Source organism: Micromonospora sp. NBC_01412 (assembly GCF_045040215.1).
Taxonomy (GTDB): domain Bacteria; phylum Actinomycetota; class Actinomycetes; order Mycobacteriales; family Micromonosporaceae; genus Micromonospora; species Micromonospora rubida.
This window is the reverse complement of sequence record NZ_CP109528.1, coordinates 1778368-1836038: the sequence shown is the minus strand read 5'-3', so window position 1 is coordinate 1836038 and position 57671 is coordinate 1778368. Positions and strand designations below refer to the sequence as shown.

General features: G+C 72.3%; 46 protein-coding genes (2 of these 46 only partly in view). 27 read left to right on the top strand and 19 right to left on the bottom strand.

Annotation, left to right across the window (positions count from 1 at the left end):
- From OG617_RS08120 to mce, 3 genes are all read right to left on the bottom strand, one after another.
- A protein-coding gene (locus OG617_RS08120) for a cell division protein DivIVA (RefSeq protein ID WP_405100107.1) crosses the window boundary here: on the bottom strand, positions 1-834 show its 5' portion. It extends 426 nt beyond the left edge of the window; the window shows 834 of its 1260 coding nt (coding positions 1-834); it begins with the start codon at positions 832-834; the stop codon falls past the left edge of the window.
- A gap of 327 nt (positions 835-1161) precedes the next feature.
- Complete coding sequence (ccrA, locus tag OG617_RS08115) at positions 1162-2517, bottom strand: crotonyl-CoA carboxylase/reductase (RefSeq protein WP_405103549.1); 1356 nt, start codon at positions 2515-2517, stop codon at positions 1162-1164.
- A 371-nt stretch (positions 2518-2888) separates the two neighbouring features.
- Complete coding sequence (gene mce, locus OG617_RS08110; RefSeq protein WP_405100105.1) at positions 2889-3359, bottom strand: methylmalonyl-CoA epimerase; 471 nt, start codon at positions 3357-3359, stop codon at positions 2889-2891.
- Between the two features lie 78 nt (positions 3360-3437).
- Here mce and OG617_RS08105 point away from each other — a divergent pair, with 78 nt between their 5' ends.
- From OG617_RS08105 to OG617_RS08080, 6 genes are all read left to right on the top strand, one after another.
- A complete protein-coding gene (locus OG617_RS08105) occupies positions 3438-4634 on the top strand; it encodes an acetyl-CoA C-acetyltransferase (RefSeq protein WP_405100103.1) in 1197 nt (398 codons plus the stop codon).
- A 65-nt stretch (positions 4635-4699) separates the two neighbouring features.
- The gene (gene meaB / locus OG617_RS08100; protein WP_405103547.1) at positions 4700-5635 is read left to right on the top strand and encodes a methylmalonyl Co-A mutase-associated GTPase MeaB; all 936 of its coding nucleotides are present in this window, start codon (positions 4700-4702) and stop codon (positions 5633-5635) included.
- 85 nt (positions 5636-5720) lie between these two features.
- Positions 5721-6134, top strand: a complete 414-nt coding sequence (locus OG617_RS08095) for an Asp23/Gls24 family envelope stress response protein (RefSeq protein WP_405100101.1) — start codon at positions 5721-5723, stop codon at positions 6132-6134.
- Between the two features lie 96 nt (positions 6135-6230).
- The gene (locus OG617_RS08090) at positions 6231-7919 is read left to right on the top strand and encodes a methylmalonyl-CoA mutase (RefSeq protein WP_405100099.1); all 1689 of its coding nucleotides are present in this window, start codon (positions 6231-6233) and stop codon (positions 7917-7919) included.
- A gap of 124 nt (positions 7920-8043) precedes the next feature.
- Entirely contained in the window at positions 8044-8967 is a 924-nt protein-coding gene (locus OG617_RS08085) for a tetratricopeptide repeat protein (RefSeq protein ID WP_405100097.1), read from the top strand.
- Between the two features lie 67 nt (positions 8968-9034).
- Positions 9035-10240 carry an arginase family protein gene (locus OG617_RS08080; RefSeq protein WP_405100095.1) on the top strand — a complete coding sequence of 402 codons (1206 nt, stop codon included), beginning with the start codon at positions 9035-9037 and terminating at the stop codon, positions 10238-10240.
- Here OG617_RS08080 and OG617_RS08075 read toward each other — a convergent pair.
- Both OG617_RS08075 and OG617_RS08070 read right to left on the bottom strand, forming a co-directional pair.
- Positions 10153-10989: a 3'-5' exonuclease gene (locus OG617_RS08075; protein ID WP_405100093.1), complete on the bottom strand. Its 837-nt coding sequence runs from the start codon at positions 10987-10989 to the stop codon at positions 10153-10155. The genes OG617_RS08080 and OG617_RS08075 overlap by 88 nt on opposite strands.
- A 736-nt stretch (positions 10990-11725) precedes the next feature.
- Entirely contained in the window at positions 11726-13699 is a 1974-nt protein-coding gene (locus tag OG617_RS08070; RefSeq protein ID WP_405100091.1) for a penicillin-binding transpeptidase domain-containing protein, read from the bottom strand.
- A gap of 289 nt (positions 13700-13988) precedes the next feature.
- On the opposite strand from OG617_RS08070, the gene OG617_RS08065 reads away from it, so the two are divergent.
- Positions 13989-19049, top strand: a complete 5061-nt coding sequence (locus tag OG617_RS08065) for an NAD-glutamate dehydrogenase (RefSeq protein WP_405100089.1) — start codon at positions 13989-13991, stop codon at positions 19047-19049.
- Between the two features lie 77 nt (positions 19050-19126).
- On the opposite strand, the gene OG617_RS08060 is transcribed toward OG617_RS08065, so the two are convergent.
- Positions 19127-19849, bottom strand: a complete 723-nt coding sequence (locus tag OG617_RS08060) for a class F sortase (protein ID WP_405100087.1) — start codon at positions 19847-19849, stop codon at positions 19127-19129.
- 1 nt (position 19850) lies between these two features.
- Positions 19851-21071, bottom strand: a complete 1221-nt coding sequence (locus OG617_RS08055) for a hypothetical protein (protein ID WP_405100084.1) — start codon at positions 21069-21071, stop codon at positions 19851-19853.
- 584 nt (positions 21072-21655) lie between these two features.
- Here OG617_RS08055 and OG617_RS08050 point away from each other — a divergent pair.
- The gene (locus OG617_RS08050; protein WP_405100082.1) at positions 21656-23431 is read left to right on the top strand and encodes a glycoside hydrolase family 6 protein; all 1776 of its coding nucleotides are present in this window, start codon (positions 21656-21658) and stop codon (positions 23429-23431) included.
- 143 nt (positions 23432-23574) lie between these two features.
- On the opposite strand, the gene OG617_RS08045 is transcribed toward OG617_RS08050, so the two are convergent.
- The 3 genes from OG617_RS08045 to OG617_RS08035 all read right to left on the bottom strand — a co-directional run bounded on the left by OG617_RS08045 (position 23575) and on the right by OG617_RS08035 (position 25623).
- Entirely contained in the window at positions 23575-23943 is a 369-nt protein-coding gene (locus tag OG617_RS08045) for a hypothetical protein (protein WP_405103545.1), read from the bottom strand.
- A 323-nt stretch (positions 23944-24266) separates the two neighbouring features.
- Positions 24267-25469 (bottom strand): helix-turn-helix domain-containing protein, encoded by a 1203-nt coding sequence (locus OG617_RS08040; protein ID WP_405100080.1) that lies wholly within the window; start codon positions 25467-25469, stop codon positions 24267-24269.
- Positions 25456-25623, bottom strand: coding sequence for a hypothetical protein (locus tag OG617_RS08035; protein ID WP_405100078.1), 168 nt, complete (start codon positions 25621-25623; stop codon positions 25456-25458). Before OG617_RS08035 ends, OG617_RS08040 begins: the two co-directional genes overlap by 14 nt.
- A gap of 211 nt (positions 25624-25834) precedes the next feature.
- Between OG617_RS08035 and OG617_RS08030 the strand changes: the two genes are divergently transcribed.
- The 4 genes from OG617_RS08030 to OG617_RS08015 all read left to right on the top strand — a co-directional run bounded on the left by OG617_RS08030 (position 25835) and on the right by OG617_RS08015 (position 28542).
- On the top strand, positions 25835-26203 hold the full coding sequence (locus OG617_RS08030; RefSeq protein WP_405100076.1) for a hypothetical protein: 369 nt from the start codon (positions 25835-25837) through the stop codon (positions 26201-26203).
- Between the two features lie 37 nt (positions 26204-26240).
- Entirely contained in the window at positions 26241-27119 is an 879-nt protein-coding gene (locus OG617_RS08025) for a helix-turn-helix domain-containing protein (protein ID WP_405100074.1), read from the top strand.
- Positions 27112-27309, top strand: a complete 198-nt coding sequence (locus tag OG617_RS08020; RefSeq protein WP_405100072.1) for a DUF397 domain-containing protein — start codon at positions 27112-27114, stop codon at positions 27307-27309. The genes OG617_RS08025 and OG617_RS08020 overlap by 8 nt, the downstream gene beginning before the upstream one ends.
- A gap of 840 nt (positions 27310-28149) precedes the next feature.
- Positions 28150-28542 (top strand): hypothetical protein, encoded by a 393-nt coding sequence (locus tag OG617_RS08015; protein WP_405100070.1) that lies wholly within the window; start codon positions 28150-28152, stop codon positions 28540-28542.
- Positions 28543-28545: 3 nt separating this feature from the next.
- Here OG617_RS08015 and OG617_RS08010 read toward each other — a convergent pair whose 3' ends face one another.
- Together OG617_RS08010 and OG617_RS08005 are read right to left on the bottom strand one after the other, a co-directional pair.
- Positions 28546-29208 (bottom strand): response regulator, encoded by a 663-nt coding sequence (locus tag OG617_RS08010; RefSeq protein WP_405100068.1) that lies wholly within the window; start codon positions 29206-29208, stop codon positions 28546-28548.
- A 22-nt stretch (positions 29209-29230) separates the two neighbouring features.
- The gene (locus OG617_RS08005) at positions 29231-30511 is read right to left on the bottom strand and encodes a sensor histidine kinase (protein ID WP_405100066.1); all 1281 of its coding nucleotides are present in this window, start codon (positions 30509-30511) and stop codon (positions 29231-29233) included.
- A 110-nt stretch (positions 30512-30621) separates the two neighbouring features.
- On the opposite strand from OG617_RS08005, the gene OG617_RS08000 reads away from it, so the two are divergent.
- Together OG617_RS08000 and OG617_RS07995 are read left to right on the top strand one after the other, a co-directional pair.
- Complete coding sequence (locus OG617_RS08000; protein ID WP_405100064.1) at positions 30622-31371, top strand: ABC transporter ATP-binding protein; 750 nt, start codon at positions 30622-30624, stop codon at positions 31369-31371.
- Positions 31368-33299, top strand: coding sequence for an FtsX-like permease family protein (locus OG617_RS07995; protein ID WP_405100062.1), 1932 nt, complete (start codon positions 31368-31370; stop codon positions 33297-33299). Before OG617_RS08000 ends, OG617_RS07995 begins: the two co-directional genes overlap by 4 nt.
- Positions 33300-33399: 100 nt before the next feature.
- Here the strand turns inward: OG617_RS07995 and OG617_RS07990 are convergent, their stop codons facing one another.
- Positions 33400-34440, bottom strand: coding sequence for a hypothetical protein (locus OG617_RS07990; protein WP_405100060.1), 1041 nt, complete (start codon positions 34438-34440; stop codon positions 33400-33402).
- Positions 34441-34451: 11 nt separating this feature from the next.
- Positions 34452-35111, bottom strand: coding sequence for a hypothetical protein (locus tag OG617_RS07985; RefSeq protein WP_405100058.1), 660 nt, complete (start codon positions 35109-35111; stop codon positions 34452-34454).
- Between the two features lie 254 nt (positions 35112-35365).
- Here OG617_RS07985 and OG617_RS07980 point away from each other — a divergent pair, with 254 nt between their 5' ends.
- From OG617_RS07980 to OG617_RS07945, 8 genes are all read left to right on the top strand, one after another.
- A complete protein-coding gene (locus OG617_RS07980) occupies positions 35366-36856 on the top strand; it encodes a catalase (RefSeq protein ID WP_405100056.1) in 1491 nt (496 codons plus the stop codon).
- Positions 36857-37097: 241 nt separating this feature from the next.
- Positions 37098-39446, top strand: coding sequence for a nitrate- and nitrite sensing domain-containing protein (locus OG617_RS07975; RefSeq protein WP_405100054.1), 2349 nt, complete (start codon positions 37098-37100; stop codon positions 39444-39446).
- Positions 39446-39868: a roadblock/LC7 domain-containing protein gene (locus OG617_RS07970; protein WP_405100052.1), complete on the top strand. Its 423-nt coding sequence runs from the start codon at positions 39446-39448 to the stop codon at positions 39866-39868. Before OG617_RS07975 ends, OG617_RS07970 begins: the two co-directional genes overlap by 1 nt.
- The gene (locus OG617_RS07965) at positions 39858-40244 is read left to right on the top strand and encodes a DUF742 domain-containing protein (RefSeq protein ID WP_405100050.1); all 387 of its coding nucleotides are present in this window, start codon (positions 39858-39860) and stop codon (positions 40242-40244) included. Before OG617_RS07970 ends, OG617_RS07965 begins: the two co-directional genes overlap by 11 nt.
- Positions 40225-40827, top strand: a complete 603-nt coding sequence (locus tag OG617_RS07960) for a GTP-binding protein (protein ID WP_405100048.1) — start codon at positions 40225-40227, stop codon at positions 40825-40827. The genes OG617_RS07965 and OG617_RS07960 overlap by 20 nt, the downstream gene beginning before the upstream one ends.
- A 126-nt stretch (positions 40828-40953) precedes the next feature.
- Positions 40954-41991, top strand: a complete 1038-nt coding sequence (locus tag OG617_RS07955) for a lactonase family protein (RefSeq protein WP_405100046.1) — start codon at positions 40954-40956, stop codon at positions 41989-41991.
- 187 nt (positions 41992-42178) lie between these two features.
- Positions 42179-43918: a substrate-binding domain-containing protein gene (locus OG617_RS07950; RefSeq protein WP_405100044.1), complete on the top strand. Its 1740-nt coding sequence runs from the start codon at positions 42179-42181 to the stop codon at positions 43916-43918.
- A 218-nt stretch (positions 43919-44136) separates the two neighbouring features.
- A complete protein-coding gene (locus OG617_RS07945; RefSeq protein WP_405100042.1) occupies positions 44137-45621 on the top strand; it encodes a sugar transferase in 1485 nt (494 codons plus the stop codon).
- 66 nt (positions 45622-45687) lie between these two features.
- Here OG617_RS07945 and OG617_RS07940 read toward each other — a convergent pair whose 3' ends face one another.
- Positions 45688-46818 (bottom strand): PP2C family protein-serine/threonine phosphatase, encoded by a 1131-nt coding sequence (locus OG617_RS07940; RefSeq protein WP_405100040.1) that lies wholly within the window; start codon positions 46816-46818, stop codon positions 45688-45690.
- Between the two features lie 99 nt (positions 46819-46917).
- Here OG617_RS07940 and OG617_RS07935 point away from each other — a divergent pair, with 99 nt between their 5' ends.
- Positions 46918-47547 carry a MarR family winged helix-turn-helix transcriptional regulator gene (locus OG617_RS07935; protein ID WP_405100038.1) on the top strand — a complete coding sequence of 210 codons (630 nt, stop codon included), beginning with the start codon at positions 46918-46920 and terminating at the stop codon, positions 47545-47547.
- Between the two features lie 90 nt (positions 47548-47637).
- On the opposite strand, the gene OG617_RS07930 is transcribed toward OG617_RS07935, so the two are convergent.
- On the bottom strand, positions 47638-48876 hold the full coding sequence (locus OG617_RS07930; RefSeq protein ID WP_405100036.1) for an ROK family protein: 1239 nt from the start codon (positions 48874-48876) through the stop codon (positions 47638-47640).
- A 67-nt stretch (positions 48877-48943) separates the two neighbouring features.
- On the opposite strand from OG617_RS07930, the gene xylA reads away from it, so the two are divergent.
- The 4 genes from xylA to OG617_RS07910 all read left to right on the top strand — a co-directional run bounded on the left by xylA (position 48944) and on the right by OG617_RS07910 (position 54270).
- On the top strand, positions 48944-50131 hold the full coding sequence (gene xylA / locus OG617_RS07925) for a xylose isomerase (RefSeq protein WP_405100034.1): 1188 nt from the start codon (positions 48944-48946) through the stop codon (positions 50129-50131).
- Between the two features lie 10 nt (positions 50132-50141).
- On the top strand, positions 50142-51605 hold the full coding sequence (gene xylB, locus OG617_RS07920) for a xylulokinase (RefSeq protein ID WP_405100032.1): 1464 nt from the start codon (positions 50142-50144) through the stop codon (positions 51603-51605).
- Between the two features lie 41 nt (positions 51606-51646).
- The gene (locus OG617_RS07915) at positions 51647-52747 is read left to right on the top strand and encodes a DUF5925 domain-containing protein (protein WP_405100030.1); all 1101 of its coding nucleotides are present in this window, start codon (positions 51647-51649) and stop codon (positions 52745-52747) included.
- Between the two features lie 98 nt (positions 52748-52845).
- A complete protein-coding gene (locus tag OG617_RS07910; RefSeq protein ID WP_405100028.1) occupies positions 52846-54270 on the top strand; it encodes an MFS transporter in 1425 nt (474 codons plus the stop codon).
- 39 nt (positions 54271-54309) lie between these two features.
- On the opposite strand, the gene OG617_RS07905 is transcribed toward OG617_RS07910, so the two are convergent.
- From OG617_RS07905 to OG617_RS07895, 3 genes are all read right to left on the bottom strand, one after another.
- The gene (locus tag OG617_RS07905; RefSeq protein ID WP_405103543.1) at positions 54310-55986 is read right to left on the bottom strand and encodes a glycoside hydrolase family 13 protein; all 1677 of its coding nucleotides are present in this window, start codon (positions 55984-55986) and stop codon (positions 54310-54312) included.
- 71 nt (positions 55987-56057) lie between these two features.
- Positions 56058-57131 (bottom strand): LacI family DNA-binding transcriptional regulator, encoded by a 1074-nt coding sequence (locus tag OG617_RS07900; RefSeq protein ID WP_405100026.1) that lies wholly within the window; start codon positions 57129-57131, stop codon positions 56058-56060.
- A gap of 62 nt (positions 57132-57193) precedes the next feature.
- Positions 57194-57671: the 3' portion of a carbohydrate ABC transporter permease gene (locus OG617_RS07895; protein ID WP_405100024.1), read on the bottom strand. Its footprint extends 488 nt past the window's final position; the window shows 478 of its 966 coding nt (coding positions 489-966); its start codon lies beyond the right edge, outside the window — the gene reads right to left on this strand; the stop codon is at positions 57194-57196.

Genomic DNA, 57671 nt, shown 5'->3' with positions numbered 1-57671 from the left:
GGCGTGCCGCTCGGACTCCTCGCGCTCGGACTTCTCGCGCCGCTCGGCGAGCTGGAGCTCCAGGGCCTGCAGGTCCTTGTCGCGCTTGTCGCGGGCGTCGGTGAGCAGCTTGGTCGCCTCGGCGCGCTTCTCCTCGGCCTCCCGCGCGGCCTTCGCCCGCTGCTGGGTGATCTCCCGCTCGGCGGTGGCGCGCAGGGTGGCGACCTCGCGCTCGACGGTCGACTTCAGCTCGGCGACCTCGTGCGCGGTGACGGTGCGCAGCTGCTTGGTCTCCCGCTCGGCGTCGGCGCGCAGGGTGTCAGCCTCCCGGCGGGCCTGCACGCGGACCTCGGCGGCCTCCCGCTCGGCGGCGGTGCGGGCGCTGCCGGCCTCGCGCTCGGCGGTGGCCTTCATCGCGGCGGCCTCGGCGCGAGCCTTGTCGGTGATCTCGCGGGCCTCCAGGCGGGCTGCGGAGAGGATCCCCTCGGACTCGCGCTTGGCCTCGTTGCGGTGGTCGTTGGCCTGCTCCTCGGCCAGCCGCAGGATCTGCTCGACGCGGGTGCCCAGGCCGGAGAGGGTCGGCCGGCTGTTCTCCTCGAGCTGCTTGTTGGTCTCGGCGAGCTTCTGCTCCAGCGCGCTCTGGCGCTGCTCGGCCTGGCGGAGCCGACGCTGGGCGTCGTTCATCCGCTGCTCAGCCTCGGCGCGGGCCTGCTCGGACTGGGTCAGCGCGGCGGTGAGTCGACCGATGAAGTCATCGACCTGGCCAACGTTGTATCCGCGCAGGCCAACGGTGAAATCTGGCTGCGAGTTCGCGTTATCGAAGAACGCAAGAGGGGAGGACTGCTGCTGGGGCATTGGGACATACTCGCAGACGCCCCGGGGTGTTTCGCAAGAGCGGTGCGCGGCTTTCGTGTCCTCTTTACATGGTCAACTGGCCGCTGTCACCCGGCTCACGCCGACCGGCGATCTTGGCAGCTCCCGGCCGGGTCGGGTGGCCCTCCGGCGGCCGCTCGCCCGGGCGGGCAAAGTGCCGCGCGAGCGCTCCGCGGCCCTTTGTCGACTCGTGGCGTTATCACGCGAATAGTAGGTCGATGACCCCTGTCGAAAGGCAATGCGCGATCACCGTAATGTCCGGCCGGGCATCCCCCGGACGGCCCGGGTGCCGTGGCGCGTCCGGACGGCTCAGCGACCGCGGAACCGGTTGATCGCGTCCTCGTGCCGGGAGCGCAGCTCCGGGTCCCGCACGCCGAGGCCGTCGGTCGGGGCGAGGCAGCGCACCCCCACCTTGCCCTGGTGCTGGTTGCGGTGCACCTCGTACGCGGCCCGGCCGGTCTGCTCCAGCGGGTACGTCCTCGACACCGTCGGATGGATCTGGCCGAGCGCCACGAGCCGGTTGGCCTGCCAGGCCTCGTGGTAGTTGGCGAAGTGGCTGCCGACGATCCGCTTCAGGTGCATCCAGAGGTAGCGGTTGTCGTACTGGTGCTGGTAGCCGCTGGTCGAGGCGCAGGTGACGACGGTGCCGCCGCGCTTGGCGACGTAGACGCTCGCGCCGAAGGTCTCCCGGCCCGGGTGCTCGAAGACGATGTCCGGGTCCTCGCCGCCGGTCAGCTCCCGGATCCGTTCGCCGAGGCGCCGCCACTCCTCCGGGTCCTGGGTGTGCTCGTCGGACCAGAACCGGAACCCCTCCGCGGCCCGGTCGATCACCAGTTCGGCGCCCATCCGCCGGCACAGCTCGGCCTTGTCCGGGGAGGACACCACACAGATCGGGATCGCGCCACCGTTGAGCGCCAGCTGGGTGGCGTACCCGCCGAGGCCGCCGGAGGCGCCCCAGATCAGCACAACGTCGCCCTGCTTCATGTTCGCCCCGTGGTGCGAGACGAGCTGCCGGTACGCGGTGGAGTTGACCAGCCCGGGGCTGGCCGCCTCCTCCCAGGTCAGGTGGCGGGGCTTGGGCATTAGCTGGTTGGCCTTGACCACGGCCAGCTCGGCCAGGCCGCCGAAGTTGGTCTCGAAGCCCCAGATCCGCTGCTGCGGGTCGAGCATGGTGTCGTCGTGCCCGGCGGCGTCCTCCAGCTCCACCGACAGGCAGTGCGCCACCACCTCGTCGCCGGCCTTCCACTTCGTCACCCCGGGCCCGGTGCGCAGCACCACGCCCGCCGCGTCCGACCCCACCACGTGGTACGGCAGGTCGTGCCGGGCGGTCAGCGCGGAGATCCGGGCGTACCGCTGGAGGAACTTGAAGGTGGGCAGCGGCTCGAAGATGCTGGTCCAGACGGTGTTGTAGTTGATCGCGCTGGCCATCACCGCGACCAGCGCCTCCCCGGGCGCCAGCTCGGGGGTCGGCACCTCCTGGACGTGCAGGGACTTGCGCGGGTCCTTGTCCCGGGTGGCCAGCCCCTCGAACATCCCGGCCTCGTCGGCGCGCACCACCACGCCCCGGTAGCTCTTCGGCACGGGAAGGCCGGCGAGGCCGGCGAGCTGCCGCCCGGACTCGTCGGAGCCCTCCACCGCCATGATCGCTTCGAGGATGTCCTGCACGGTGACCTCCCGTTCGTCCGCACCCACGTCGGGGCCCGGCGGATCCGCTTGGTGGCCGTCGCCTCGGCCCGGGTGCTGCCATGGTCGGCGCCGGTGCGCACCGACCACCATGTCGGCAACCGACACATTCGGCACCGGCCGCGCTCCTGCTTGGGGCGGGACGTTACTGAACGGTAGCTAGAGCGGGAAGGCTCTGTGAAAAACTACATCGGCCGATGCGTGAAGCTGCCCGGACGGCTACTCAACCGCGCATCGGCGCGCTCGGCGCGCTCGGCGAGCGTAGTGCGGGCTCGGGTGCCGCAGGGATTGGCGGGGTGTGAACAGGGGTCCCTGCCCGAGCTGACGACCGGCGATTAGGGGACCCCCTGCTCTCAGTGCTCGGCGGGCTCGACCAGCTCGACGAGGACGCCCCCGGCGTCCTTGGGGTGGACGAAGTTGATCCGGGAGTTGGCGGTGCCCCGGCGGGGGGTCTCGAAGAGCAGCCGCAACCCGCGTTCCCGCAGCGCCGCGCACGCCGCGTCGACGTCGGCCACGGTGTACGCCACCTGCTGCACCCCCGGGCCGTTGCGGTCGAGGAACTTCGCGATGGTCGACTCCGGGGTCAGCGGGGCGAGCAGTTGCACGCAGCCGCCCTCGGCGCTCGGGCCGACGGCCAGCATCGCCTCGCGGACGCCCTGCTCGGTGTTGGTCTCGGTGTGCACACAGCGCATCCCGAAGGTCCGCTGGTAGAAGTCGATCGCGGCGTCCAGGTCGGCGACGGCGATCCCGACGTGGTCGATGCGGCGCAGGCCGATGTCTGTGACAAAGTCGGCAGCGGGCTCGGCGGGGGAGTTCTCAGCCATGGCGCTAGTCTGACCGAACACCCGGGTAACCAAACAATCGTTAAGGTATACAGCTCGGATCCCCCTCGGAGGCAAGCAGTGGCTTCGGTGATCGTCAGCGGCGCGCGGACCCCGATGGGTCGCCTGCTCGGCAACCTCAAGGACCTCCCGGCGACGAAGCTCGGCGGCGTCGCGATCAAGGCCGCGCTGGAGCGAGCCGGGGTGGCCCCCGAGCAGGTGCAGTACGTCATCATGGGTCAGGTGCTCCAGGCCGGCACGGGCCAGATCCCGGCCCGGCAGGCAGCCGTCGAGGCGGGCGTCCCGATGTCCGTGCCGGCGCTGACCATCAACAAGGTCTGCCTCTCCGGCCTGGACGCGATCGCCCTGGCCGACCAGCTCATCCGGGCCGGCGAGTTCGACATCGTGGTGGCCGGCGGCATGGAGTCGATGACCAACGCCCCGCACCTGATGCTCGGCCAGCGCGCCGGCTACAAGTACGGCGACGTGACGATCAAGGACCACATGGCGCTCGACGGGCTCACCGACGCCTGGGACTGCTGCTCGATGGGCGAGTCCACCGAGCGGCACGGCGCGAAGCACGGCATCACCCGCGAGGAGCAGGACGCGTTCGCCGCGGCCAGCCACCAGCGGGCCGCCGCCGCGCAGAAGAACGGCCACTTCGCCGAGGAGATCACCCCGGTGATCATCCCGCAGCGCAAGGGCGACCCGCTGGTGATCGGCGAGGACGAGGGGATCCGGCCGGACACCACCGTCGAGTCGCTGGCCAAGCTGCGTCCCGCGTTCGCCAAGGACGGCACGATCACCGCCGGCAGCTCCTCGCCGATCTCCGACGGCGCCGCCGCCGTGGTGGTGATGAGCAAGGCCAAGGCCAAGGAGCTCGGGCTGACCTGGCTGGCCGAGATCGGCGCGCACGGCAACGTCGCCGGCCCGGACAACTCGCTGCACTCGCAGCCGTCCAACGCGATCAACCACGCCCTGAAGAAGGGCGGCCTGGGAATCGAGGACCTCGACCTCGTCGAGATCAACGAGGCGTTCGCCGCCGTCGGCGTCCAGTCCACCCGTGACCTGGGAATCAGCCCGGACAAGGTGAACGTCAACGGCGGCGCCATCGCGCTCGGCCACCCGATCGGCATGTCCGGCGCCCGGCTGGTGCTCAGCCTCGCGCTGGAGCTGAAGCGGCGTGGCGGCGGCACCGGCGCGGCTGCGCTGTGCGGCGGCGGCGGCCAGGGCGACGCGCTGATCGTCCACGTCCCTGCCCCTGGCGAGGCCCAGTGAGCGGAGCGGTCGGGCAGGCCCAGGCCGCCGGCGTGCCGTCGGTGCGCCGCAGCCGGGACGTGCCGATGCTGGTGGAGCGGGCCCGCGCCGGTGACCCCCGCGCGGTGGCCCGGCTGATCACCCTCGTGGAGTCCGGCGACGAGGCGCTGCCCCAGGTGGCGGCGGCTCTCGCCCCGTACGCCGGTCAGGCTCAGGTGGTCGGGCTGACCGGGTCCCCCGGGGTGGGCAAGTCGACCACCACCAACGAGCTGGTCCGCGCACTACGGGCGCGCGGGCACCGGGTCGGCGTGCTGGCCATCGACCCGTCCAGCCCGTTCACCGGCGGGGCGATCCTCGGCGACCGGGTGCGGATGCAGGACCACGCCACCGACCCGGGCGTCTACATCCGGTCGATGTCCAGCCGGGGTCACCTCGGTGGGCTGTCGGCGGCGACCCCGCAGGCGGTCCGGGTGCTGGAGGGCGCCGGCTGCGACGTGGTGCTGGTGGAGACCGTCGGCGTCGGGCAGGCCGAGGTGGAGGTCGCCTCGCTGGCCGACACCACGCTGGTGCTGCTCGCCCCCGGCATGGGCGACGCCATCCAGGCGGTCAAGGCCGGCATCCTGGAGATCGCCGACGTCTTCGTGGTCAACAAGGCGGACCGGGACGGGGTCGACGCCACCGTCCGCGACATCCAGGGCATGATCGCCCTGGGCGAGCGGGGGCCCGGCGAGTGGCGGCCGCAGGTGGTCCGGTCGATCGCCTCGCGCGGCGAGGGCATCGACGACATCGCCGCCGCGATCGACAAGCACCGCGACTGGCTGGAGCGCCACGACGAGCTGCGCCGCCGTCGGGAGACGCGGGCCGCCGCCGAGATCGAGGCGATCGCGCTGGGCGTGCTGCGCGCCCGGATCGGCTCGCTACGCGACGGTACGGAGCTGTCGACGCTCGCCGCGAGGGTGGCCGAGGGGGCTCTCGACCCGTATGCCGCGGCCGAAGAGCTGTTGGCCCAGCTCCGCTCCTGAGAAGTCCACTGCGGATCCCCACGAACTAGTACGCTCGCACCGCTCCACGGCACCGTGGGGCGGTGCGAGCGTACTGGGGGAGAGCATGGGCGACGAGGCGACGCAGGAGCTGTCGGTGACGCCGGACTCGGTGGCGGGTGGCACCACCCAGGTCTCCGACGAGGTGGTGGAGAAGATCGCGGTGGCCGCCGCGCGGTCGGTTCCCGGGGTGTCGGAGCTGGGCGGCGACGTGGCCCGGTTCTTCAACGCGGTGCTCGACAAGGTCGGGCTGGACCAGGTGGGCGACGCCCGGCGCGGCTGCTCGGCGCACGTCACGAACGGCGCGGCGGTGGTCAACCTGGTCATCGTGATCGACGCCGGCCGGCCGGTGCCGCAGGTGACCGAAGGGGTGCGGGCGGCGGTCACCCAGGCGGTCGAGGCGTACGGGTTGCGGGTCGATGAGATCAACATCCGGGTCGACGACGTGGCCCTGGGCGAGCCGGGCGGCCCTCCGGCCTGATCCGGGTTACCGGCCGGTACCAACTTCCTTAGCGATCGTTCAGGCACGGGTTCTACACTCGGTCTTCTGACGAGGACCCGAGGAGGAGCCCCGCGCATGGACGCCGACGAGATCGCTGCCGGACGGGCACGCTGGCAGGCCCGCTACGACGCCGCACGCAAGCGGGACGCCGACTTCACCACGCTCTCCGGGATGACCGTCGACCCGGTCTACGGCCCGCCGGAGGGTGCCGCGTACCCGGGCTTCGAGCGGATCGGCTGGCCGGGCGAGTTCCCGTACACCCGGGGGTTGCACCCGACCGGCTACCGGGGGCGCACCTGGACGATCCGGCAGTTCGCCGGCTTCGGCAACGCCCGGCAGACCAACGAGCGCTACAAGATGATCCTCGGCGCGGGCGGCGGCGGCCTGTCCGTCGCGTTCGACATGCCGACGCTGATGGGCCGCGACTCCGACGACCCGCAGGCGCTCGGCGAGGTCGGGCACTGCGGGGTGGCGATCGACTCGGCCGCCGACATGGAGGCGCTCTTCGGCGGCATCGACCTGGCCGGCGTCACCACCTCGATGACCATCTCCGGCCCGGCGGTGCCGGTGTTCTGCATGTACCTGGTGGCCGCCGAGCGGCAGGGCGCCGACCTGTCCAGCCTGGACGGCACGCTGCAGACGGACATCTTCAAGGAGTACATCGCGCAGAAGGAGTGGCTGTTCGACCCGGAGCCGCACCTGCGCCTGATCGGCGACCTGATGGAGTACTGCGCCCGCGAGATCCCCCGGTACAAGCCGCTGTCGGTCTCCGGGTACCACATCCGCGAGGCCGGCTCGACCGCCGCGCAGGAGCTGGCGTACACCCTCGCCGACGGGTTCGGCTACGTCGAGCTGGGGCTGTCGCGCGGGCTGGACGTCAACGTCTTCGCCCCCGGGCTGAGCTTCTTCTTCGACTCGCACGTCGACTTCTTCGAGGAGATCGCCAAGTTCCGCGCCGCCCGCCGGATCTGGGCCCGCTGGCTGCGCGACGTGTACGGCGCGACCAGCGAGAAGGCGCTGTGGCTGCGGTTCCACACGCAGACCGCCGGGGTGTCGCTGACCGCCCAGCAGCCGGTCAACAACGTCGTCCGCACCGCCGTGGAGGCGCTCGCCGCGGTGCTCGGCGGGACGAACTCGCTGCACACCAATGCCCTCGACGAGACCCTGGCCCTGCCGACCGACGAGTCCGCCGAGATCGCCCTGCGTACCCAGCAGGTGCTGATGGAGGAGACCGGGGTGACCAACGTGGCCGACCCGCTCGGCGGCTCCTGGTACGTCGAGGCGCTCACCGACCGGATCGAGGCCGAGGCGGAGGAGATCTTCGCCCGGATCCGGCAGCTCGGCGGCGAGGGGCCGCACCAGATCGGCCCGATGACCTCCGGCATCCTGCGGGGCATCGAGGACGGCTGGTTCACCGGCCACATCGCCGAGTCGGCCTTCGTCCACCAGCAGGCGTTGGAGAAGGGCGACAAGCGGATCGTGGGGGTCAACTGCCACACCGGCACGATCGCCAAGGACCTGGAGATCCTGCGCATCTCGCACGAGGTGGAGTTGGAGCAGCGCCGGATGCTGGCCGAGCGCAAGACCGCCCGGGACGACGCGGCGGTCTCCGCCGCGGTGACCCGGATGGTCGAGGTGAGCCGCACCGGGGAGAACATGATTCCGGCGATGCTCGACGCCGTCCGCGCCGAGGCCACCCTCGGCGAGATCTGCGACGCGCTGCGCGCCGAATGGGGCGTCTACCGCGAACCGGCACGCTTCTGACCGGGTGTCGCCGCACCCCCCGGACGGGGTGCGGCGACACCGCCGGTGACCAGCCGCGAGAGTCACATTTGTCGCCGTCGCGGTTGATCGGAGTTGGGCGGCGGCCGTGCGAGACTAGGTAACCATGAGCGACCCACGGATCACCTCGTCGATCTTCACCCGCGGCGCGGTCGACCTCAGCGCACTGCGCGGCACCGCACCGGCCCCCACCCGTTCCAGCACACCGGCCCAGGCCACCGCGCCCTCCGGGCTGCCGGGTGGCGTCGTCAACGGCGGCGGGGCCGCCGTGATCGATGTGACCGAGGCCACCCTCCAGTCCGAGGTGCTCGAACGTTCCGTGGCCCTGCCCGTCGTGGTTTTCTTCGGCGCGGCCGGTTACCCGGAGAGCGACCAGTTCGCGCCGGTGCTGGAGCAGTTGGCGGTCGAGGGCGGCGGCGCGTGGGTGCTGGCCCGGGTCGACGTCCAGGACAATCCGCGCATCGCCCAGATGTTCCAGGTCCAGGGGATCCCCACCGTCTACGCGGTCGTCGGCGGGCGGCCGGTCGACGCGTTCTCCGGAGTGGTCCCCGAGGCCCAGCTGCGCCAGTGGATCGACGCGGTGCTCAAGGCCGGCGGGGTCGCCGTTGCCGAGCAGGAGGACCCGCGCCTCGACGAGGCCGACGACGCCCTGATGGGCGGCGACCTGGACGCCGCCGAGCAGGCGTACCTGAAGATCCTCGCCGAGTCGCCGGCGGACGCCGCGGCCGAGGCCGGCCTGGCCCAGGTCGGGCTGGCCCGCCGGGTCGCCGGGGCGGACCCGGGCGCGGCGCTCGCCGCCGCCCAGGCCGACCCCGACGACGTCGAGGCCCAGCTCCTCGCCGCCGACGTCGAGGTGCTCAGCGGCATGGCGGAGCAGGCCTACCAGCGCCTGGTCGGCCTGGTCCGCCGCACCGCGGGCGAAGACCGGGAGAAGGTACGCCAGCACCTGGTCGGCCTGTTCACCGTCGCCGGGCCGGAGGACCCCGCCGTCGCCTCCGCCCGCCGGGCCCTGGCCAGCGCTTTGTTCTGAGTTTCGCCGCACGCCAGCGCGGGCCGGCGTTCGCCGGCCCGCCCGACCCACGAGGACGGGAGCCCATATGCGCCGGATCGCCGTCCTCGACGCGCCATCCAACCTCGGGCTGCGCCCGCCCACCCCCACCGCCGTCCCCGGCTGCGGCAAGGCCCCCGGCGCGCTGCGCGACCAGGGCCTGCTGGCCCGGCTGCGGGCCCGCGACGCCGGCTGCCTCACCCCGCCCCGGTACGACCCGGGTGACTGGCGTCCCGGCGACGGCGTCTGCCACGCCCCGGAGATCGCCGCGTACTCGGCCGCGCTGGCCGACCGGATCGGCTCGATCATCGACCGGGGGGAGTTCCCGCTCGTGCTCGGTGGGGACTGCTCGATCCTGCTCGGCTCGGCGCTGGCCATGCACCGGCTCGGCGAGGCGGTCGGCGGCCGGATCGGGCTCGTCTTCGTCGACGGCCACTCCGACTTCCGGCACCCCGGCAACGCCTCCTACGTCGGGGCCGCGGCGGGGGAGGACCTGGCCCTGGTCACCGGGCGCGGGCAGGCCGACCTGGCGGCGATCGAGGGGCGCCGGCCGTACTTCCGGGACATCGACGTGGTGGTGCTCGGCATCCGGGCGCAGGACGAGTACCGCCTCGACCTCCAGGCCGCCGGGATCACCACCCGGCCGGTGCCGACCCTGCGCGCCGAGGGCGCGGCCCGCACCGCCCAGTGGGCGCACGAGGAGCTGGCCGACTGCGCCGGGTACTGGGTGCACGTCGACGTGGACGTGCTCGACCCGGCGGTGATGTCGGCGGTGGACGCCCCGGACCCGGGCGGGATCGCCTTCGCCGAGCTGGAGATCCTGCTCGCCGGGTTGGTGGACACCCCGCACTGCCTCGGCGTCGAGCTGACCGTCTTCGACCCCGACTACGACCAGGACGGGGCGTACGCCGCCGAGATCGTCAACACGGTGGTGGCCGGGCTGGCCCCGGTCACCGCCCCGAACGCGGTGTCGCCCCGGCTGCTCCCGGCGCCGTCGCAGCGAGTCCGACCTGTTGGGCCTGCCCCGGTGATCGGAATCTCGACCCCCGACGACGCGCAGGAATCCTCCGATGACGCGGCACCGGCACCGTCATCGGATCCAGCCATCGAAGTGGAGCTGGTCGGGCCACCCGCGTCGGTGGGGCCGGGCCTGCTGCGCCGCAGGCCTCAGCCCGAGGCGGATGACTCGGGTGAGTCCGGAGTGCCACCACCAGTGACCGAGGGGTCGCCACCCTCAGTCACCAGCATCGCTTGATGTCCTTGTTCAGGACTCCGAGCCGGTGAGTGTCGGGCTAGCTGTGCCCCGTCCGGTCTGAGGAGTGGGCTTGGTTGGCCCGTCCAGGAGATTCGCAGCGCGTCCCGCGCTCGGGTACAGGCAACGAAGAGAAGTGAGCGTTCCCGCATCTGGTCCTGCTGGTGACGAGCGGCATCGGCCCGGGCGGACGTGACGGCAGCGGCCAGGGGGAGCATGTCGGCGCTCGCCCCCTGGACGGCCACGCACCGGAATTCCAGCCCCTTGGCACGGTGCATCGTCATCATCTGGGCCGCCTCAGTCCGGGCGCGGCCGGTGCCCTTCAGCCTGACCGTGGCCAGGCCGGCCGTAGTCAGCGCCGTGACGGCCTCCTCGGTCTGCCGCTTTGTTCGGGAAAGCACGCCGATCTCCTCCGGTCGCACCCCCGAGTCGATCCACAGTCGTACTGCGGTGACCAGTTCGCCCAGTTCCGCCTCCCGATCGTCGAAGCCATCCAGGTCTGGGCGAGGGCCGCGCAGCGGCGAGTGGTAGCCGGCGATGGTTTCGAGCCCGCCGTCGAAGTCGTCGTATGACTCGTTGGCGAGAATCTGGGTGGAGAACCGGAGGATCTCCGCCGTCGTCCGATAGCTGACGGTCAGCCGGTGTGCCCGGCCTCGTACCTCGATCCCGAGTCCGCTGAGGGTCACGCGGTTGTCGTAGATCCGTTGGTGGGCGTCTCCGACGATGAACAGATCGTTCGGTCCCGGCTGCACGGCGGACCGCAGCAGTCGATCAGGAGGTTGGGGGTGCACGGCAGCCTGTCGTGGCGTGATCGTTTGCTGATTTGTGAGACGACACGCCGGGCGAGTTCTCCAAAATCAGCAGACGATCGTGAAGTCCCACCCAGGGGGCGGGGCGGGGGCGGGGCGGGGGCGGGGCGGGAACGCCGACGCTCACGTCCTCGCCCGACCGGCGGGCAACACCGCAGCGGCCCCCTTTGCTCTGCTGCCCCCTGTGCAACGCTCACGGAGCGTGACGGTTCTGCCGGCCTCTCGTGTTCCTGCCGTGGGCGCCGCTCCACGACAGGTATGCCTCCCGGCGCCTATGGAGCTCAGTCGGATACGACATCAGCCACGCCCGCCGCGCTCGGCGACCGCAAGCGACGACCCGACGGGGCGGTGGGTAACGCGACGGCGGTGGCCCGACCGGCGGTGATGACGTGGACGACTCAGCTCCAAAGGCGCCGCCCCACGGCATCGACCGCCGCGCCCACAGCTCCGCCCCGGGCCACGGTCCCCGGGCCGACCAGGGACCGCACCCGCGACAACGCAATGACCCTGCCGCTCCAGCTCCATTAGGCGCACAGCACCCCTGGCGCCGGGCGGCGCGGATCAATGCAGGCAGCGCCACCGGCCTCGGCCGGTCAGCGGGAAGTGCCGACCCGAGGCTTGGCGGGATCCCCGGCTCCAAGGCGCGTCCTGGGCCCGGGGTCCGAGGTGAAGCGCGCCGTCAGGAGGCGGCGAGGGCGCGCAGGAAGCGCTCGCTGACCGGCACCGCGCTGGCCGTGCTGGACCCGCCCCGCTCCACGAAGACCGCGAACGCCACGTCGCCCTGCCAGCCGACGAACCAGGCGTGGGTGTGCGCGGGGTTGTCGTCGTACTCGGCGGTGCCGGTCTTGCCGTGCACCGGGCCGCCGGGGACGTCCTTCAGCGCGCTGGCGGTGCCGGCGGTGACCACCTCGCGCATCATCGTCCGCAGTGGCTGCACCGACTCCGGCTTCAGCTCCGGCCCGGCGGGCGCGGCCTTGGCCGGGGCCGGGTCGAGGATCAGTTTCGGCTGCTCCCAGCGGCCCCGGGCGACGGCGGCGGTGGCGGCGGCCATGGCCAGCGGGCTGACCACGGTGGTGCCCTGCCCGAACGAGGCGGCGGCCTGTTCGGCCGGGGAGCCGTTCGCGGAGACCTTGCCGGTGAACGCGTCGACGCCCAGGTCCCACTCGGCCTCCAGGCCGAGCGCCCGCCCGGCCTGGGCGAGGCCGTCCGCGCCCAGCTTCGGGGCGAGCGCGGCGAAGGCGGTGTTGCAGGACTTCGCGAAGTCGGTGCGGAACGGCACCGAGCCGAGGGCGAAGTTGTCGGAGTTCTTGAACGAGCGGCCGTCCACGGTGAACGTCTTCGGGCAGGCGACCGGGCCCTCCAGCGTGACCGCGCCCCGGTCCAGCAGGCCGAGGGTGCTGACCATCTTGAACGTCGAGCCGGGCGGCACCTGGGCGGTGAAGGCCAGGTTCTCCCCGGCGGCCCCCGGTCCGTTCGCGGCGGCCAGCACCGCGCCGTCGCTGATCCGCACCGCGACCAGGGCGGCTCGGCGCTTCTCGCCGCGCAGCGCGGCGTCGGCGGCGTTCTGGGTGGCCACGTCGAGGGTGGTTTTCACCGCCTGCCCGGCCTTCGGCTCCTGGCGGAACAGCGCCGTGCCGGTCGGCACGACGGTGCCGTCCGGCCCCGGCCGCTCGCTGATCACGGTGAGCCCGGGCACGCCGCGCAGCCGCTCGTCGTACCGGCCCTGGAGTCCGCCGTGGCCGACCAGGTCGCCCTGCCGGTACCGGTCGGGGTGGGCGGCCAGGTCGTCGGCCTGGGCCTGGTCTACCGAGCCGAGCAGCGCCCGGGCGAACTCGCGGGTGGGGGCGAGGTCGAGCTTCTCGGACCGGAACTTGGTGCCGGGCAGGTCGTAGACCCGCGAGCGGATCTGCCGGTACGCCTCGTCGCGAAGCGTCACCACCTCGACGAACGCGCCCGGGTCGGCCTCGGCGAGGCGCTTGGGCAGGTCGGCGAGGTCGACCGGCGGGGTGAGCGCCGGCCGGATCGCCCGGAACGCGGCGTCGAGCTGCCGGGACACCGCCTTCACGTCGGTGACCTCGCTCGGTTGCAGCCCGACCCGGACCACCGGGCGGGGCGTCACGACCGGTGTGCCCGCGCTGTCGAGCACCCCGGACCGGGGCGCGACGTCCCGGCGCACCGCGAGCCGGTCACCCGAGGTGAGCTGCTCGTGGACCACCTGCGGCTCCCAGATCACCTGCCACTGGTCGTCGCCGCCCCGGGTGAGCCGTACCTGCCGGTCGTATCCCCAGCGGGTTCCGGCCGGGGGCAGGGTCCAGTCCACCCGGATGCCGGCGGTCGCGATGTTCGCGTCGATCTTCGGGTCCCCGGTGCGGCGCAGCGCCGGTGGGGTGGCCGCCAGCTCTCCGGAGAGCTCCCGGATCTCCCGCGTCACGTCGGCGGCGGGCATCTTCCTTCCGGTGGGGTCGACGAAGCCGACCGCCTGGAGGTCGCCCTTGCCCCAACCGGACAGGAAGGCGTCCACGGCGCGTTCCGGGCCGTCCTCGGCGGAGCAGGCGGTCAGTGCGGCGGCGGCCAGCGCGGTGGCCGCGAGCGCCGCGACCAGCCGGCGGGAGTGTGGGCGGCGGGACCCACCGAGGGGGTACGACAGACGCATGGAGCCGTCCTTCCGGATCTCGTCGGGCTCCCGCCACGGTAGTACGGCCCCGCCCGGCACTCTGCCCCGCCTGGCCCGCCACGTGCGGAAAGAGGCCCCGCGAAGGTGTGATGAACATCCTGACCGGGGTACTCCCCAGCCGGCCGACCACGTATCTGCAACGGGTGAAAGGACAGAGTCCCGAACCGGACGTCCGGCCGGTGGTCCGCCGACGAAGGCACGGACGGGCAGGGCCTAGGCTGGGCGGCAGAGTGACCCACAACGCGGTGGGTCGAGGGGAGTGGCACCGATGGACCGGCGTCCGGCGATCAAACCGGGACCCGACCTCCGGCAGGATGACACCAGCCGGAACGACGACAGCTTCGATTCGGCGACCGACGGGGACGGCTCCGGCCGGCTCGACACAGGAGTTACCGGGATGACCGGTTCGAGTATCGACACCATTTATGATCTCGGGCTGCCCGTGGAGGCGCTGACCGACGACGTGGAGGACGCCGAGCTCGACGAGCCGGTGCCGAACGCGGAACGACTGGTCGCCCAGGCGGTCGCACTCGCCAGCGACGACCACGACGCGGCGACACTGGTCGGGCGCTTCTGGCGGTTCGCCCCGGACGAGGAGCTGATCGGGTTCACGGCCGAGGAGATGCTCGACGCGGCCCGGGCGCACTGGGACCTCGCCCAGCAGCGGGTGCCGGGCGAGCTGAAGCTGCGCATCCACGAACCGGATGCCGACCAGCACCACACGGTGATCGAGATCGTCACCGACGACATGCCGTTCCTGGTCGACTCGGTGACAGCCCTGCTCAACGCACACCATCTCGACGTGCACCTGCTGGTGCACCCGCTGGTGGTGGTGCGCCGGGAGCCGCTGGGCCGGCTGACCGAGGTCTCCGCGGATGTGGAGCCCGACGACGCGATCGCCGGGGACCTGGTCGAGAGCTGGATGCGGATCGAGATCGACCCGGTCCGCGACGCGGGCGAGCGGGAGAAGCTGCGCCGCGAGCTGCAACGGGTGCTGACCGACGTGCGGGAGGCGGTCGAGGACTGGCCGAAGATGCGCCAGCGCGCCCTGACCCTGGCCGACGACCTGGCCGCCGCCCGGACCGCCGACAACCGCCCGCCGGTGCCGGAGAAGGACATCACCGACTCGGTGGAGCTGCTGCGCTGGCTGGCCCACGACCACTTCACCTTCCTCGGCTACCGCGAGTACCGGCTGGTGGACGCCCCCGGCGGCGAGGGCTCGGCGCTGGAGGCGGTGCTCGGCACCGGCCTGGGCATCCTGCGCTCGGACTCCCCGGAGGCGCGGGCGCTGTCCTCGATGACGTCCGAGGCGCACGAGAAGGCGCTGGAGAAGCGCCTGCTGATCATCACCAAGGCGAACTCCCGGGCCACCGTGCACCGCTCGGCTTACCTGGACTACATCGGCTTCAAGATCTTCGACGAGGCCGGTCAGGTGATCGGCGAGCGGCGCTTCCTGGGGCTGTTCTCCACGGCGGCGTACCGGACCAGCGTCCGGGAGCTGCCGGTGGTCCGCCGTAAGGTGGCCGAGGTGCTGGACCGCTCCGGCCTGAGCCGGCGCAGCCACTCGGGCAAGGACCTGCTCCAGATCCTGGAGACGTACCCGCGCGACGAGTTGTTCCAGATCAAGACCGAGGACCTGTACCACGCGGTGATCGGCGTGCTGCGCATGGCCGGCCGCCGGCAGCTTCGGGTCTTCCTGCGGCGGGACGCCTACGGGCGGTTCATCTCCTGCCTGATCTACCTGCCCCGGGACCGGTTCACCACGCAGAACCGGCTGCGCATGCAGGACATCCTGCTGCGCGAGCTGAACGGCGTCGGGGTGGACTACACCACCCGGGTCACCGAGTCGATGCTGGCCCGGGTGCACTTCATCGTCCGCACCGATCCGACCCGGCCGCCGGGGGACATCGACGCGGACCTGCTCGCCGAGGAGTTGGCCGACGCCACCCGGCTGTGGGACGACGACTACCGGCTGGTGCTGGAGCGCAAGCTCGGCGACGAGCAGGCCAAGCACCTGTTCAGCCGGTACGCCGACGCCTTCCCGGAGGGCTACAAGGACGGGCACACGCCGTACGAGGCGATGAAGGACCTGGCGAAGCTGGAGCTGCTGGAGGAGCCCGGCCAGCTTGAGATGCACCTGTTCCGCAAGCAGCTCGCCCCGCGCGGCAACGGCGCAGGCCGGGGCACGGACCTCGACGAGGCGATGGACGTCCGGTTCAAGGTCTACCGGTACGGCGAGCCGATGATGCTCTCCGCGGTGCTGCCGGTGCTGCACTCCCTCGGCGTCGGGGTGGTCGACGAGCACCCGTACGAGGTGGACCGGATCGACGGCCGGGTCTACCTGTACGACTTCGGCCTGCGGCTGCCCGAGGGCCACCAGGAGCTGGCCGAGGTGCGCCCGCACGTGGAGAACGCCTTCGCGGCGGCGTGGCGGGGCGAGGCCGAGGTCGACGGCTTCAACGAGCTGGTGCTGCGCGGCGGGCTCACCTGGCGGCAGGTGGTGGTGCTGCGGGCGTACGCGAAGTACCTGCGGCAGACCGGGACGGTCTTCTCCCAGGAGTACATGGAGCAGACCTTCATCGCGTACCCGCGGATCACCGCGCTGCTGGTGGAGCTCTTCGAGGTCCGCTTCGCGCCCGGGGAGTCGACCGCCGAGCAGCGCCGCGAGCGCAGCGGCGAGCTGGTGACGGCGATCGGCGCCGCGCTGGACGACGTGGTCAGCCTCGACCAGGACCGGATCCTGCGGTCGTACCTGACGCTGATCCAGGCCACCCTGCGCACCAGCTTCTACCAGAAGCCGGTCGGCGGGCGGCCGAAGGCGTACGTGGCGTTCAAGCTGGACCCGCAGGCCATCCCGGACCTGCCGGCCCCGCGGCCGAAGTTCGAGATCTTCGTCTACTCGCCCCGGTTCGAGGGCGTGCACCTGCGGTACGGGCCGGTGGCCCGGGGCGGGCTGCGCTGGTCCGACCGGCGGGAGGACTTCCGGACCGAGGTGCTGGGCCTGGTCAAGGCGCAGATGGTGAAGAACGCCGTGATCGTGCCGGTGGGCGCCAAGGGCGGCTTCGTGCTCAAGCAGAAGCCGGGGGACCGGGACGAGGCGGTCGCCTGCTACAAGGAGTTCGTCGGCGCGATGCTCGACATCACCGACAACATCGCCGCCGGTGAGATCGTGCCGCCCGATGACGTGGTCCGCCACGACGGCGACGACCCGTACCTGGTGGTGGCGGCGGACAAGGGCACCGCCACGTTCTCCGACATCGCCAACGAGATCTCGGCGGCGCACAACTTCTGGCTCGGCGACGCGTTCGCCTCGGGCGGCTCGGCCGGGTACGACCACAAGAAGATGGGCATCACCGCCCGGGGCGCCTGGGAGTCGGTGAAGCGGCACTTCCGGGAGCTGGGGCACGACACCCAGACCCAGGACTTCACGGTGGTCGGCGTCGGCGACATGTCCGGCGACGTGTTCGGCAACGGGATGCTGCTGTCCGAGCACATCCGGCTGGTGGCCGCGTTCGACCACCGGCACCTCTTCCTCGACCCGGATCCGGACGCCGCCGCCGCGTACACCGAGCGCAAGCGGCTGTTCGACCAGCCCCGGTCGTCCTGGGAGGACTACGACCGGTCGCTGATCTCCGAGGGGGGCGGGGTGTACCCGCGTGCGGCGAAGTCGGTGCCGATCTCGCCGCAGGTCCGGGTGGCCCTCGGGCTGGACGACGACGTCAGCCAGCTCTCCCCGCAGGAGCTGATGAAGGCGATCCTGACCGCGCCGGTGGACCTGTTCTGGAACGGCGGCATCGGCACGTACATCAAGGCGTCCAGCCAGACCAACGCGGAGGTGGGCGACAAGTCCAACGACGCGATCCGGGTGGACGGCAAGGCGCTGCGCTGCCGGGTGGTCGGCGAGGGCGGCAACCTCGGTTGCACCCAGCTCGGGCGGATCGAGTACGCCCTGGCGGGCGGGCGGATCTACACCGACTTCATCGACAACGCGGCCGGGGTGGACTGCTCCGACCACGAGGTGAACATCAAGATCCTGCTCAACACGGCGGTCGCGGACGAGGCGCTGACCCGGCCCGAGCGCGACGAGCTGCTGGCCGGGATGACCGAAGAGGTCGGCGAGCTGGTGCTGCGGGACAACTACGACCAGGCCCGGGCGATCAACAACTCGCAGGCCCAGGCCGCCTCGCTGCTGCCGGTGCACCGCCGGATGATCGGTGATCTGGAGCGCTCGGGGGCGCTGGACCGGGCGCTGGAGGCGCTGCCGCCGGACGACGAGCTGGCGGTACGCACCGAGTCCGGGCTGACCGCGCCGGAGTTCGCGGTGCTGCTGGCGTACGTGAAGATCGTCCTGGAACGGGAGATCCTCGCCGAGGGCCTTGCCGACGAGGAGTGGACGACCGAGGTTCTGGTCAACTACTTCCCGACCCCGATGCGGGAGCGGTTCGCCGGCCGGATGGGTCAGCACCGGCTGCGCCGGGACATCGTGACGACCGTGCTGGTGAACGAGGCGATCAACCGGGGCGGCATCTCGTTCGTGTTCCGGGTGGTCGAGGAGACTGCGGCGTCCGCGGCGGACGTGATCCGGGCGTACGTGGTGGTCCGCGAGGTGTTCGGGCTGCGCGAGCTGTGGGACGCGGTCGAGGCGCTCGACAGCAAGGTCGACCCTGAGTTGCAGACCGCCGTCTACCTGGACACCCGGCGGCTGCTCGACCGGGCGGTGCGCTGGCTGGTCACGAACCGGCGCTCGCCGATCGACGTGCCGGCCGAGACCGCCCGGCTGCGCGACGGGGTGGTCCAGCTGCTGCCCGGCCTGGAGAACCTCTTCTACGGCAGTGAGCGGGAGGCCATCGCCGCGCACATCGACGAGATGACCTCCCGAGGGCTGCCGCGCGGCCTGGCCGAGCAGGCGACCCGGCTGATGTACAGCTTCGGGCTGCTCGACGTGGTGGAGACCTCGACGAGCACCGGTCGGGACGTCGGCGAGGTGGCCTCGGTCTACTTCGTCCTGTCCGACCGGTTCCGGGTCGACTCCCTGCTGTCGAAGATCTCCCTGCTGCCGCGGGAGGACCGCTGGCAGACGCTGGCCCGGATGGCGCTGCGCTACGACCTGTACGCCGCGCTGGCCGCGCTCACCGCGGAGGTTCTCGGCTCCACCCCGGGCAACCTGCCGCCGCTGGAGCGGGTGTTGCAGTGGGAGCAGTCGAACGCCACCTCGATCCACCGCGCCCAGCGGGCGATGGGGGAGTTCGACGAGTCCCGGGCGGATCTCGCCGCCCTGTCGGTGCTACTACGTCAGATCCGTACCCTGGTGCGGACCTCGGCGGCCTGAGTCGCCGGGAGCGTGCCGCGGCCGGTCGGGAACACCGACCGGCCGCGGCACGTCCTGGGGGCCGCCCGCCCCGCCTCTCAGCCGGTCATCGTCGCGAAGACGATGACGTTGTCCAGGTAGCTGCCCGCGTTCTTGTCGAACTGCCCGCCGCAGGTGACGACCCGTAGACCGGCCCGGTCGTTCGGGCCGTACACCAGCTCGGTGGGAAAGGCCTTCTTCGGGTACGACTTCACCTCGTCGACGGTGAAGGTGGCCTGGCTGCCGTCGTCCCGCGAGACCGTGATGGCGTCGCCCGGCAGGAGCGCGCCGAGCTCGAAGAAGACGGCGGGACCACCGACCTTCGCCGAGTCGACGTGCCCGACGATCACCGCGTTGCCGGTCTCGCCGGGGCTCGGCCCGGGGGAGTACCAGCCCGCGCTCAGGGCCTGCTCCAGCGATGGGACCTGGACGGTGCCGTCGGGGTTGGTGCCCAGCGTCATGATCGGGGCGTCGACCCCGATCCGGGGGATGGCGATGGTGGTCGGCGTGGCCCGGCCAAGCCCGGCCGCCGGCTGTCCCTCGCCGGCCGACCCGGTGTCGGGGTCGGTGGGCTCCTGGTCGACGCCGTACCCGCCGGGGCCGGCGGTGGTGCGGACGTCCGCGCCGGTCTGGGACAGCGGCTGAGGCGGGCGGGCCGTGGGCGTGTCGCGCATCGAGGCGCCCACCAGGCCGGCGCCGACCATCGCGAACATGACGACGACGGCCGCGCCGGCGGCACGCCACGGTCTCCCGTGGCGGCCGCCGGCCGGTGTCGCCGTCACGTCAGACGAGCGACCCATTGGCCCGACGCCGCCGCATCAGCACGATGCCGCCGAGCGCCGCGGCGCCCAGCATGCCCGCCCCGGTGGTGGCCATCCCGCGGTCGGTGCCGGTGGTCGCGCCGCCGTCACCGCCGTCGACGTGGCCGCGCGGGAGCACGACCAGCTCGCCCTCGCCGCAGGAGCCGTGGAGCTCGTAGCGGCCCGGCTCGGCGTCCTCGGAGACCTCGACCTCGCCGAAGTAGACGAAGTCCTTCTTGTGCTCCCAGGACCGCTCGTCCTCGCTGTCGCGGGAGTCCCGGCCCCAGTCGGAGTCCTTGCCGTGGTCCGACTTCTCGTCCTTGCCCCAGCCGGAGTCCTTGCCGTGCTCGGAGTCCTTGCCGTGCTCAGAGTCCTTGCCCCAGCTGGAGTCCTTGCCGTGCTCAGAGTCCTTGCCGTGCTCAGAGTCCTTGCCGTGCTCGGAGTCCTTGCCGTGCTCGGAGTCCTTGCCGTAGCCAGAGTCCTTGCCGTACCCGGAGTCCTTGCCGTAGTCCGACTCCTCGTTCGACCGGCCCTTGCCGGACTCCTTGCCGTGGTCCTTGTCGGCCTTCTGGTCGCGCTCGTAGCCGCCCCAGTCCTCCTCGCCGTACGGGGCGGCAGCGACGCCGCCGCCCTTGCCGCCCGACTCCTCGCCGGGCTTGCCCTCGTCCTTGCCCTGCTCATCGCCGGGCTTGCCGTGTTCCTCGCCCGGCTTGCCGTCGTCCTTGCCGTCGTCCTTGCCGTCGTCCTTGCCGTGTTCCTTGCCGTCGTCCTTGCCCTGCTCATCGCCGGGCTTGCCGTGTTCCTCGCCCGGCTTGCCGTGCTCCTTGCCCTCGTCCTTGCCCTCGTCCTTGCCCTGCTCATCGCCGGGCTTGCCGTGTTCCTCGCCCGGCTTGCCGTCGTCCTTGCCGTCGTCCTTGCCGTGTTCCTCGCCGGGCTTGCCGTGGCCGTCCTCGGCCGCGCGCAGCTTGACCTTGCCGGTGACCTCGGACCAGACGAAGGCGTGCTCCTGCCGCTCCGAGCAGATCTGCAGGAGCTCGACCTTGTCGCCCGCCTTGACGACGTGCGGCTTGGCGTAGACCTTGCCGTCACGGGACTCGCCGTCCTGGTGGCCGTCCGCGAACGCGATCCCCGGCGTGAACACCAGCAGGGACGCACCCCCGAGGGCGGCTCCCGCAACGACCTTCCCGAGCATCTTGTTTGCCATGACCTGCGTCACTCCATCCCTGTTCGTCCTGAGCCCGACGTCAGCCGAGCTACTCAAGACGTTAGACCGATTCGCGACCTATAAGAGGAAAGATTCGTGTTTTACAGTTTCCTGGCATTCGGGCGGAAGGTGTGGCAAGCAGACTTTCTCAGCTTCTGTCGGGCGTTGCCGACCTGGGGAAGGGTTGCGGCCCGGTTGCGCGTGGCGCACCCTTTCGGGGGACGGTGAGTGTCTCGTCCCGGGCTGTCGCCGGCGGTGTCGTCGCGTCGCGGTGCTCCGGACGTCCTGTTCGGCCATGTCAACAGGCATCGAGCCATTGCCATGGAAGCGCTCCCATGCAAGAATTTCCCCACGCGGTACGGGGAGCCACACCGCGCAAGGCAGACGTCGAGGGCACCGGTCTCACCGGACGCCGTCCGCCGACCCGACCGGCCGTTCTCGTGCCGGTCGTGTGCCACCACCAAACCGCCCGTCCGGGTCGGGCATCCCGAAATCCCCCCGTGGCGCCGCCGATCGTCCGTGCAGGACGTCGGGCGCCGTTCCGCCGGGCCGCGAGTCCGGTCTCGCCCAAGGAGATCTGTGGCATGAGTATGAGGAAGAGACTGTCCGGCCACGGCCGGGCGCTCGCACTGTCCGGTGCGGGTGTCCTGGTCGCCGCCGGCCTGGTGGCCATCCCGGTCACCGCGGCCCAGGCCGCGACCCAGTGCAGCGTCGACTACACCACCAACGACTGGGCCGGCGGATTCACCGCCAACGTCACCATCAGGAACCTCGGTGACGCGGTCAGCTCCTGGAACCTCGGCTTCACCTTCCCGAACAGCAGCCAGCGGGTGCAGCAGGGCTGGTCGGCGAAGTGGAGCCAGACCGGGCAGAACGTGACCGCCACGAACGAGTCGTACAACGGCTCGATCGGCAGCGGCGGCAGCGTGAGCATCGGCTTCAACGGCGCGTGGAGCGGCAGCAACCCGAAGCCCACCTCGTTCACCCTGAACGGCGTGACCTGCAACGGCAGCACTCCCACCACCCCGCCGACGACGCCGCCGACCACCCCGCCCCCGACCACGCCCCCACCGACCACTCCGCCGCCGACCAGCCCGCCGGGGGAGAAGGTGGACAACCCCTACCTGAACGCCAAGGGGTACGTGAACCCCGAGTGGAAGGCCAAGGCCGAGTCGGTGGCCGGCGGCAACCGGGTGTCGAACAACCCGACCGCCGTCTGGATCGACCGGATCGCCGCGATCAACGGCACGCCGGACAGCAGCTCCAACGGGGCGATGGGCGTCCGTGCCCACCTGGACGAGGCGCTGAAGCAGGGTGCCAAGTACATCCAGTTCGTGGTCTACAACCTGCCCGGGCGGGACTGCGCCGCGCTCGCCTCCAACGGTGAGCTGGGCCCGAACGACCTGCCCCGGTACAAGGCCGAGTACATCGACCCGATCGCCGCGATCCAGGGCGACGCGAAGTACGCCAGCCTGCGGATCATCAACATCATCGAGATCGACTCGCTGCCGAACCTGGTGACCAACACCTCCGGCCAGCCCGGCGGCACGGCCATGTGCGACACCGTCAAGGCCAACGGCGCCTACGTCAACGGCGTCGGGTACGCCCTGTCGAAGCTGGGCGCGCTCGGCAACGTCTACAACTACATCGACGCCGCGCACCACGGCTGGATCGGCTGGGACAGCAACTTCGGCCCGACCGCCGACCAGCTCAAGGCCGCCGCCGTCGCCTCGGGCAGCACCGTGAACAACGTGCACGGCTTCATCGTCAACACGGCCAACTACTCGGCGCTGCGGGAGCCGTACGTCAAGATCACTGACAACGTGAACGGCACGTCCGTCCGTCAGTCGAAGTGGATCGACTGGAACTTCTACACCGACGAGCTCTCGTTCGCCCAGGCGTTCCGCACCAAGCTGGTCTCGGTCGGCTTCAACAGCAACATCGGCATGCTGATCGACACCTCCCGCAACGGCTGGGGCGGCACCGCTCGGCCCACCGGCCCGGGCGCACTGACCAGCGTGGACACCTACGTCAACGGCGGCCGGGTCGACCGGCGGATCCACGCCGGCAACTGGTGCAACCAGTCCGGCGCGGGCCTCGGCGAGCGTCCGAAGGCCGCTCCGGAGTCCGGCATCGACGCCTACGTCTGGGTGAAGCCCCCGGGTGAGTCGGACGGCTCCAGCAAGGAGATCCCGAACAACGAGGGCAAGGGCTTCGACCGGATGTGCGACCCGACCTACACCGGTAACGCCCGCAACGGCAACAGCATGAGCGGCGCCCTGCCGGACGCCCCGATCTCGGGCGCCTGGTTCTCGGCGCAGTTCGCCCAGCTCATGCAGAACGCCTACCCGGCGCTCTGACGCTCCACCAGGCACGCCTGCCGGCCGCTGGCGAGGAGTGAGGCACTCTCAGCGGCAGGCTTCCCCGGGCCCCTGACCCGACCGGTGACGGTCGGGCCAGGGGCCCCCGCCGTGCGCCGTGCCCGGTGCGGGGTCGGGCGGGGTCAGGGGACCGTCCGCTCCACCGCTGCCCGGCCCTGCTCGGCCAGGTCGCGGCGGGCCCGCTCGATGTTCTTCGGCGTCAGGTCCTGGCCCCGGGCCCGCACCAGGTCCTCCGGCTCCCACGGCTGCTCGGCACCGGTGCGGATGTTTTCCCCGCCGGCCCCCGTGCCCGCGCCGTGCGGGTCGCCGAGCAGGTCCTCGGTCGAGCCGGCACCCTCCGGGACGTCCCCCGGCCCGCCGAAGGACGGGGTGTCCCGGTCGGCCCCGCCACCGGTCGCCAACTGCCGCACCGTGCTCTCGTCGTCCACCGCTGCGGCCACATCGGGGCTCTCCTCCAGCGGTCGCCCGGCGTTCCGGTCGCGCTCCGTCATCCTGCTGCCCTCCTGTCCCCAGGTGCTGCCTGATCCCCCCGGCGTACCCAGCAGCGCCCCGGACATGCCGACGGCGCGGACCGGGGGCCCTGCGGATGGGTCGTCCGGGTCGGGTGGGGCCGGCGGGGTTGCCGGGTTTCGTCGCTGTACGTCTTCGGCGGCGTGCAGGACGTTGCGGGCGGCGGTCGCCAGCGGACAGCCAGGAGTCCGGCAGATCGGGCAGCGGCCGTCGGGGTCGGGCCGGTGGGCGCGGAGGATCGCTCGGGCGGTGAGGGCCAGCCGGTTACGGATCTGCGCCAGGGACAGGAACGGCGCGGTCATCCTCAGGTCACCCCGAGGGCGACGGCGAGCTGAATGATCGTGGCCGGGGCGTGCGGGTCGCGCGCCACCCGGGCGACCACGTCCCGCGCGGCCGGCCGGTGGCGCAGCTCCGCCGGTGCGATGCGGTCGGCGTCGACCAGGACGCGGCCGGCGTTGGCCGGGTCGTCGGCCTGGAGGTAGGCGCGGGCGGCGTCGAGCAGGTGCGCGGCGCGGTGCTCGGCGGGCAGCCACCGCCAGGCGTCCCGGCTGGTCGTCTTCTCGTGCCAGGCGACCGCCTCGCCCGCGTCGCCCAGTTCGAGGGCCGCGACGACCCGGGCCAGGTCGACCGCCGTCGGCCCGAACCCGGTCCGGTGATGGTCGTGGCCCTCGCCCACCCGCAGCGCCATGTCGGCGGCCTCGCCGATCAGTTCGGCGGTGGCGCGGGCGTCGCCGTGGCGGGCAGCAGCCAGGGCGGCCTGGACGAGCAGCGTCCCGCACAACGACAGCTCCGCCGGTCGGGCGTCGTCCGGGTTGGGCGGGGCGATCCGGTACGCGGCGGCCAGCGCCGTCGACATGGCCGCCCGCGCCCGCCCCGAGGCGCGCAGCACCTCGCCGAGCTGCACGGCGGCGGCGGCGACCAGCACCGGATCGCCGGTCGCCACGGCCACGGCCCGGTCGGCGGCCAACCACGCCAGGTCGGCCTCGCCGAGCTTCACCAGCAGCGACGCGGTCACCCGGTACGCCTCGACCAACAACGCGCGGCCCGCCCCCGGGTCGTCGGCGTGGCAGCGCTGCGCATCGGCCAACACGCCCGGCACCAGCGCGCTCAGCTGCGGATACCGGGCGTGCTGGAAGGTGGTCCACGCGTGCGCGACGCCCCCCGCCAGCCGAACCGCCGGCAACCCGGGGCAGCGTGCCGCCGACCGACCCAGGGCGATGTCGTACGTCGACAGGGCCGCCCGGATGCGGTCCACGCCCTCGGCGCGCTGGGTCACGTCGGCGGGCCGGGCATCCCGGCCGAGCAGCACGGCCGAGTCGATCCGCAGGACGGCGGCGATGTCCTGGAGGGCGGACACCTTGTCGAGGGCGCGAACGCCTCGCTCGACCTTGTCGACCCAGCTCTTCGACTTGCCGAGCCGGTCGGCGAACACCTGCTGCGACAGCTTCCGCCGCCCACGCCAGTACGCCACCCGCCGACCGACCGGCAACAGTTCACTGCTGTCCACGCCGCCACCGCCGATCCGGCACCGCCCGGGTCGTCTCCTCGACCGGTATCCGATCCGCCTCGGCCTGCGCGAGGAGGCGTTGCTTCGCCGCTTCTCGCTCCGCCTCCTGGATCTGCTCGCCCTTGCTGTCCTCGACGGGCGCGTCGTCGCTCATCCCCACCTCCGCTGGTAGGGGCGCGACGGCGGTGCTCTTGGAAGGACCCCCGCCGTCGCGCCCTGCTGAAGAGACGCGACTGCGGCAGCCTCGCGCCTTCCGATCCCGCCAGGCCTCAAGCGTCTTGCGCGCCTGCACGAGCCTTGGACATCCGTTGTCGTCGCACTTGGAGCAGACGTTGCGGTCATGAAAGTCGATTACGTAGCCAGCCATGACGACGCCGAAGGGTGTCTCTGACCGGCTCTGGCTACCCATTCCGGCCGCTGCCCTGGTTGTGGCCCTTGGCGGCCTGGCGGGCGCGCTCAGCGGCGGCCGGGTGATCGCCCTGGGGCGGGGAAGGATCTGGCTCGCCGTACGCGCCGGCTCGTCGGGAGAAGGTCGATCGTTCGACGACGTCAATCGGTTCGTCCTGCCGCTGAAACCATTTGATCTTGGTCACCTGCGACCTCCCGAGATCATTTGCCGACTTCACTTCTCCTCACGATCGGGGAGCGATAGCGCGATCTGCAATATCTCGCAGCGAGTTTTGGAGGCAGATATTGACGCCGTGTCATCCGGCCCGGCAGGCTGTTCCGAATGAGACGGATAGGCGTGTCGAACTGAAATGGAGGCTGAACGTGAATGATGTTGGGTCTTCTGTGCCACGTCGACAGCTCGGCAGGCTGTTGCGACAGGCACGCGAAGAAGCAGGCATCAACCTGGAGGCTGCGGCTGAGGCGTTGGAGTGGTCCCGCGCCAAGATGTACCGACTGGAGAACGGTCAGACTGCGTTACGGACCCACGACGTGACCCTGATGTGCCAGCACTACGGCACAGCGGCTGAGTTGACCGAAGTGCTCGTCAGTTTGGCCAGGGAGAGCAAGAGCAAGGGGTGGTGGCACGCCTATGGGGAAGCCATCCCTGGTTGGTTCGAGCTGTACGTAGGGCTCGAAGCCGCTGCCTGCCACGTTCGGCTATACGAGCCGAACCTGATCCCCGGCCTGTTGCAGTCGCCGGAGTACATGGAGGCGGTGTTCGCCACCAAGCAGGGGCGGACGCCTCAGGAAGTGGCCCAGAAGGTAGCTCTCCGGCTGGAGCGTCAGAAGCTTCTCAGTCGCCGGAGCCCCGCCGCGCCCCGCTTCGATGCGATCATCGACGAGGCGGTCATCCGCCGACCCATCGGGGATCTTGAAGCGTGGAGGCGACAGCTCGCCCACCTGGTGAACGCCTCACAAGCAGCCAACGTGAGCTTTCGGGTGCTGCCCCTTGCTGCTGGTCCACACGGGGTGTCCGTTGCCGGGGCGTTCATCGTGCTGGATTTCCCTGCCGTCGGGACTCGCCCAGCAGAGCCCTCCACGATCTACTGCGAGTCCTTTACGGGCAGCCTCTATCTGGACCGCCCGAACGAAGTAGAGGCATACTCGGATGCGTGGCAGACGTTGCGAGGGCTTGCCCTTGACGAACGCGCGTCAGAGGACTTGGTAAGCACGCTGATCAAGGAGAGCTACGATGAATGATCTGGCCGGCGCCTCCTGGCGCAAGAGCAGCCGTAGCGGCAATGAGGGTGAATGCGTGGAGGTGGCCGACAACCTGCCTGGCGTGGTCGGTGTGCGCGACAGCAAGGACGTGGCGGGGCCTGCTCTCGTCTTCGCCCCCGCATCTTGGTCGACCTTCGTCGAGAGCGTGCGGGGAGATGCCCTGAGCTGACCGCCAGCGGCGCGCCCACCCGCGGCGGCAGAACCGGCACTAACGGCTACCTGTGGATCGCGCCCTGCAACTCCAGGTTCAGGCGGTGAGACCACAGGAGCCAGGTACACGACAGACCATCCCAGGCGGCCTCTTGGGTTAGCGGCCTGCGCCTCACCCCCCAGGGCCCGGCAAAGTCGCGGAGTGTCCGGTACCGCGCAGATCGGAGCCGCGTACGTGGATGCCGCCGGTGCGGCGATCACCGCGCAACTCGGCTTAGTCCCGCCGCCGGCACCACCCCACCGAAGCCCGTCCTGCCGCGCTGTTCCCCACCCCCGCCGCCGCCGAACCTGCCCACACCCGTCCATGTAACGGGACTTACGTTCCGCTGCTTGGGATGGCTGAAGACCTTGGAGGGAAGTGGCCCCTCCAGGGGCCACTTCCCTCCAAGGTCTTCCATGCGGTCAGCCGTGGCCCGGGTGGGCGTCGGAAATGGCGCTCATAGGCGTGACGCACGGCATGAGGGGCCGGGGTCTTGGTTCGAGGACTTCGACGATCTGCTGAAACGGCTCTGCCTGCGCTGCTCCCGCCAGCAAGGGCGCGTCTCCGCCAACCACCCCAGGCCGGAGACCCGCCCGACTTTGCCGGTGCCCTGGCCTCACCCCGCCGGCCGTCCGACGGGCCACCACTTCGGGCTGTACACCGAGTTGATTCGGGGCGGTTACGGTGGGCATTCGGGCAGAGGCTCCGAGTGTTGCCATGCGTCAGAGAACTGCCGCCGAAGCGGTAGGGCTGGCCCTACCAAGAAGACTCAGGTTCGACGTATGTCGCCGGTGACCGGTCTTCGTTGGAATTGGGGGTATGAGAAAGACCCTTCGCCACTGCGCCATCGGAACGGTTCTCGTCGCGAGCCTCGCACTGTCGGGGTGTTCATCAAGTGAGCACTCTGAGCAGGAGTCTTTCGCGTTCACCGGCACGACACTCAACGTGGTCCACGACAACGCCAACATGCCCGTGACGGTGTCGGCTAACACCGGCGACGTCGATGAGGGCAGCGAGGTGACCGTCGAAGTCCACACGTCAACGTTGGGGAAGAGCCCACAGACTCCCGCGTGGTCGTTGACCGATGACACCCTGGATATCGGCAGCCCGTGCGGCTCCAGCTGGATCGGGTACTGCGAGGGCGGCTATTCGATCCATGTTCCGAAGGGGACCAAGGTGACGGTCAACGGCCAATCAGTGGCGGTCGGCTGATCGTCAGCCGTCCTGTCCACGCAGGTAGGCCAGGACGGCCGCCACCCGGCGGTTCTGATCGTCGTTGGGTGGTAGGTCGAGCTTCATCATGATGTTGCCGATGTGCTTGACGACGGCCGCCTCGGAGACGAACATGCGCCGTGCGATGGCAGCGTTTGAGTGGCCCTCGGCCGTGACTGCCAGGACCTCCCGCTCACGCGGGGTGAGCCGTTCGAGCGGGTCGCGGCGGCGTCTGATCATCTGGTTGATGACGGCGGGGTCGACCGCTGTGCCGCCGGCGTGGACGCGACGGAGTGTGTCGGCGAAGTCGTTGACGTCACTGACCCGATCTTTCAGCAGGTATCCGATGCCTGCTCCGCCGGCGCTGTCGAGCAGTTCGGCGACGTAGCTCTGCTCGACGTACTGGCTCAGGACCACCACAGGAAGGGCCGGGTTTTCCTCGCGCAGGCGCACCGCAGCGGCGAGGCCTTCGGAGCGGAACGTCGGCGGCATCCGCACGTCGGTGACCACGAGGTCGGGATCGGAGTCGCGTACGACGGCGACCAGCTCGTCGGCTGTGTCCACTGCTGCGAGGACGACGAATCCGTTGCGTTCGAGCAGCACTTGGAGCCCTTCGCGCAGCAGCGTGTTGTCCTCGGCGATGACGACGCGGAGCGGTTCTGGCATCGAGGTTGGCATGGTGCTGACCTCAGTCATCCGGACGGTCTTCCCCGACTGCGGAAAGTGTGATGGTGATACTCGTCGGTCCGCCAAGAGGCGAGTCGATCTCCAGGACTCCTTCGAGCGCGGCGACGCGGTCGGCGATCCCGTCGAGCCCACCGTTCTCGTTGCGACTCGTGCCGGCTCCGCCGCCACCATCGTCGTGGACGTTGATCTCGACCTGTTCGGGCTGGGGTCGGTGAAGTCGTACCTCGGCATGCTGGGCCCCGGAGTGCTTGACGATGTTCGTGAGCAGCTCGGCGACGCAGAAGTAAAGGTTGGTCTCGACCTCGGCGGGCAGACGCCCACCAAGCCGGTCATCGACGGTGATGGGGATGGTCAAGGTGTCGGCGAGTTCACCCACCGCCGCGCCGAGGCCGTGATCGATGAGCACCTGCGGGTGGATGTTGCGCACGAAGCTGCGTAGCGCCTCCAGAGTCTGCCGAGCCTGATCCTGGGCGCGGGCCACGTCCGAACGGCCGGGGGCATCGGCCGGCATTGCGGTGAGGGCGAGTCCGAGAGTCATGCTCACCGACATCAGTTGCGGTTGAACGCCGTCGTGTAGATCGCGTTCGATACGGCGGCGTTCGACGTCGAAGGCTCGCACCAGGCGCGCCCGCGATTGCGCGGTCATGGTCAAGTCGCGCTGAAGGCGGTGCTCGGGGCGGGTCAGCATCTGGAGCACCAGCAACGCGTGTGCCCGAGCGACGACAGGCGAAGCAAAGACGAGGCCCGTCAGCACGCCGAGTGCGATGACGGCTGCCAGCACGGACTGTGGCACGGTGCTCACCGTGAACGGTCCGATCACCGCCTGGTCACCAACCGCGGTCAGGAACGGGCTGATCAGCGCGACCAGCGATCCCACGACGGCCAGAGCGGCAAGCACGGCAACGGCGCCGCCGAGGGTCAGCATGACGACTGTGTAGGCCAACGGCCTGACGAGAGTCCGAGGCTCGTGCAGCCGGGTCTCGGGAGGCCCTCCTGCGGCCCGGTCGAGCAGAGCTGCCGACCCACTCCAGTCGGCTCGCGCGAGGACGACCGAGATGAGCGGAAGACCCACTCCGAGCAGCGCCAAGCCCGCGACCAGGAGGCCGCCCGCAGCCTCGGCGCCGCGCTCAGGACCGGTGAGCGCGAGGCCGATCGGCGTGCCCAGCAGCACCACACCGACCATCGCCGTGAGTGCCCGGACGTCGACGGCGGCGGAGTACAGCACGCCTCGCCACCGCCCGATGGTCGGCGGCACCTGACGTTCTGACTCCCCACGGCTCACCTGCCCATCGTAAGGACGAGCCGGTCGCGAGAACGTAGAGCCAGCCATACCCTGAATCGACGGTTCGGCCCCACTGCACCGCACCGGCGCATCGCGATGTGCTGGGAGGCATGAACGAGACCGCCCCACCCAGCACCGTGTTGCATCTGAATGATGTGACACGCACCTACCAGTCAGGCAAGTCCACCCTCACGGCGCTCGACCGCATTACGTTCGGTTGCCGTCGTGGCTCCTGGACGGCCGTCATGGGGCCGTCGGGATCGGGAAAGTCCACCCTGCTGAACTGCGCCGCCGGGCTGGACACGCCGGACTCGGGACAGATCTTCCTCGGCGGTCGCGACATCGCGAGCCTCAGCGACGACGTGTTGACCCGGATGCGGCGCACCGAGATCGGTTTCGTCTTCCAGCAGTTCAACCTCGTCGCCGCCTTGACCGCGGCGCAGAACGTCACTCTCCCGCTGCGCCTGGCTGGAGACAAGGATGCCGACGCCGCCGCGACCGAAGCCTTGAACGCCCTGGGCCTGGGTGAGCACACCCACCACAAGCCGCGCGAACTTTCCGGCGGACAGCAGCAGCGCGTGGCCATCGCACGAGCCCTGGCGACCCGACCGAGCATCCTGTTCGCCGACGAGCCGACCGGAGCCCTGGACAGCAAGTCCGCCGGCACAGTGCTCGGCCTGCTTCGCGCCCTCGTCGACCAGCACGCACAGACGATCCTGATGGTCACCCACGACCCTCAGGCTGCAGCACATGCGGACCACGTGGCCTTCCTGCGCGATGGCCGTCTCATCACGACCCTCAACGGCGCAAGTGCGAATCAGATCGCATCCACCCTGGCCGATCTGGAGACCCTGCGATGATCCGCCTCGCCATCCGCACCTTCGCCGACCGATGGCAGCTCTTCACCGGAACCGTCCTCGCCGTGACCGCCGGTGTCGCCATCGTCCACGCCGGCATGACGATCATCCTCGGCGTCGAGAACGCCGAAGCACCCGGCGGATCGACGCCGGAACAGGCTGAAGCGTTCCAGCAGGCTGCCAGCGGCGCCAGCACCCTGACCGGCATGACGGTGATGCTCGGAGCGTTCCTGACGATCTTCGTCGTCGGCTCGACCTTCAGCTTCGCCGTAGATGAACGCCGAAGCGACCTCGCGATCCTCAGGCTCGGCGGTGTCACCTCTCGCCAGGTGCGCAGACTCCTGCTCGCCGAGGCGCTCCTCGCCGCACTCCTGGGCACTGTGGCCGGCGCCCTGCTCGGACTCGGACTCACCGTTGTTCAACGCACGATTCTCACCTGGCTCGGGACCTTCCCAGCTGAACTGGCAACCCCCATCCAGCCGACGGTCCTCGTGCTGGATCTCGTGACCGCTGTCACCGTCTGCCTTGCCGGAGCCCGGGGTGCCGCCAGGCGCGCCACCAAGGTCAGTCCCCTGGACGCCCTGCGCCGAAGCAACGACGAGCAACGCGTGATGACCACCCGCCGATGGATCGTCGCCGTCGCCGCCATCGCACTCACCGCCGTCCAGACCTACTTCTCGGCAACCACCGGAGGCATGCTCATCCCGCTGCTGCTCGGCCTGGGCATCGTCATCACCGCCACCGTGGCCATGAGCCGGCTCTCGCCATTGCTCGTGCCGGCCGCAGCGCTGATACTCACGCCCTGGGCACGCCGCTCACCGGTCACCGGCCTTGCCGTGGCCAACCTGCGCGACGCCGTGCGCCGCACCGCCTCGTGCGCCGCCCCGATGATCGTGCTCGTCAGCCTCGTCATGGGACTCCAGGGCATTCTCGACACCCAGACGAAGGCGGCGGCGACCGAGGCCACTCAGCTCCTGGATGCTGACCTGACCGCCACCGGAGACGACATCGACCTGGCCGCACTGGACACCATCGATGGCATCTCCCTGGCCGCACCCGAGACCGTCGTTCCGCTGGCCGTTCAACTCACCCGCGACGGCGCCACCACCACCGGGCCGGGCACCGTCGTCGCAGTCGACCCCGATGCCTTCCGAGCCACCCACCTGCAACGACCCGACAGCGGCGACATCGCCGACTTCGGCTCCGACAGCATCGTCTTCGGCCCCGGCCTGGACTCCACGATGGTCCGGAGCCACTACGACGAGATCAAGCTAGCCATCGACGGCGACACCGTCACGCTCCATGAGGCAGCCCGCATGTCAGAGACCCTCGCCGGCATCGACGGCTTCTACATCGACCGCTTGATCCTGCCCACCGACATGCTCGACCGTCCCACCACCGTCCTCATCCAACTCGATCCCGGAGCCGACATCCACGCGGTCGAACAAGAACTCACCGCCGCAGGCGCGACCACCGTCCAGACGCCCGCAGAGGCTTCCCAAGAAGAAGACAGCGTCAAGGACGCAGAGAACCGCGGAGTCATGGCCGCTATCGTCGGACTCGGCAGCCTGTATGCCCTCATCAGCGTGCTGAGCACCCTCGCGATCGCCATCGGCCAACGCCGCAGCGAGCTAGCCACCCTCAGACTCAGCGGCTTCACCCGGCGTCGGATCCAACTTGCCGTGATCGTCGAGGCACTCGCTGCTACCACGATCGGCCTCATCCTCGGCGCCATCGCCGCAGTCCTCGCCCTCGTGGGGCTCTGGGTAGCGACCTACCGGGTCTATGGCACCCCGGTCATCGCGATCCCCTGGACCCTCCTGGGCACCATCACCCTGATCACGGCCACACTCACCACCATCACAGCCATCGTGGCCACGCGATCTGCCATCAAGGCCCCAGCCATCCGGGCGCTCGGAGCGCAGGAATGAACGGCGACCTGTCTGCCCGGCTCGCCGAGCACCCGGACAGGCCGCACGCCCCGGCCGTCGTTGGCCGGGGCGTGCGGAGAAGCAGCGTCGAAAAGGGCGGTCAGCGGCCGAGCACCCGGTCCAGGAAGTCGCGGTACCGGCGTACCGCGATCCGGAGCTGCTCGGTGTCGTCGCCGGTCTGCTGCCAGTCGCCCAGCTTGTTCTTCTGCTCGGCGAGTGCGGCGGCGAGCGCCTGGATGGCCTCCTCCACCAGCGACTGGGCCTGCCCGGCGGCGGCCTTCGGGTCGTCGACGAAGCGGAGCTGGACGTCGCGCCAGCGGTCCCGGAAGGCCTGGGCGGCGTCCGGCTCGAAGAGGTCGGTGGCGTCGTCGTGCACCGCACCGCTTGTCGGCCGGGCGGTGGCCGCGCCGAGGGCGCCCGCGTCGGCAGTGTCCGGGTCGGTCATGCCCGGTTCGGGCCGGCCGTATCCGGCGGCGCCGGCGACCACCGCGTCCTCGTGGCTGCGGTCCGCCCCGAGGTGCTCGTCGGCCCGGTCGGACTCAGCGTCGTCCGTGTGCCGGTCGGCCGGGTGCCGCGCGTCATCGGGCCCGTCGGCCGCTTCGGCCGCCGCCCAGCGGTCCCGGTCGTGCAGCCGGTCCCCGGCGGTCGGGTCGGCGCGCTCGGCGTCGAACGCGTCGGTGCGTCCCGGTGCGCCGTCGCCGGGCTGGGCGGTGTCCTCGTCGCGCGGGTCCCGCTCGTCGGCCGGCCGGCCGCTGGCCATGGCCGAAGCGGCCACCGCGTCGCCTACCGTGGTCGCCCCGAAAGCGGTGGGCAGGGGCGCCGGCTCGTGGAACTCGGGCGCGTCGTCGGAATTGGCGTTCCGCACGTCGTACGGGCGGGTGTCGTCGGGGTCGTCGCCGTCGCGGCGGCGGTCGGCCCGCTGCTCCGTGCCGTGGTCGCCGGTCCGCTCCCCGACAGCGGCCGGGTCGTCGAAGGTGCCCCGGTCGTCCAGTACGTCCTCGGGCAGGTCGACCCGGCCGTCGGCGTCGCGGTCCCGGTGGTGGCCGGCGTCGGCGGGCTGGTCGCCCGGGGGCGGAACCGGCACCGGCGCGGACCGGACGGCCTCCGGGTGGTCACTGTTGGCCTGCTGCTCCTGGCGCATCGTGGCTCTCCTCAACGGCTCGTGGCGTCGTGCGGACGGTCGGCGGACGTGCTGTCGGCCCGCTGCTCGGGCGTGGCGTCCGGCTGGTGGCCGGGCACGTGTACCGGCTGGCCCCGCTCCTGCGCCCGGCTGCCCACCGGCTCCTCGCCGAGCAGGTCGGCGAAGAGCTCCCGGTAGTGGACGACGGCCTGCCGCAGCTCCTCGGTGCCAGCCTCGCCGCGCTCGTTGCGCAGCCGGATCTCGTGCGCGTCCCGGTAGTGCGACAGCGTCCGGGCGTGCTCGACCGACAGTTGGGCGGCCTGGTCGTCGAACTCGCCGGTCGGGTACCCGCGCTCGGCGACGAGCCGGCCGACCAACTCGTCCGCGTCGCTCACCGTCTCGGCGGGGGAGTCGACGAAGCGGACCTGGAGCTCCTCCCACGCGGCGGCGTAGCGGGCCCGGGACTCCGGGGTGAGCGGGGTGAGGGTCAGCTCGGCGTGCCGGCGCTCCCGGTCCCGCAGCTCCCGCTCGGCGGCCGAGCGGCTGTCCCGCTCCGCGACCGTACGGTCGTACTCGGGGCCGAACCGGGACCGCAGCGCGCGGCGGCGGGCGGCCTGCCGGAGCACCACGGCCAGTGCCGCGACGACCACCAGCACGACGAGAACTATGACGATTACCTGCGTGGGCGACATGGCTCCTCCTTCGTCCCCTCGGTATTCCCTCTGGCCACTGATCGCCAATCCCGATCCGGGGGAATTTCCTGGGTGATCCCGGGTACCGGGCGCGGCAACGGGCGGTTCCGGGCGCGCTGTGCCCCGGCGTCCGGTTCCCGGGCGGCGCGATGACCCGGCCCACACGACCGACCCCGGCGAAAACTTGACTGGTTCCAGAAAGCGGGCCAGGGTGGGGTGATGCCGATCAGGTCCGACGCAACCGGAGGAGAGCGATGAGCGACCCACAGGCCAGCAAGCCGACCCTCACGACCCGTCAGGGCCACCCCGTGCACAACAACCAGCAGCAGCGGACGGTCGGCTCGCGCGGCCCGGCGACGCTGGAGAACTACCACTTCCTGGAGAAGATCAGCCACTTCGACCGGGAGCGCATCCCGGAGCGGGTGGTGCACGCCCGCGGCTTCGTCGCGCACGGCGAGTTCGAGGCGTACGGGACGATCGGCGACGAGCCGGCGTCCACCTACACCCGGGCCAAGCTGTTCCAGACCAAGGGCAAGAAGACCCCGGTCTCCATCCGCTTCTCCACCGTCATCGGCGGCCGGGACTCCTCCGAGGCGGCGCGCGACCCGCGCGGCTTCGCGGTGAAGTTCCGCACCGAGGACGGCAACTGGGACCTGGTCGGCAACAACCTGCCGATCTTCTTCATCCGGGACGCGATCAAGTTCCCGGACGTGATCCACGCGCTGAAGCCGGACCCGGTGACCTTCCGCCAGGAGCCGAACCGGATCTTCGACTTCATGTCGAACACGCCCGAGTCGATGCACATGCTGACCTGGCTGTTCAGCCCTCGGGGCATCCCGGCCAACTACCGCACCCAGGACGGCTTCGGGGTGAACACCTACCGGATGGTCAACGCCGCCGGTGAGGGCGTGCTGGTCAAGTACCACTGGAAGTCGCGCCAGGGCGTCGAGTCGCTGACCGAGGAGCAGGCGGCGGCGATCCAGGCCACCGAGCTGGGCCACGCCTCCAAGGACCTCCACGAGGCGATCGAGCGCGGCGAACACCCGCAGTGGGAGCTCAACGTCCAGATCATGAGCGACGACGAGCACCCGGAGCTGGACTTCGACCCGCTCGACGACACCAAGACCTGGCCGGAGGACGTCTTCCCGCTGCGCCCGGCCGGGGTGATGACGCTCAACCGCAACGTCACCAACTTCCACAACGAGAACGAGCAGATCGCCTTCGGCACCGGTGTGCTGGTCGACGGCCTGGACTTCTCCGACGACAAGATGCTGGTCGGCCGGACGTTCTCCTACTCGGACACCCAGCGCTACCGGGTCGGCCCGAACTACCTCCAGCTCCCCGTCAACGCGCCGCGCGAGGACGTCCAGGTCAGCACCAACCAGGACGGTGGCCAAATGTCGTACGGGGTGGACAACCGGGGCGGCAATCCGCACATCAACTTCGAGCCGTCCACTGTCGCCGGCCTCCAGGAGGCCGACGAGTCGTACCGGGAGTACCGCCCGTTCGTCTCCGGTCAGCTCATGCGGGCCCCGATCGAGCGGCAGAACAACTACGCCCAGGCCGGCGAGCGGTTCCGCACCATGCCCGAGTGGGAGCGCGACGACCTGGTGAAGAACATGATCACGCTGCTGGGCCAGTGTGACAAGCACATCCAGGAGAAGATGGTGTGGCACTTCGACCAGTGCGACGAGCAGTACGGCCGCCGGGTCGCCGAGGGCCTCGGCATCTCCGCCGACGCCTGATCCACCAGGCCTGACCGGCACCGACGAGCGCCCCGCCCGACATCGGGCGGGGCGCTCGCGCATCCACCGTCCACCGCGGAGGGTGCCGGGGTGAGCGCGCGGGGCAAGAGGAGCGGTACCGCAACGGCCGGCGATTACGTATCCTGCCCAAGGCGCCGTGCCGGTGCCTCGGTGCCGCGGCGGGCGGAAGCACGTGTCGGCGCCGGCGCCACCCGCTGCCACACCTTCCGGGCGAGGTCTGATGAACACCCGCGACTGGCCGATCCGCTCGAAGCTGACGGCGCTGGTCGTCGCGCCGGTGAGCGCGCTGCTGGTGCTCTGGATCTTCGCGACCACCCTCACCCTCAGCCCGGCCCTGGACCTGCTCTCCGTCAGCACCCTCCTGTCCGACCTCGGCCGGCCGGGCGAGACGGTCGTCGCCGAGCTGCAACGGGAGCGCCGGCTCAGCGTGGTGCAGCTCGCCGGCGACGCCGCGCTGCCGGCGCTGGCCGAACAGCGGCGGCGTACCGACGTCGCGGTCGCCGAGCTGCGCGGCCGGGTCTCCGGCGAACGCCTGCGCGACGCCGCCGACGACCTGCTCGACGCCCGCGTCGACCGGCTGCTCGGCGCGCTGGACGGGCTGCCCACCGGCCGGGGCTTCATCGACCGCCGGGAGGTCGACCGGACCGGCGCGATCGGGCTCTACAGCGGCATGGTCGGCGCGGCGTTCCAGGCGTTCTCGGCGCTGGCCACGCTGCCCGACGACGACCTGAACCGGCAGGCCCTGGCGCTGACCGCGCTCGGCCGCTCCCGGGAGCTGCTCGGGCAGGCCGACGCGCTGCTCGCCGGGGTGCTGGTCAGCGGGCGCTTCGCCGAGGGCGAACACGCCCAGCTCGTGCAGACCATCGGCAACCAGCGCTTCCTGATCGAGTCCGCGGTGGCCGACCTGCCGGCCGACGGCCGGGCCGCGTACCAGCGGCTGGCCGAGAGCGACGCCTTCGTCCGGCTGCGGGCCCTCCAGGACGCCCTGATCCGGGCCGACCCCGTCCGGGCACCCGCCGTGGACGTCCGGGCCTGGCAGGCCAGCCAGGACGCCGTCCAGCAGGGCCTGCGCGACTTCGAGCTGACCCAGGCCGACGGATTGGCCGAGCGGACGGTCCCGGTGGCGATCGGCATCCTCGCCCGCCTCGGGGCCGCAGGCGTGCTCGGGCTCGCCGCCGTGGTGGTGTCGGTGTTGGTGTCCCTGCGGGTGGGCCGGTCGCTGGCGCAGCGGCTCTCCGGGGTGCGCACCGCCGCGCTGGAGATGGCCGAACACCGGCTGCCGGACGTGGTGGCCCGGCTGCGCCGCGGCGAGGACGTGGACGTGGCCCGGGAGGCGCCCGTGCTGGAGTACGGCCGCGACGAGATCGGCCAGGTCGGCCACGCCTTCAACGAGGTGGGCCGCACAGCCGTGCGCGCCGCCGTCGACGAGGTCAGCCTGCGCCGGGGGCTCAACGAGGTCTTCCTCAACATCGCCCGGCGCAGCCAGGGCCTGGTGCACCGGCAGCTCGCCCTGCTGGACCGGATGGAGCGCCGCGTCGAGGACCCGGACGAGCTGGCCGAGCTGTTCCGGGTGGACCACCTGGCCACCCGGCTCCGCCGGCACGCCGAGGACCTGGTCATCCTGGCCGGTGCCGCGCCCGGCCGGGGCTGGCGCAACCCGGTAGCGATGGTCGACCTGGTCCGGGGCGCCATTTCCGAGGTCGAGTCGTACGACCGGGTCGACATCATCGACGTGCAGTCGGCCGCCACGGTGGGCCGCGCGGTCGGCGACGTCACCCACCTGCTCGCCGAACTGGTGGAGAACGCCACCGCGTTCTCCCCGCCGGGCACCCGCGTGGCGGTGCGCGGGCAGAGCCTGCCCAACGGGTACGCGCTGGAGATCACCGACCAGGGGCTGGGCATGTCCGCCCCGGCGATGGAGGAGGCCAACCGGCGGCTGGCGGCGTCGCCGGAGTTCGACCCGGCCGACAGCGCCCGGCTCGGGTTGTTCGTGGTGGCCCGGCTCGCCGCCCGGCACGGGGTCCGGGTGCGGCTTCGCCGGGCGGCCCAGGGTGGGGTCACCGCCGTGGTGCTGGTCCCGCCGGACCTGGTTACCGCCGAGCCGCCCGGGCCGTCGGCCGTCGCGCCGGACGGCTCGGCCGACGACCGGCGGATGGCCAAGGTGACCCGGCTCAGCACCCTGCCCCGGACGCGTCCGGCCCGGATCACCCGGGAGCGGGCCGACTCGCAGAGCGCCGTGGTGCCCCTGGTCCCCAGCCGCGCCGTGCCGGTCGACCCGTCCGGTGAGGGCGACGGCCTGCCCCGTCGGGTGCGCCGGCGGGGTCCCGCCGCCCGCCCCCGGCCGGCCGCCCTGGACGCGCCGGCCCCGCGCGCCCCGGAGGAGGCCCGCCGGCTGATGTCCGCCCTCCAGGCCGGCACCGCCCGGGGTCGCCGGGACGGCGCCGCCGGCGGTCCCGTGCCGCCCGTCCCCACCACCGCCTCGGCCGCCTCCGCCGCCGACGCGTCACCGGATCCGGACACCCCGGCGGCGCTTCCGCAACCCCCGACCGCAACTGAGAGGGATGCCTAGTGGTGCACACGACGAAGCCGAACGTCGATCTCGACTGGTTGCTCGACGACCTGGTGGAACGTGTCCCGTCCGCCCGCCAGGCGGTGGTGCTGTCGGCGGACGGGCTGCTGCTCGGCGCCTCGGCCGACTCCGACCGCAGCGACGCCGAGCATCTCTGCGCCCTGGCCTCCGGCTTCTCCAGCCTGGCCAAGGGCGCCAGCCGGCACCTCGACGCCGGGGGAGTCCGGCAGACCGTGGTGGAGATGGAGTCGGCATATCTCTTCGTCACCGCCGCCGGCCAGGGCGCGTGCCTGGCGGTGGTCGCCGAGGCCGACGCGGACATCGGCCTGGTGGCGTACGAGATGGCGATGCTGGTGATCCGGGTGGGCGAGAACCTCACCGCGCCGGCCCGGGCCGGGTCGGGTGCCGCCGATGCGGGCTGAGTCTCCCGGGCCGCAGCACGAGTGGCTGGACGCCGACGCCGGGCCGGTGGTCCGCCCGTACACCCTGACCGGGGGTCGGGTCCGGCCGCCGGTCGGTCTCGACCTGGTGGCCTTCGTGCTCGCCGACCGGGTCGTGGACCCCACCGCCCACCCGCGACTGCACCCGGAGCACCGGCGCATGGTCGAGCTGGCCCGCCGGCCGGTGCCGGTCGCCGAGCTCGCCGCCGAGCTGGACCTCGCGGTCGGCGTGGTCCGGGTGCTGGTCGGCGACCTGCTCGCCCGTGGCCTGGTCTCCGTGCACGCGCCGGCCGGCACCACTTTCCTACCCGACGACAACATCCTCAAGGCGGTGGTCAGTGGACTCCGTGCGCTATGACCGTGACGGAACAGGGGTGCGGATCCCGCTGGCCCTGAAGATCTTGATCGCCGGCGGCTTCGGCGCCGGCAAGACGACGCTGGTGAGCGCGTTGAGCGAGGTCCGGCCGTTGCAGACCGAGGAGGTCCTTACCGGGGCCGGAATCGGCGTCGACGACACCTCCGGGGTGGAGGGGAAGTCGACCACCACGGTGGCGATGGACTTCGGCCGGATCACCATCAACGAGGACCTCCAGGTCTACCTCTTCGGCACGCCCGGCCAGGACCGGTTCTGGTTCCTCTGGGACGAGTTGGCCTTCGGGGCCCTCGGCGCGGTGGTGCTCGCCGACACCCGCCGGCTGGCCGACTGCTTCCCGTCGATCGACTACTTCGAGCAGCGGAACATCCCGTTCGTGGTCGGGGTGAACTGCTTCGACGACGGCCGCCGGTTCAGCCTGGACTCCGTACGGCAGGCCCTGGACCTGGACCCGGAGGTGCCGCTGGTGTTCTGCGACGCCCGGGACCGGCAGTCCGGCAAGCTGGTGCTGATCTCGCTGGTCGAGCACGTCGCCCGGCAGCGCGGCGAGCCGGTGCCGGTGGCCTGACCCGGGCCCGGTGCGGCTCGCGGTCCGAGGGCGATCGGGTCGATTCGCGGAAATCAGGGCTGACTCGGCGGGTGGCGGGGAAAGAACTGGTGGGATCGACACAGACAGCGGCGGAAGGCGGATCGGGTGACCGGGCAGCAGACGATCGTCCACCTCGGGGGCTACACGGCGGCCAGCGGCGGCCGGGGCGACGGGATCATCGCCGCCCGGCGGGACCCGGGAACCGGCGCGCTGACCCCGCTCGGCACCGTCGCGGTCACCCCGTCGCCGTCCTTCCTCGTCCGGCATCCCGCCCTGCCGGTGCTCTACGCCGTGAACGAGCTGGCCGAGGGGGAGGTCAGCGCGTTCCTTGTCGGCCCGGACGGCGACCTGACCCCGCTGGGCGTGCAGGGCACCGGCGGCGCGGAGCCCTGTCACCTGGCGGTCACCCCGGCCGGTGGGCACCTGGTCGTCGCCAACTACGGCGGCGGCAGCGTCGCCGTCCTCCCGCTCGACCCGCAGGGCGTCCCGGGCGAGCGCAGCGACCTGGTGGTGCACTCCGGGCACGGGCCGGACCCGCAGCGCCAGGAGAGGGCGCACTGCCACATGGTGTCCCCCGCGCCGGACGCCGGGCCGCTGCTCGCCGTCGACCTCGGCACCGACTCCGTCTACCGGTACGACCTCGACGCCGCCTCCGGCCGGCTGGTGCCCCGGGCCCCCCGGGTGCACACGGCGGCCGGCTCGGGCCCCCGGCACCTGGCCAGGCACCCGGACGGCCGGCGCTGCTGGCTGGCGGGGGAGCTGGACGGCACCGTGACCGCGTACGAGCTGACCCCGGACGGGGCGCTGCACCAGCGCGGCCGGGTAAACGCCAGCACCCGCGCCGGCCACGTCCAGCCCTCCGAGATCACGGTCGGCGCGGACGGCCGCTTCCTCTACGTCGGCAACCGGGGCGCCGGCACGGTGTCGGTCTTCGCGCTGGCGGGGGAGCTGCCCGAGCTGGTCGCCGAGGTGGAGACCGGCGGGGAGTGGCCCCGGCACATCGCGCTGGCCGGCTGGCACCTCTACGTCGCGGACGAACGCGCCGACATGGTCCGGGTGTTCCAGGTGGACCCGGCGACGGGGGTGCCGACGCCGGTCGGCGAGCCCGTCCCGGTGCCCAGCCCGACCTGCGTCCTGGTCTGACCGGGCGGCCACCGGCACCGCGCTCCGGCCCTGTTCAGAGGCGGTCAGGCAACGCCAGGAGACGAGCTGGTGACTCAGGGTCGCGAAACGGTCGAGGGTTGTGTCTGCTGGGTAACTTTCGTCCGAACGGACGTGGCAGTGCCCGCAGCGGTTACGCAAGATGGTCACCGTGTCGGGCCGCCATCGTATGCGTTCAAGTCTCCGCGGAGCAGGTGCCGTCGCCTCGGCGACCGCGCTGGTCGTCGTCGTCGCGGGCGCCTGGTTCGGGTACCGCCAACTGGTGCAGCCGGCATGCTCGGGGCAGGTCCAGCTCACCGTCGCGGCGTCCCCCGAGCTCGCGCCCGCGGTGCGGGCCGCGGCCGCCGGGTGGGTGGCCGACGGCGCGGCGGCCGGTGGCACCTGCATCGCGGTCGACGTCTCGGCCGTCGACTCCGTGGACGTCGCCGCGGCCGTGGCCAGCAAGCACGGCGTGCAGCTTCCCGGTGTGGGCCAGGCCAGCGGTGCCGTGGTCACCCCGGACGTGTGGGTGCCGGACTCCTCGACCTGGCTGCTGCGGCTGAAGAGCGCCGGGGCCACCGCGTTCGCCCCGAGCAACGGCGGTTCCATCGCCCGCAGCCCGGTCGTGGTGGCGGTGCCCGAGCCGGTGGCCTCCTCCCGGCTCGGCTGGCCGGAGAAGAAGCTGACCTGGTCCGACCTGCTGCGGCAGGTGAGCAGCAGCAAGCCGCTGCGTACCGGGATCGTGGAGCCGACCCAGGACGCGGCCGGCCTGTCCGGGCTGCTGTCGTTGACTGCGGCGGCCGGTGCCTCCGGCGGCGACGCGCAGGCGGCGACCACCGGCACGCTGCGGGCGCTGGCCACCGGCCGGTCCGCGCTGCGCGAGGACCTGCTCGCCCGCTTCCCGCGTTCCTCCGACCCGACGGCGATCGCCAGCGGCCTCGGCGCCGCAGCGCTGTCCGAGGAGGACGTGATGGCGTACAACAAGGGGAAACCGCCGATCCCGCTGGCGGCGCTCTACCTCGAACCGGCGCCGGTGCCGCTGGACTACCCGTACGCGGTGCTGCCCGGTGTCGATCCGGCGAAGCAGTCCGCCGCCCGGGTCCTGTTCAAGGTGCTCACCGCGCCCGGATTCCGCGACCGGCTGGCCGAGCGGTCGCTGCGCGCGCCGGACGGCGGCTGGGGCGAGGGATTCAAGGCGCCGCAGGGGGCGCCGAGCCCGGCGGGCGGCGCGGGCGCGACGCCCGCGCCGGGAGGCAACGGTTCCGGCTTCCTGGACCCGGCGGCGATCGAGCGCGCCGTCTCCAGCTGGTCGATCGCCACCCAGTCCGGCCGGATGCTGTGCGTGATCGACGTCTCCGGTTCGATGAAGCAGCCCGTGCCGGGCGCCAACAACGCCACCCGGGAGCAGGTCACGGTGGCGGCGGCCAGCCGGGGCCTGAACCTGTTCGACGACTCCTGGTCGATCGGGCTGTGGACCTTCTCCACGAGGCTGGTGGGCGACCGGGACTACCGCGAGCTGGTGCCGATCAATCCGCTGTCGGGCAACCGCACCCGGCTGGAGCGGGGGCTGGCCACGATCCGGCCCTCGAACGGCGACACCGGCCTGTACGACACTTTGCTGGCCGCGTACCAGGAGGTCCAGAACGGCTGGGAACCGGGCCGGGTCAACTCGGTGGTGCTGTTCACCGACGGCAAGAACGACGACGACGGCATCCCCCAGCAGAAGCTGCTCTCCGAGCTGAAGCGGATCGCCGACCCCGAGCGGCCGGTCCAGGTCGTCATCATCGGCATCGGCGCCGACGTCAGCAAGGCCGAACTGGAGTCGATCACCAAGGTCACCGGTGGGGGGAGCTTCGTCACCGAGGACCCGACCAGGATCGGTGACATCTTCCTGAAGGCGATCGCGCTCCGCCCGAACGCTCCACGCTGAGTCACCAATCAGTGCAGATCGGACCTTCGCGCCGGTGGTCCCGGTGCGACGGGACGTCCTTCCGTGGATGCTCCTCCGCAGCAAATGACGGCAATACGTCCGAGGCGATCGGTGGCTATGGTTCTGAGGCAAGATGTCGGGGTGCTCCGCCGTCGCTGGTCCTGTGAAGATGACCGACCGTCGACCGGGGTCGGCCTCAGCAGAAGTGGGGAGGGCCGGTGACATCGACGACGCTGTTGACACCCACCAGGACGCCGTCGCGTCCTGGTGACCACCGGGCCGGGCCGGTGGCCCGCGTCGACGAGCGGGCGTACGTCCGCATGCTGGTGGTGCTGGACACGGCCGTGCTGGCCGTCGCCGTGCTGGTCGGCTACGTCGCCCGCTTCGGCGACGAGGAGCCGGTGGGCTCGAAGATCCCGTACGTCGTGGTCGCGCCCGCGCTCGTGCTCACCTGGCTGGTCTCGCTCAAGGTGCTGCGCTGCTACGACGACCGGGTGCTGGGCTACGGCGCCGACGAGTACCGCCGGGTGAGCGCGGCCAGCCTGCGGCTCGCCGGGGGCACCGCGATCGCCGGCTACATCGCCGACGTCGGCGTCTCCCGGGGCTTCCTGGCCATCTCGTTCGCGGTGGGCATGCTGGGCCTGGAGGTGGTCCGGTTCGCCGCCCGCAAGCGGCTGCACCGGGCCCGGTCCCAGGGCCGGGGCTGGTCCCGCAAGGTCCTGGTGGTCGGCGACACCGCGCACGTGCTGGAGCTGGTGCACCAGCTGCGCCGGGAGCCGTACGCCGGCTACCAGGTGGTCGGCGCCTGCATCCCGGACGCGCTGCTGGCACCGGTGCCGCAGCGGCTCGGCGACGTCCCGGTGGTCGGCTCGTTCCGGGGCATCCCGCAGGCGGCCACCGCGATCGGCGCCGACACCGTGGCGGTCACCGCCTCCGGCGAGCTGACCGCGACCCGGCTGCGGCGGCTCGGCTGGCAGCTGGAGGGGACCGGGGTGGACCTGGTCGTCGCGCCCGCGCTGACCGACGTGGCCGGCCCCCGCATCCACACCCGGCCGGTCGCCGGCCTGCCCCTGATCCACGTCGAGGCCCCCGAGTTCCGGGGGGCCCGCAAGCTGGTCAAGGGCTTCGTCGACCGGTCCGCCGCCACCGTGGCGCTGGCGCTGCTCCTGCCGCTGCTGGCGGTGATCGCGCTGGCCATCAAGGTCGACAGCCGGGGGCCGGTGCTGTTCCGGCAGACCCGGGTCGGCCAGGGCGGCCGGGAGTTCGGGGTGTTCAAGTTCCGCACCATGGTGGTCAACGCCGACGCCCTGCTCGCCGAGCTGGCCGCCCGCAACGAGACCGACGGCCTGATGTTCAAGATGCGCGACGACCCCCGGGTGACCCGGGTCGGCCGGGTGCTGCGCAAGTGGTCGCTGGACGAGCTGCCCCAGTTGGCGAACGTGCTGCTCGGCCAGATGAGCCTCGTCGGCCCGCGCCCGCCGCTGCCCTCCGAGGTGGCCCGCTACGACGGCGACGTGGCCCGGCGGTTGCTGGTCAAGCCCGGCATGACCGGCCTCTGGCAGGTCAGCGGCCGGTCCGACCTGAGCTGGGAGGACGGCATCCGGCTCGATCTCTACTACGTGGAGAACTGGTCGCTCGCCGCCGACCTGACCATCATGTGGAAGACCTTCGGCGCGGTGATGCGCAGCCGGGGCGCCTACTGACCACCCGGCCACGGGGCGGCACCGGCTCCGGCGCCGGCAGCGACCCCGCCCCGGCGGCGGGCCCGGTCACGGCTGAGGGCCGGTCCAGTCCAGGCAGACCACCACCGCGTCGTCGATGAGGTCGCCGGCGACGAACGCCCGCAGGTCGCCGAGCAGCGACCGGACCGCCTCCAGCGGCTCCATCGGGCCGGTCCGGCGCAGGAACCGGTCCAGCGCCGTCTCGCCGTACCGGACGTCCTGGCCGGTCGCCTCGATGACGCCGTCGCTGAGGACGAAGAGCCGGTCCCCTCGGCACAGCGTGAACTGCTGCTCCCGGTAGTCGGTCCCGTCGAACATGCCCAGCGGGAACTGCGCCTCCAGGGGCTGCTCGACCACCTCGCCGTCGCGCAGCAGCACCAGCCGGGGCGAGCCGGCGTCGACCACCGTCATTGCCCCGCTGGCCAGGTCCAGCTCCAGCAGCAACGCCGAGACGTGCTGCTCGCCCCGGTGCAGGGCGTACACCGCCTGGTCGGCCAGCGCCGCCTGGTCGGCCAGGCAGAGCCCGCCCCGTCGGGCGTTGCGCAGGGCATGGGTGGCCAGCGCGGTCAGCGCGGACGCGACGACCCCCTCACCCATCCCGTTGATCGTCGACAGCCACAGCCGGTCCCCGTCGTCGGACCAGTCGAAGCTGTCGCCACGCACCGCGTACGCCGGTTCGAGCTGCCCGGCCAGGCTGAACGAGGGGCGGATCCGGCTCCGGCCGGGCAGCAGCTCCCACTGCATCTCGGCGGCAAGGGTGAGCCGGCGGCTGCGACGGGAGGTCCGGTACACGTCGGTGCCGTCGTTCACCGCCACCAGCTCGTGGCCGAGGGCGGTGGCGATCCCGAGCAGCTCGTCGCGGGCGGCCGGGTCCTCGGGGAACGGGGTGACCCGCAGCACCCCGCGCCGTTCCCCCCGCATGCTCACCGGAAAGTAGCCGGTCCGGTCGGCCAGGATCGGCTCCTGGTGGTCGAAGCACCGCCAGGCCGGGTGTCCCGGCCCGGTCACCGGCTCACCTTCCGTGAGCGGAAGCAGCGTCGAGAGCCGGTAGTCGACCTGGAGCAGTTCGACGTCCGTGATCCCGTACGACCGTTCGAGGTCCGCGGCGAGTCGGCTGACCAGCAGGTCGGCCGGGGCCTCGGTCAGCGTCCGGCGGGCCCGGTCTTCCGCACCGCTCATCGTCGCTCCTCTGTTCGGAGGGGCCGGCGACCAGGGACGCCGGGTAGTCTCGTGCCCACCATGTCCGAAGAACACGGTCCACGCGGACCAGAAGCGAGTATGGCCGCCGCACTCGATGCGGCCGCCAGCACCCTGCTCACGGTCTTCGAGGCGGCGCGCGAGCGGACCACCAACCGGCTCTCGGGGGCGCAACTGCGCGCGGTGATGGTGGTCGAGCAGCACGACGGGATCAACCTGCGCCGGCTGGCGACGCTGCTCGACATGCTGCTCTCCTCGGCCAGCCGGCTCTGCGACCGGCTGGTGGCCGCAGGCATGCTGGAGCGCGAGCCCGGCCGGTCCGACCGCCGGGAGATATCCCTGCACCTCACCGCAGAGGCCGAACGGCTCCTCGCCGAGCTGCGGGCCGACCGCCGGCAGCGGCTGGCCGTGATCCTGGCCGGGATGACCCCAGAGGGGCGACAGGCGCTGCTCGCCGGCCTCCAGGAGTTCGACGCGGCGGCCCGGCACCGGCACCCGCCGGAGCCGCCGGTGGCGGAGCCGTCCGCCGAGACCAGGTCGGGGGAGCGGGCGACGGCGACCGGGCCGGGTGACTGGCCCCCGGGGGAGCCGCAGGCCGGCTGGTCGAGCGGGAACCGGCCCGGCGGAATGCCGCGCGGCCGGTCGTCCGACGACGCCCCGAGCGGGTGGCCCGGCGAGGCCGCTTCGGGCGGCTGGTCGCGTACGGCCTGACCCCGGTCCGCATCCCCGGTCGCAGCGGTTGCGGGTCGACGACCCGGATCACGGGGCGAGGGCGTCCGCCGCACATCGACAAGGAGCGGGTCAGCCGGTGCGGTTCAGCCACCCGACCGGGTCGGCGACGATCCGTCGGACGACGGAGCCGGCCGCGCCGACCACGGCGGCCTCCGGGCCGAGCGCCGAGGGACGCACGGTCACCGGCGACCAGCCGGCGGTGAGCACCAGCCGGGACACCTCGGCCAGCAGCGGTGGCCGCAACCAGGGTGTGAGCAGGGCGTATCCGCCGCCGAGCACCACGGTGTCGAGGTCCAGCAGGTTCACCACGCAGGCCACCGCGACCCCGAGTGCCCGCCCCGCCTCGGCCAGGGCCGCCCGGGTGGCGGGGTGCTCGGCGAGCGCGAGGTCGGCCAGCCGGGCCGCGGCGGTGTCGGCCGGCAGGTCCGCCCGGTCCAGCCCGGCGGCGGCGAGGACGGCCTCCTGACCGGCGTACCGTTCGAGGCAGCCCCGGCCGCCGCACCGGCAGGGTCGGCCCTCCGGCTGGACGGGGATGTGACCGATCTCGCCGCTCCAGCCGCGTACGCCCCGGAAGAGGGCGCCGTCGAGGACGATCCCGGCGCCGATGCCGACCTCGCCGGAGACGTGCAGGAAGCTGACCGGCCCGTCCGGGCCGGCGTGCAGCTCGCCCAGCGCGGCCAGGTTGGCCTCGTTCTCCACCACCAGCGGCGGGATGCCGGGGACCGGCTCGACCAGCGGGGGATGGCCGGAGAGCAGTTCGGGGACGGGCACGTCCCGCCAGCCGAGGTTCGGGGCGAGCCGGACCAGCCCGGCCGCGTCGACCAGCCCGGGCACCGCTAGGGCGGCCCCGGCCAGGGTGAGCCCCTGCCGCTCGGCGTCGGCCCGGGCGGCGTCGGCCAGCCCGACGAGCCGGGCCAGCGTGTCGGCGGGGGAAACCGGGCGCAGGTCGGCCCGGCGCACGGTGTGGTGCCGGACCCCGCCGGCCAGGTCGACCACGCAGGCGGCCAGGTAGTCGACGTTGATCTCCAGGCCCAGCCCGGCCGGGCCGTTGCCGGCCAGCACCAGGCCTCTGGCCGGGCGCCCGGCGCCGGTGCGGGGAGCCGGCTCCGACTCGCCCACCAGCCGGCCGGCGACGAGGTCGTCGACCACGGCCGAGACGGTGGCCCGGGTCAGGCCGGTCGCGGCGGCCACGTCGGCCCGCGACGGTGGGCGGGGCGCGGCGGCGATCCGGCCGAGCACCACGGCGAGGTTCAGCTCGCGCAGGCTGCCCTGGCGGACGGCCGCGGCCGGAGCGGCGGGACGGATCACCCCTTGACACTGCCACACGCCAGTCAAATAATTCAACCATTGAACAAATAGCTGCCGGAGGTCTGCCATGGTGACCCGTCCCACCCCCGCCGACAAGTTCTCCTTCGGCCTCTGGACGGTGGGCTGGCAGGCCCGCGACCCGTTCGGCGACGCCACCCGCCCGGAGCTGGACGCCGTCGAGGCCGTGCACAAGCTCGCCGAGCTGGGCGCGTACGGGATCACCCTCCACGACGACGACCTGATCCCCTTCGGCGCGGGCACCGCCACCCGCGACGGCCGCATCACCCGGTTCCGCAAGGCGCTCGACGAGACCGGGCTGGTCGTCCCGATGGTCACCACCAACCTCTTCACCCATCCCGTGTTCAAGGACGGCGGATTCACCAGCAACGACCGCGACGTGCGGCGGTACGCGCTGCGCAAGGTGCTGCGCAACGTCGATCTCGCCGTCGAGCTGGGCGCCCGCACCTTCGTCATGTGGGGCGGCCGGGAGGGCGCCGAGTACGACCTGGCCAAGGACGTCCGTTCCGCGCTGGACCGCTACCGCGAGGCCGTCGACCTGCTCTGCCAGTACGTCGTCGACCAGGGATACGACCTGCGCTTCGCCATCGAGCCGAAGCCGAACGAGCCGCGCGGCGACATCCTGCTGCCGACCATCGGGCACGCGCTGGCGTTCATCTCCACCCTGGCCCGCCCGGACCTGGTCGGCCTCAACCCCGAGGTCGGCCACGAGCAGATGGCCGGGCTGAACTACGTCCACGGCGTCGCCCAGGCGCTCTGGCAGGGCAAGCTGTTCCACCTCGACCTCAACGGCCAGCGCGGCATCAAGTACGACCAGGACCTGGTCTTCGGCCACGGCGACCTGCTCAACGCGTTCGCCCTGGTCGACCTGCTGGAACACGGCGGCCCGGACGGCGGCCCGGCCTACGACGGCCCCCGGCACTTCGACTACAAACCCTCCCGCACCGAGGACTTCACCGGGGTGTGGGCCTCGGCCGAGGCGAACATGCGCACCTACCTGCTGCTCAAGGAGCGGGCCGCGGCGTTCCGGGCCGATCCGGAGGTGGCCGAGGCGCTGGCCGCCAGCCGGGTCACCGAGCTGGCCGCCCCGACCCTCGCCCCCGGCGAGGGCTACGCCGACCTGCTCGCCGACCGCACCGCGTTCGAGGAATACGACGTGGATGCCGCCGCCGCGAAGGGCTTCGGCTTCGTCCGGCTCAACCAGCTCGCCGTCGAGCACCTGCTCGGCGCCCGCTGAGGTCGCCGCCGTGCCCCTGGTCGCCGGGTTCGACTCGTCCACCCAGTCCTGCAAGCTGGTGATCCGCGACGCCGAGACCGGCGAGCCGGTCCGCGAGGGCCGCGCCCGGCACCCCGACGGCACCGAGGTCGACCCGCAGGCCTGGTGGCATGCCCTGCGGTCGGCCGTCGACGCCGCCGGCGGGCTCGGCGACGTCGCCGCGGTCTCCGTCGCCGGGCAGCAGCACGGCATGGTGTGCCTCGACGAGGCGGGCCGAGTGGTGCGGCCCGCGCTGCTGTGGAACGACACCCGGTCGGCCGGGGCCGCCGCCGAGCTGATCGAGGAGGCCGGCGGCGGCGCGGCCGGCCGCCGGTTCTGGGCCGACGCCGTGGGGCTGGTCCCGGTGGCCAGCTTCACCGCCACCAAGCTGCGCTGGCTAGCCCGGCACGAGCCGGCCAACGCCGCCCGGGTGGCCGCCGTCTGCCTGCCGCACGACTGGCTGACCTGGCGGCTGGCCGGCGCGCCGGGCCTGGCCGCCCTGCGCACCGACCGCAGCGACGCCAGCGGCACCGGCTACTGGTCCCCGGCCACCGGGGAGTACCGCCTCGACCTGCTGGAACGCGTCTTCGGCCGTCGGCTGGGGGTCCCCGTCGTGCTGGGTCCCGCCGAGGCCGCCGGAACCCTGGACCCGACCGCCCTGGCCGGCCCGCCACCCGGGGCCGGCCCGGCCACCGGCGGGGTGCCGCTCGGGCCGGGGGCCGGGGATAACGCCGCTGCGGCGCTCGGCGTCGGCGCCCGGCCCGGCGACGTGGTCGTCTCCCTCGGCACCTCCGGCACCGTGTTCAGCGTCGCCGACGCCCCGGCCGCCGACCCCAGCGGCGCGGTGGCCGGGTTCGCCGACGCCACCGGCCGGTACCTGCCGCTGGTCTGCACGCTCAACGCCGCCCGGGTGCTCGATGCCGCCGCCGGTCTGCTCCGGGTCGGCCTGGACGAGCTGTCCGACCTGGCGCTGTCCGCGCCGCCCGGCGCGGACGGGCTGGTCGTGGTGCCCTACCTGGAGGGCGAGCGCACCCCGGACCGGCCGTCCGCCACCGGCGCGGTGCACGGGCTGACCCTGGCCACCTCGACCCCCGCCCACCTCGCCCGGGCGGCCGTCGAGGGGATGCTCTGCGCGCTCGCCGACGGCCTCGACGCGCTGGTCGCCCAGGGGGCCCGGGCCGACCGGGTGATCCTGGTCGGCGGCGGCGCCCGCTCGGCGGCGGTGCGTCGCATCGCGCCGCAGGTCTTCGGCCGGCCGGTCGTCGTCCCGCCACCGGGGGAGTACGTCGCCGACGGAGCGGCCCGCCAGGCCGCCTGGCTCGCCCTCGGCGGCGACGCCCCGCCCGAGTGGTCCCCGGCCGGTGCCGAGGAACACTCCGCCGACCCCGTCCCCGCCGTCCGCGAGCGCTACGCCGCCGCCCGCGACCGGGTGCTCGACCGCGTCGATCCGGCGTAATGGGCTGTACGCGGACCGTCCCGGCTGGGGATCATCGACTGATGCTGACCATCCCCGCCGGTGACGGCCCGCGTCACCTGCCCTCGGTCCTCCAGTACGACGACGCGGACACGCCGTGCGACGTGATCGACGCGCTGGCGCTGGCGGACTTCGTCACCGGCCGACACCCCTGGTCACAAACCGTGCGGCTGTCCCGGATCCGTCCCGAGGCGACCCTCACCCCGCCCGACGGGCGGCTGCTGCGCACCGCCACCGAGAACCGGCAGCGGTCCCGGCTGCTGGCCGGCGATGGCTGGACCGCCCGGGTGGTGATCTGGAAGGGACGGGGCGCCGAGGTGACCGTCACCGCCGTCAGCGACGAGGTCGGCCGGGCGGCCCTCGACCGGATCGTGGAAGGGGCGGCCGAGCCGGAGGACCTGGCCACCGGACGGATCGGCTTCTGGCACCAGAACCCGCGCCGGGGCGCCCAGCGGGACCTGCGGTCCATCGCCGCCCCCGACTGGCCGCAGATCCGCGGCAACTACACGGCGACCGCGCGGGCCGGCCTGGACGCGCTGATGGCGGTCACCCCGGAGACCATCACCGGCCGGCTGGTGCTGCTGCACGGCGCGCCCGGCACCGGGAAGACCACCGCCCTGCGGGCGCTGAGCCGGCAGTGGCGGCAGTGGTGCCAGGTCGACAGCGTGCTCGACCCCGAAGTGCTCTTCTCCGACACGTCGTACCTGTCAGAGGTCGCCGTCGGCGAGGAGGAGGACGGGGAGGGCGGCGCCGGCCGGCGGTGGCGGCTGCTCATCCTGGAGGACTGCGACGAGCTGATCCGCAGCGAGGCGAAGCAGGCCACCGGGCAGGCGCTGTCCCGGCTGCTCAACCTCACCGACGGGCTGCTCGGGCAGGGGCGGGACGTGCTCGTCGCGATCAGCACGAACGAGGACCTGTCCCGGCTGCACCCGGCGGTGGTCCGCCCCGGCCGCTGCCTGGCCCGGATCGAGGTGGGCCCGCTGTCGTACCCGGAGGCCACCGACTGGCTCGGCACCGCCGCCGGGGTGCCGTCCGTCGGGGCGACGCTGGCCGAGCTGTACGCGCTGCGCGCCGGCGTCCCCACCACCCCCTCCGTCCATGCCGAGATCGGCGGCTACCTCTGACCGGACAGGGCCGCCCCGGAGGGGGGCGGGCTATTTGCCGGGCCGCCGGTGGGGGGTCGCTCACCGGGCCGTCGTCCGCGCCTGGTTGGCTGCCCGACATGACCTCGACCAGGAGCGGGCCCCGGGCGGCCCGGGGCGGCGGCCCGGTCCACCGGCTCTACAGCGTCGTGGTCTTCGTGCTGCTCGCCTCGCTGGACAACGTGGCGATCGGCCTCGTCCCGCCGCTGTACGGGCCGATTTCCGGGGCGCTCGGCGTGCCGCAGCGGCTGCTCGGCCTGGTCACCGCAGTCAGTTTCCTGGTCAGCGCCGTCGCTGCGGTCGGCTGGGCGTACGTCGGCGACCGGACCGACCGCAAGCCGCTGCTGATGATCGGCACCCTGGTCTGGGCGGCCGGCACCGGCGGCAGCGCCCTGGCCCAGAACTACCCGACGTTCCTCGCCGCCCAGCTCGTCGCGGCGGTGGGCCTCGGCGCGGTCGGCTCGGTCGGCTTCTCGGTGGTCACCGACCTGATCTCGCCGCGCCGACGCGGGCTGGTGATGAGCTTCTGGGGGCTGTCCCAGGGCGTCGGCACCCTGGCCGGGACGCTCGCCGGCGGGCTGCTCGGCGCCACCGAGTGGCGGCGGCCGTTCTGGCTGCTCACCGTCGTCGGGCTGGCCGCGACCTGCGCGTACCTGTTCACGTACGGCATCCGGCGCGGGCAGAGCGAGCCGGAGCTGGCCGAGGCGCTCGCCACCGGCGCCGAGTACGACTACCGGATCACCCGGGCCGACCTGCCCCGGATCCTGGACCGCCGGACCAACCGGTGGCTGGTGCTCCAGGGCCTGACCGCCCAGGCCGCCTTCGGGTCGCTGGTCTGGCTGCCGGTGCTCTTCGCCGAGCGGGCCGAGGACCAGGGCTACTCGGCGGCCACGGCCATCGTGGTGGGCAGCGTCTTCGCCACCCTGTTCCAGCTCGGCGGGGTGTTCTCCATCGTCGGGGGCCTGGTCGGCGACGCGCTCCAGCGGCGTACCCCCCGGGGCAGGGCGCTGGTCGCGGCCGTGGGCATCCTCGCGGCCCTGCCGTTCTACCTGGTCCTGTTCTTCGTGCCGATCCGCATCGACGTGCCCGACGGCGGTGGCACCGGCGCGATCGTCGGAGCGGTGCTGGCCAGCGTCGTCACCGAGCCGACGGTCGGGCTGAGCCTGCTCACCGCCGTGCTGGCGCTGGCGCTCACCTCGGCGAACTCGCCGAACTGGTTCGCCCTGATCGCCGACGTCAACCCGCCGGAGCACCGGGGCACCGTCTACAGCCTCGGCAACCTGGTCAACGGGGTCGGCCGGGCCGCCGGCAACGGGCTGGTCGGGGTGGCCTTCCACGCCCTGCGGGTGGCCTTCCCGCCGCCGTTGAACTACGCCGTCGGGCTGGCCGCGTTCCAGCTCTTCTTCATCCCCACCGGGGTCATGTACTGGCTCGCCTCCCGCACCTCGCCCCGGGACATCGACGCCGTGCACGACCTGCTGCACGCCCGCGCCGACCGCCTGTGAGGCAGGGCCCCTCCCGGGAAGGGGCCCTGCCCGCGCCTGTCAGGCGGCCCGGTACCAGACGGTGACGTCGGTCGGGACCGCGCCGTCGGCGGTCAGCGGGGCGCTGGCGTGCAGCACCTCGGCCCCGGCCGGCAGTGGCGCGGCCGCGTCACCGAAGTTGGTCAGCACGGCCACCTCGCCGTTGCGGAAGGCCAGTACCTCGTCGCCGGAGGAGAGCCAGAACAGGGCGCCCCGGCCCAGCCCGTGCTCGCGGCGCAGCCGCAGCGCGGTCCGGTACAGCTCGTACGTCGAGCCGGGCACCCCGCGCTGCCGGTCCAGGGCGTACTCGGCCCACACCGGCGGCTGCGGCAGCCAGCTCGCATCGGTCGGCCCGAAGCCGTACGACGGGGCGTCGGCCTCCCACGGGATCGGCACCCGGCAGCCGTCCCGGCCCCGTTCGGTGTGCCCGCTGCGCTCCCAGGTCGGGTCCTGCCGGGCCTCGTCGGGCAGCGTCATGTGCTCCGGCAGCCCCAACTCCTCGCCCTGGAACAGGTACGCGGAGCCGGGCAGGGCCAGCATCAGCAGGCTGGCCGCCCGGGCCCGGCGCAGGCCGAGCGCGGCGTCCGGCTGCGGGTCGCCGACGCCGATGCCGTTAGGCTTGGGGGTGCCGACGGGCAGGCCGAGCCGGGAGGCGTGCCGGACGACGTCGTGGTTGGACAGCACCCAGGTGGTGGGGGCGCCCACCTTGTCGGTGGCCTCCAGCGAGCGGGTGACCACGGCGTACTGGGCGGGGGCGGTCCAGGCGGCGAGCAGGTACTCGAAGTTGAACGCCTGGTGCATCTCGTCGGGCCGGACGTACCGGGCCAGCCGCTCGGCCGGCTCCACCCACGCCTCGGCGACCAGGATCCGCTCCCCGGGGTACTCGTCGAGCAGGCGCCGCCAGTCCCGGTAGACCTCGTGCACGCCGTCCTGGTCCCACATGGGCGGGCGCGGCTTGTCGACCTCGTTGCCGGAGAGGATCGCCTGTGGCTCCTGCCAGTCCGCCAGGTCGGCCTGCTTGACCAGCCCGTGCGCCACGTCGACCCGGAAGCCGTCGACCCCGCGGTCCAGCCAGAACCGCAACACGTCCAGGAACTCGGCGCGGACCTCCACGCTGTCCCAGTTGAGGTCGGGCTGGCCCGGGTCGAAAAGGTGCAGGTACCACTGGCCGGGGCGGCCGTCCGGCTCGGTGACCCGGGTCCATGCCGGGCCGCCGAAGACGCTGCGCCAGTCGTTCGGCGGGCGGTCGCCGTCGGGGCCGAGGCCGTCGCGGAAGACGTACCGGGCGCGCTCCGGGCTGCCGGGCGCGGCGGGGCGGGCCGCCTGGAACCAGCGGTGCGCCGACGAGGTGTGGTTGGGCACCAGGTCCACGATCACCCGCAGGTCGCGGGCGCGGGCCTCGGCGATCAGCCGGTCGGCGTCGGCGAGCCGACCGAACAGCGGGTCCACGTCCCGGTAGTCGGCCACGTCGTAGCCGGCGTCCGCCTGCGGCGAGGGATAGAACGGCGAGAGCCAGATCGCGTCCGCCCCCAGCTCGACCAGGTGGTCGAGGCGGGCGGTGATGCCCGGCAGGTCGCCGATCCCGTCGCCGTCGGAGTCGGCGAACGAGCGCGGGTAGATCTGGTAGATGACGGCCTCGGTCCACCAACCGGTGGCCGGGCCGGCGGACGGTTCCTGGTGGGTCGCGTTGGTGTTCAGGGCCTTCTCCCGTGTGTCGACGCCGTGTTCCCGCCCGGTCATGTTCCCGCTCGGCGGGCGGGTGAATCCGTTCAGTCTGGCCGGGGCGGCGCGGTCGAGTCGCGCACGACGAGCCGGGTGGGCAGGATCATCGGCTCGGACGCCGGGTCGGCCGGTCTCCTGCCGAGCTGGCCGGGGACGGCCCGCCGGACCGGCGCGGGGAGGGCCCGACCGCGGAGCGGGTCGAGCAGGATGCGGGCCGCGAGTCGGCCCTGCTCCGCCGCCGGCTGGGCGATCGTGCTCAGCCCGAGCACCCCGGACAGCTCGTGGTCGTCGATGCCGATGACGCTGACGTCCTGCGGCACCCGTAGGCCGGCGTCGCGCAGGGCGCGCATCGCGCCCATCGCCATCTCGTCGCAGGCGGCGAAGATCGCCGTCGGCGGTTCGCCCCGGGCGAGCAGCTCGACGGCGGCCAGGTTGCCGCCGTCGACGGTCAACTTCGACTCGATGTCGAGGCTCGGGTCCAGGGGCACGCCGGCGGCGCGCAGCGCGTCCTGGTAGCCCCGGCGGCGGTCCAGGTGGGCGGTGAAGGCCAGCTCGTCGTCGGGGTCGCCGGAGATGTGGGCGACCCGGCGGTGACCCAGGTCGAGCAGGTGGCGGGTGGCGGTCCGCGCCGCCGCCACGTCGTCTATTCGTACGCAGGGCCAGCCGGGCACGCCGCTGCCGGAACTGATGGTCACCCCGGGCAGGTCCAGCGTGGTCAGCTCGGCCAGTTCGGTCGGGCGCAGCGGGGTGGCGACCAGTATGACCGCGTCCACCCGCTTGTTCAGGTTCGCGGCACGCAGCACCCGCTGCCGGGTACGTTCCCGGCCGCCGAGGTTGTAGAGCAGGAAGTCGTAGCCGGACTCGTTCAGGGTCTCCTCGACCGCCTCGACCACGGTGCCGAAGAACCAGCGGGTGATCCGGGGGACCACCACCGCCACGGTGGCGGTCCGGCCGCTGGCCAGCCGCGACGCGCTCGGCGAGACCGCGTACTGGAGCTGTTCGGCGGCGGCGAGCACCCGGCGGCGGGTGGCCGCGGAGACGGTCGGGAGGCTGCGCAGCGCGCGGGAGACGGTGGCCGTGGAGACCCCGGCCAGGCGGGCGACATCATCGATCTTCGTCATGGTTACCCTGGTTCGGAACCCGACCGCCGCCGCCCGGTTTCGGGCGGCGGCGGTCGTCCGGTTCAGCCCTTTACGCTGCCGGCGAGCAGGCCACGCACGAAGTACCGCTGGAGCGACAGGAACACGACCAGCGGTACGACCATCGAGACGAACGCACCGGCGGTCAGCCGCTGCCACTCGTTGCCCCGGGTGCCGGCCATCTCGGCCAGCCGGACGGTGAGCGGTGCGGTCTCGTTGCCGCCCCCGGCGAAGATCAGCGCGACCAGCAGGTCGTTCCAGACCCAGAGGAACTGGAAGATCCCGAAGGCCGCGATGGCCGGGGTGATCAGCGGCAGGACGATGGTGCGGAAGATCTTCGGGTGGGTGGCCCCGTCGACCCGGGCCGCCTCCATCAGGTCCTTGGGCAGCTGCGAGATGAAGTTGTGCAGCAGGAAGACGGCGAACGGAAGCGCGAAGCAGGTGTGCGCGAACCACACCTGTGCGAACTTCTGCTCGTCGACCAGGTCCCAGGCGGGCATGATGGTGATCCCGCCCAGGCTG

Coding starts and splice junctions, on each gene's coding strand:
- mce (WP_405100105.1), bottom strand. CDS start 3,359: ATGGCTGAGAACTCCCCCGCCGAGCCCGCTGCCGACTTTGTCACAGAC.
- meaB (WP_405103547.1), top strand. CDS start 4,700: ATGCTGGTGGAGCGGGCCCGCGCCGGTGACCCCCGCGCGGTGGCCCGG.
- OG617_RS08095 (WP_405100101.1), top strand. CDS start 5,721: ATGGGCGACGAGGCGACGCAGGAGCTGTCGGTGACGCCGGACTCGGTG.
- OG617_RS08090 (WP_405100099.1), top strand. CDS start 6,231: ATGGACGCCGACGAGATCGCTGCCGGACGGGCACGCTGGCAGGCCCGC.
- OG617_RS08085 (WP_405100097.1), top strand. CDS start 8,044: ATGAGCGACCCACGGATCACCTCGTCGATCTTCACCCGCGGCGCGGTC.
- OG617_RS08080 (WP_405100095.1), top strand. CDS start 9,035: ATGCGCCGGATCGCCGTCCTCGACGCGCCATCCAACCTCGGGCTGCGC.
- OG617_RS08070 (WP_405100091.1), bottom strand. CDS start 13,699: ATGCGTCTGTCGTACCCCCTCGGTGGGTCCCGCCGCCCACACTCCCGC.
- OG617_RS08065 (WP_405100089.1), top strand. CDS start 13,989: ATGGACCGGCGTCCGGCGATCAAACCGGGACCCGACCTCCGGCAGGAT.
- OG617_RS08055 (WP_405100084.1), bottom strand. CDS start 21,071: ATGGCAAACAAGATGCTCGGGAAGGTCGTTGCGGGAGCCGCCCTCGGG.
- OG617_RS08050 (WP_405100082.1), top strand. CDS start 21,656: ATGAGTATGAGGAAGAGACTGTCCGGCCACGGCCGGGCGCTCGCACTG.
- OG617_RS08045 (WP_405103545.1), bottom strand. CDS start 23,943: ATGACGGAGCGCGACCGGAACGCCGGGCGACCGCTGGAGGAGAGCCCC.
- OG617_RS08035 (WP_405100078.1), bottom strand. CDS start 25,623: ATGAGCGACGACGCGCCCGTCGAGGACAGCAAGGGCGAGCAGATCCAG.
- OG617_RS08030 (WP_405100076.1), top strand. CDS start 25,835: ATGACGACGCCGAAGGGTGTCTCTGACCGGCTCTGGCTACCCATTCCG.
- OG617_RS08020 (WP_405100072.1), top strand. CDS start 27,112: ATGAATGATCTGGCCGGCGCCTCCTGGCGCAAGAGCAGCCGTAGCGGC.
- OG617_RS08015 (WP_405100070.1), top strand. CDS start 28,150: ATGAGAAAGACCCTTCGCCACTGCGCCATCGGAACGGTTCTCGTCGCG.
- OG617_RS08010 (WP_405100068.1), bottom strand. CDS start 29,208: ATGCCAGAACCGCTCCGCGTCGTCATCGCCGAGGACAACACGCTGCTG.
- OG617_RS08000 (WP_405100064.1), top strand. CDS start 30,622: ATGAACGAGACCGCCCCACCCAGCACCGTGTTGCATCTGAATGATGTG.
- OG617_RS07995 (WP_405100062.1), top strand. CDS start 31,368: ATGATCCGCCTCGCCATCCGCACCTTCGCCGACCGATGGCAGCTCTTC.
- OG617_RS07990 (WP_405100060.1), bottom strand. CDS start 34,440: ATGCGCCAGGAGCAGCAGGCCAACAGTGACCACCCGGAGGCCGTCCGG.
- OG617_RS07985 (WP_405100058.1), bottom strand. CDS start 35,111: ATGTCGCCCACGCAGGTAATCGTCATAGTTCTCGTCGTGCTGGTGGTC.
- OG617_RS07980 (WP_405100056.1), top strand. CDS start 35,366: ATGAGCGACCCACAGGCCAGCAAGCCGACCCTCACGACCCGTCAGGGC.
- OG617_RS07975 (WP_405100054.1), top strand. CDS start 37,098: ATGAACACCCGCGACTGGCCGATCCGCTCGAAGCTGACGGCGCTGGTC.
- OG617_RS07965 (WP_405100050.1), top strand. CDS start 39,858: ATGCGGGCTGAGTCTCCCGGGCCGCAGCACGAGTGGCTGGACGCCGAC.
- OG617_RS07950 (WP_405100044.1), top strand. CDS start 42,179: ATGCGTTCAAGTCTCCGCGGAGCAGGTGCCGTCGCCTCGGCGACCGCG.
- OG617_RS07940 (WP_405100040.1), bottom strand. CDS start 46,818: ATGAGCGGTGCGGAAGACCGGGCCCGCCGGACGCTGACCGAGGCCCCG.
- OG617_RS07935 (WP_405100038.1), top strand. CDS start 46,918: ATGGCCGCCGCACTCGATGCGGCCGCCAGCACCCTGCTCACGGTCTTC.
- xylA (WP_405100034.1), top strand. CDS start 48,944: ATGGTGACCCGTCCCACCCCCGCCGACAAGTTCTCCTTCGGCCTCTGG.
- OG617_RS07915 (WP_405100030.1), top strand. CDS start 51,647: ATGCTGACCATCCCCGCCGGTGACGGCCCGCGTCACCTGCCCTCGGTC.
- OG617_RS07910 (WP_405100028.1), top strand. CDS start 52,846: ATGACCTCGACCAGGAGCGGGCCCCGGGCGGCCCGGGGCGGCGGCCCG.
- OG617_RS07900 (WP_405100026.1), bottom strand. CDS start 57,131: ATGACGAAGATCGATGATGTCGCCCGCCTGGCCGGGGTCTCCACGGCC.